Source organism: Methylobacter sp. (assembly GCF_004322395.1).
GTDB lineage: Bacteria > Pseudomonadota > Gammaproteobacteria > Methylococcales > Methylomonadaceae > Methylobacter_A.
The window spans coordinates 1-43,623 of record NZ_SCTW01000105.1; the positions used below are offsets into that span (position 1 = coordinate 1).

Annotated in this window: 39 protein-coding genes, 1 tRNA gene and 3 pseudogenes; 14 read left to right on the forward strand and 29 right to left on the reverse strand. The window is 47.1% G+C overall.

Annotated elements, in window-relative coordinates:
* The 6 genes and pseudogenes from EPO18_RS14575 to EPO18_RS14600 form a co-directional block, all read right to left on the reverse strand.
* A pseudogene (locus tag EPO18_RS14575) lies at positions 1 to 139 on the reverse strand (cytochrome c oxidase assembly protein); the annotation flags it as partial.
* Between the two features lie 161 nt (positions 140 to 300).
* On the reverse strand, positions 301 to 1,914 hold the full coding sequence (gene ctaD / locus EPO18_RS14580) for a cytochrome c oxidase subunit I (RefSeq protein ID WP_292434428.1): 1,614 nt from the start codon (positions 1,912 to 1,914) through the stop codon (positions 301 to 303).
* A gap of 54 nt (positions 1,915 to 1,968) precedes the next feature.
* Complete coding sequence (gene coxB, locus EPO18_RS14585) at positions 1,969 to 3,123, reverse strand: cytochrome c oxidase subunit II (RefSeq protein ID WP_292434429.1); 1,155 nt, start codon at positions 3,121 to 3,123, stop codon at positions 1,969 to 1,971.
* Positions 3,124 to 3,364: 241 nt separating this feature from the next.
* The gene (locus EPO18_RS14590; RefSeq protein WP_292434431.1) at positions 3,365 to 3,763 is read right to left on the reverse strand and encodes a bacteriohemerythrin; all 399 of its coding nucleotides are present in this window, start codon (positions 3,761 to 3,763) and stop codon (positions 3,365 to 3,367) included.
* Between the two features lie 173 nt (positions 3,764 to 3,936).
* Complete coding sequence (locus tag EPO18_RS14595) at positions 3,937 to 5,793, reverse strand: hypothetical protein (RefSeq protein ID WP_292434433.1); 1,857 nt, start codon at positions 5,791 to 5,793, stop codon at positions 3,937 to 3,939.
* 342 nt (positions 5,794 to 6,135) lie between these two features.
* A complete protein-coding gene (locus tag EPO18_RS14600; protein WP_292434434.1) occupies positions 6,136 to 7,299 on the reverse strand; it encodes a CapA family protein in 1,164 nt (387 codons plus the stop codon).
* Positions 7,300 to 7,711: 412 nt separating this feature from the next.
* On the opposite strand from EPO18_RS14600, the gene EPO18_RS14605 reads away from it, so the two are divergent.
* The 3 genes from EPO18_RS14605 to EPO18_RS14615 are packed head-to-tail and all read left to right on the forward strand — an operon-like array spanning position 7,712 to position 10,040.
* Positions 7,712 to 8,386, forward strand: coding sequence for a phosphoribosyltransferase (locus EPO18_RS14605; protein WP_292434436.1), 675 nt, complete (start codon positions 7,712 to 7,714; stop codon positions 8,384 to 8,386).
* On the forward strand, positions 8,383 to 9,054 hold the full coding sequence (locus EPO18_RS14610) for a dienelactone hydrolase family protein (RefSeq protein ID WP_292434438.1): 672 nt from the start codon (positions 8,383 to 8,385) through the stop codon (positions 9,052 to 9,054). The genes EPO18_RS14605 and EPO18_RS14610 overlap by 4 nt, the downstream gene beginning before the upstream one ends.
* Entirely contained in the window at positions 9,051 to 10,040 is a 990-nt protein-coding gene (locus tag EPO18_RS14615) for a ribose-phosphate diphosphokinase (protein ID WP_292434440.1), read from the forward strand. Before EPO18_RS14610 ends, EPO18_RS14615 begins: the two co-directional genes overlap by 4 nt.
* A gap of 67 nt (positions 10,041 to 10,107) precedes the next feature.
* On the opposite strand, the gene EPO18_RS14620 is transcribed toward EPO18_RS14615, so the two are convergent.
* From EPO18_RS14620 to bioB, 6 genes are all read right to left on the reverse strand, one after another.
* On the reverse strand, positions 10,108 to 11,106 hold the full coding sequence (locus EPO18_RS14620; RefSeq protein ID WP_292434442.1) for a hypothetical protein: 999 nt from the start codon (positions 11,104 to 11,106) through the stop codon (positions 10,108 to 10,110).
* A 157-nt stretch (positions 11,107 to 11,263) separates the two neighbouring features.
* A complete protein-coding gene (gene bioD, locus EPO18_RS14625) occupies positions 11,264 to 11,923 on the reverse strand; it encodes a dethiobiotin synthase (RefSeq protein WP_292434443.1) in 660 nt (219 codons plus the stop codon).
* Positions 11,923 to 12,744 carry a malonyl-ACP O-methyltransferase BioC gene (gene bioC, locus EPO18_RS14630; protein WP_292434445.1) on the reverse strand — a complete coding sequence of 274 codons (822 nt, stop codon included), beginning with the start codon at positions 12,742 to 12,744 and terminating at the stop codon, positions 11,923 to 11,925. Before bioC ends, bioD begins: the two co-directional genes overlap by 1 nt.
* Positions 12,735 to 13,649 carry an alpha/beta fold hydrolase gene (locus EPO18_RS14635; RefSeq protein WP_292434448.1) on the reverse strand — a complete coding sequence of 305 codons (915 nt, stop codon included), beginning with the start codon at positions 13,647 to 13,649 and terminating at the stop codon, positions 12,735 to 12,737. The genes bioC and EPO18_RS14635 overlap by 10 nt, the downstream gene beginning before the upstream one ends.
* Positions 13,646 to 14,815, reverse strand: a complete 1,170-nt coding sequence (gene bioF, locus EPO18_RS14640) for an 8-amino-7-oxononanoate synthase (RefSeq protein WP_292434449.1) — start codon at positions 14,813 to 14,815, stop codon at positions 13,646 to 13,648. Before bioF ends, EPO18_RS14635 begins: the two co-directional genes overlap by 4 nt.
* A gap of 106 nt (positions 14,816 to 14,921) precedes the next feature.
* Complete coding sequence (gene bioB, locus EPO18_RS14645; RefSeq protein WP_292434451.1) at positions 14,922 to 15,890, reverse strand: biotin synthase BioB; 969 nt, start codon at positions 15,888 to 15,890, stop codon at positions 14,922 to 14,924.
* 79 nt (positions 15,891 to 15,969) lie between these two features.
* Between bioB and EPO18_RS14650 the strand changes: the two genes are divergently transcribed.
* On the forward strand, positions 15,970 to 16,671 hold the full coding sequence (locus EPO18_RS14650; RefSeq protein ID WP_363331515.1) for a ComF family protein: 702 nt from the start codon (positions 15,970 to 15,972) through the stop codon (positions 16,669 to 16,671).
* Between the two features lie 127 nt (positions 16,672 to 16,798).
* Here EPO18_RS14650 and rnhA read toward each other — a convergent pair whose 3' ends face one another.
* On the reverse strand, positions 16,799 to 17,254 hold the full coding sequence (gene rnhA / locus EPO18_RS14655) for a ribonuclease HI (protein ID WP_292434453.1): 456 nt from the start codon (positions 17,252 to 17,254) through the stop codon (positions 16,799 to 16,801).
* A complete protein-coding gene (locus EPO18_RS14660) occupies positions 17,247 to 17,966 on the reverse strand; it encodes a class I SAM-dependent methyltransferase (RefSeq protein WP_292434455.1) in 720 nt (239 codons plus the stop codon). The genes rnhA and EPO18_RS14660 overlap by 8 nt, the downstream gene beginning before the upstream one ends.
* Before the next feature lie 99 nt (positions 17,967 to 18,065).
* On the opposite strand from EPO18_RS14660, the gene EPO18_RS14665 reads away from it, so the two are divergent.
* Complete coding sequence (locus EPO18_RS14665) at positions 18,066 to 19,694, forward strand: lytic transglycosylase (RefSeq protein WP_292434496.1); 1,629 nt, start codon at positions 18,066 to 18,068, stop codon at positions 19,692 to 19,694.
* 262 nt (positions 19,695 to 19,956) lie between these two features.
* On the opposite strand, the gene EPO18_RS14670 is transcribed toward EPO18_RS14665, so the two are convergent.
* On the reverse strand, positions 19,957 to 20,547 hold the full coding sequence (locus EPO18_RS14670; protein WP_292434457.1) for a DUF2780 domain-containing protein: 591 nt from the start codon (positions 20,545 to 20,547) through the stop codon (positions 19,957 to 19,959).
* 275 nt (positions 20,548 to 20,822) lie between these two features.
* On the opposite strand from EPO18_RS14670, the gene EPO18_RS14675 reads away from it, so the two are divergent.
* From EPO18_RS14675 to EPO18_RS14690, 4 genes are all read left to right on the forward strand, one after another.
* A complete protein-coding gene (locus tag EPO18_RS14675; RefSeq protein ID WP_292434459.1) occupies positions 20,823 to 21,767 on the forward strand; it encodes an NAD-dependent epimerase/dehydratase family protein in 945 nt (314 codons plus the stop codon).
* Between the two features lie 15 nt (positions 21,768 to 21,782).
* On the forward strand, positions 21,783 to 23,006 hold the full coding sequence (locus EPO18_RS14680) for an aminotransferase class I/II-fold pyridoxal phosphate-dependent enzyme (protein ID WP_292434461.1): 1,224 nt from the start codon (positions 21,783 to 21,785) through the stop codon (positions 23,004 to 23,006).
* A gap of 114 nt (positions 23,007 to 23,120) precedes the next feature.
* Entirely contained in the window at positions 23,121 to 23,795 is a 675-nt protein-coding gene (gene trhA / locus EPO18_RS14685) for a PAQR family membrane homeostasis protein TrhA (RefSeq protein ID WP_292434463.1), read from the forward strand.
* A gap of 402 nt (positions 23,796 to 24,197) precedes the next feature.
* Positions 24,198 to 24,584 (forward strand): hypothetical protein, encoded by a 387-nt coding sequence (locus tag EPO18_RS14690; protein WP_292434465.1) that lies wholly within the window; start codon positions 24,198 to 24,200, stop codon positions 24,582 to 24,584.
* 272 nt (positions 24,585 to 24,856) lie between these two features.
* On the opposite strand, the gene EPO18_RS14695 is transcribed toward EPO18_RS14690, so the two are convergent.
* Complete coding sequence (locus EPO18_RS14695; RefSeq protein WP_292434467.1) at positions 24,857 to 25,675, reverse strand: class I SAM-dependent methyltransferase; 819 nt, start codon at positions 25,673 to 25,675, stop codon at positions 24,857 to 24,859.
* 382 nt (positions 25,676 to 26,057) lie between these two features.
* On the opposite strand from EPO18_RS14695, the gene EPO18_RS14700 reads away from it, so the two are divergent.
* A complete protein-coding gene (locus EPO18_RS14700; protein WP_472850904.1) occupies positions 26,058 to 26,189 on the forward strand; it encodes a CsbD family protein in 132 nt (43 codons plus the stop codon).
* Between the two features lie 91 nt (positions 26,190 to 26,280).
* On the opposite strand, the gene EPO18_RS14705 is transcribed toward EPO18_RS14700, so the two are convergent.
* Entirely contained in the window at positions 26,281 to 26,853 is a 573-nt protein-coding gene (locus EPO18_RS14705; RefSeq protein ID WP_292434468.1) for a CAP domain-containing protein, read from the reverse strand.
* 981 nt (positions 26,854 to 27,834) lie between these two features.
* Positions 27,835 to 28,218, reverse strand: coding sequence for a DUF6632 domain-containing protein (locus tag EPO18_RS14710; protein WP_292434470.1), 384 nt, complete (start codon positions 28,216 to 28,218; stop codon positions 27,835 to 27,837).
* Positions 28,219 to 28,521: 303 nt separating this feature from the next.
* On the opposite strand from EPO18_RS14710, the gene EPO18_RS14715 reads away from it, so the two are divergent.
* Complete coding sequence (locus EPO18_RS14715; protein ID WP_292434472.1) at positions 28,522 to 28,812, forward strand: cupin domain-containing protein; 291 nt, start codon at positions 28,522 to 28,524, stop codon at positions 28,810 to 28,812.
* Between the two features lie 384 nt (positions 28,813 to 29,196).
* Here the strand turns inward: EPO18_RS14715 and EPO18_RS14720 are convergent.
* From EPO18_RS14720 to EPO18_RS14730, 3 genes and pseudogenes are all read right to left on the reverse strand, one after another.
* Positions 29,197 to 29,728, reverse strand: a pseudogene (locus tag EPO18_RS14720) (REP-associated tyrosine transposase).
* A gap of 148 nt (positions 29,729 to 29,876) precedes the next feature.
* A complete protein-coding gene (locus EPO18_RS14725; protein WP_292434474.1) occupies positions 29,877 to 30,167 on the reverse strand; it encodes a type II toxin-antitoxin system RelE/ParE family toxin in 291 nt (96 codons plus the stop codon).
* Positions 30,161 to 30,340: a hypothetical protein gene (locus tag EPO18_RS14730; protein ID WP_292434476.1), complete on the reverse strand. Its 180-nt coding sequence runs from the start codon at positions 30,338 to 30,340 to the stop codon at positions 30,161 to 30,163. The genes EPO18_RS14725 and EPO18_RS14730 overlap by 7 nt, the downstream gene beginning before the upstream one ends.
* A gap of 346 nt (positions 30,341 to 30,686) precedes the next feature.
* On the opposite strand from EPO18_RS14730, the gene EPO18_RS14735 reads away from it, so the two are divergent.
* Together EPO18_RS14735 and EPO18_RS14740 are read left to right on the forward strand one after the other, a co-directional pair.
* On the forward strand, positions 30,687 to 31,316 hold the full coding sequence (locus EPO18_RS14735; protein WP_292434478.1) for a hypothetical protein: 630 nt from the start codon (positions 30,687 to 30,689) through the stop codon (positions 31,314 to 31,316).
* A gap of 79 nt (positions 31,317 to 31,395) precedes the next feature.
* Positions 31,396 to 31,938 carry a hypothetical protein gene (locus EPO18_RS14740; RefSeq protein ID WP_292434480.1) on the forward strand — a complete coding sequence of 181 codons (543 nt, stop codon included), beginning with the start codon at positions 31,396 to 31,398 and terminating at the stop codon, positions 31,936 to 31,938.
* 85 nt (positions 31,939 to 32,023) lie between these two features.
* Here EPO18_RS14740 and hrpA read toward each other — a convergent pair whose 3' ends face one another.
* The gene (hrpA, locus tag EPO18_RS14745) at positions 32,024 to 35,920 is read right to left on the reverse strand and encodes an ATP-dependent RNA helicase HrpA (protein WP_292434482.1); all 3,897 of its coding nucleotides are present in this window, start codon (positions 35,918 to 35,920) and stop codon (positions 32,024 to 32,026) included.
* 109 nt (positions 35,921 to 36,029) lie between these two features.
* Here hrpA and EPO18_RS14750 point away from each other — a divergent pair, with 109 nt between their 5' ends.
* Positions 36,030 to 36,593 (forward strand): putative metalloprotease CJM1_0395 family protein, encoded by a 564-nt coding sequence (locus EPO18_RS14750; protein WP_292434484.1) that lies wholly within the window; start codon positions 36,030 to 36,032, stop codon positions 36,591 to 36,593.
* Between the two features lie 180 nt (positions 36,594 to 36,773).
* Here EPO18_RS14750 and EPO18_RS14755 read toward each other — a convergent pair.
* The 7 genes and pseudogenes from EPO18_RS14755 to EPO18_RS14785 form a co-directional block, all read right to left on the reverse strand.
* A tRNA-Ser gene (locus EPO18_RS14755) sits at positions 36,774 to 36,864 on the reverse strand.
* A 215-nt stretch (positions 36,865 to 37,079) separates the two neighbouring features.
* Entirely contained in the window at positions 37,080 to 37,280 is a 201-nt protein-coding gene (gene csrA, locus EPO18_RS14760; RefSeq protein ID WP_292434486.1) for a carbon storage regulator CsrA, read from the reverse strand.
* 92 nt (positions 37,281 to 37,372) lie between these two features.
* Positions 37,373 to 38,599, reverse strand: coding sequence for an aspartate kinase (locus tag EPO18_RS14765; RefSeq protein WP_292434488.1), 1,227 nt, complete (start codon positions 38,597 to 38,599; stop codon positions 37,373 to 37,375).
* Between the two features lie 14 nt (positions 38,600 to 38,613).
* The gene (gene alaS, locus EPO18_RS14770) at positions 38,614 to 41,226 is read right to left on the reverse strand and encodes an alanine--tRNA ligase (protein ID WP_292434490.1); all 2,613 of its coding nucleotides are present in this window, start codon (positions 41,224 to 41,226) and stop codon (positions 38,614 to 38,616) included.
* Between the two features lie 48 nt (positions 41,227 to 41,274).
* A complete protein-coding gene (locus tag EPO18_RS14775) occupies positions 41,275 to 41,763 on the reverse strand; it encodes a regulatory protein RecX (RefSeq protein ID WP_292434491.1) in 489 nt (162 codons plus the stop codon).
* Positions 41,764 to 41,769: 6 nt separating this feature from the next.
* Positions 41,770 to 42,807 carry a recombinase RecA gene (gene recA / locus EPO18_RS14780; protein ID WP_292434493.1) on the reverse strand — a complete coding sequence of 346 codons (1,038 nt, stop codon included), beginning with the start codon at positions 42,805 to 42,807 and terminating at the stop codon, positions 41,770 to 41,772.
* Between the two features lie 410 nt (positions 42,808 to 43,217).
* Positions 43,218 to 43,623: pseudogene (locus EPO18_RS14785) on the reverse strand (HDOD domain-containing protein); the annotation flags it as partial.

The window sequence follows — 43,623 nt, forward strand, 5'->3', positions numbered from 1 at the left end:
CTTTTCCATTGAGCCCCGTTACTTCACACAAAACATCATAAAGCGGAACCAGAGCATAGCCAAAACCAAACATTCCCAGTACAACAAACACCAATATACGAACTAACTTAGCGTTTTTTTGCGTAACGCTTTCATTCATTGAGAAACAGCTCTCATCACTGCAAAAACATAAATAATGACAGCAACCGCAACCAAAACCACTGCTGTCAAAATATTTTTCTGTTTGGTATTCATTATTTCACCTGATACGTTATCCATGCAGGTTGCTTTGTTAAAAACAACCTGCATGCAACACCTTACTTAAAGATGCTCAGTAGGTATAACTGTTGGTGGTGTAGTAAAAGAATGATACGGCGGTGGCGATGGTAAAGTCCATTCCAAACTATGCTTGGCAGCGTCTTCCCACACTTCAGCCGTTACTTTTTCGCCTGTTCCGCCTTTGATTGTATGGATAACAATATACAGGAACAACAACTGACTTGCACCGAAGATAAAACCACCAATACTGGAGATCATATTCCAATCCGCAAATTGAACAGCATAGTCAGGAATTCTTCTTGGCATACCGGCAAGCCCCAAAAAATGCTGAGGGAAAAACAAGACATTTACCGATATTACCGACAACCAGAAATGCAGCCGACCAATCCTTTCATCATACATATGGCCGGTCCATTTAGGCAGCCAAAAATAGCCCGCAGCCATCAATATGAAGATAGAAGCAGGAACCAGTGTGTAATGAAAATGCGCGACAATAAAGTAAGTATCGTGGTATTGGAAATCAACAGGAGCAACCGCCATCATTAAACCGGTGAATCCACCCATCGTAAACAAAACCACAAAAGAAATACTAAACAGCATAGGTGTCTCAAAAGTCATCGAACCTTTCCACATGGTCGCAGTCCAGTTAAAAACCTTAACCCCGGTAGGAATTGCAATTAACATGGTTGCATACATGAAATACAACTCGCCTGCTATCGGCATACCCACTGTAAACATATGGTGAGCCCAAACGATAAATGACAAAAATGCAATTGCAGCAGTCGCATGAACCATTGAGCTATAGCCGAATAAAGGCTTACGCGCAAATACCGGAATGATCGTAGAAGCGACACCGAAGGTAGGCAAAATCATTACATAAACTTCGGGATGGCCGAAAAACCAGAAAATATGCTGATAAAGAACCGGATCGCCGCCGCCCGCTGCATCAAAAAAGCTGGTATCGAAGAATCTATCTGTTAACAACATGGTCACTGCACCGGCAAAAACCGGCATGATGGCGATTAACAGGAAAGCGGTAATCAACCAAGTCCAAACAAACATCGGCATTTTCATCAAGGTCATGCCGGGAGCACGCATATTGAAAATGGTTGCGATGATATTGATAGCACCCATGATTGACGAGATACCCAGCAAATGCACCGAGAAAATCGCGAAAGGCAATGCCTTACCGGTTTGCAATACTAGTGGCGGATACAAAGTCCAACCGCTGGCAGGCGCGCCACCTTCCATAAACAAAGTACTGGCCAGTAATAAAACACCGGCAACCAGCAACCAGAAACTCATGTTATTCATACGCGGCAATGCCATATCCGGAGCGCCAATCATCATTGGAATCATCCAGTTGGCCAAACCGACGAATGCCGGCATAACAGCGCCGAACACCATTACCAAGGCGTGCATAGTGGTCATTGAGTTAAAGAACTGGGGATTAACAAATTGCATACCCGGTTCAAACAATTCGGCACGAATAATCATTGCCATGGTGCCGCCAACAAAAAACATCGCCAGCGCAAACACCAAATATAATGTACCTATATCTTTATGATTAGTGGTAATAATCCACCTTAAGAACCCCTTAGCAGGACCATGATCATGATCATGATGATCATCATGTTCAGCGACTACAGCAGACATATTTTATACCTCTTGAATATATAAAAAAGATTAGATCGATAAGAACGCAATGACTTATTCATTTTTATCTGCCGCCGGTGTTCCCGATTGCAGAGCTTGGATAGCTGAAGGTTGAATAGAATCACCCACTGAATTACCCAAACTATTACGGGTATATGTTACGACTGCAGCAAAATCAACAGTGCTTAACACTTTTCCGAAAGCCGGCATCATGCCTTTTCCGTTTAAGACTAGCTTAACTTGAGCGTTAATATCGCCGGTTACCATCGGACTTGCCTTTAGAGCTGGGAAAGTACCTGGCAACCCAGCACCGTCCGGCATATGGCAAGATGAACAGCTGGTTTCATAAACAGCTTTACCTTTAGCAACCAACTCTTCTTTAGTCCATTGCTTGCTAGCCGATCCTGCTTCAGCAGCCGCGGCCGCTTTTTGTTGTTCTACCCAAGCATTGTACTCAGGTTCGTTCATTGCAATCACGACGATCGGCATAAAACCATGATCTTTACCACAAAGCTCGGTACATTGACCACGATAAGTACCTGGCTCATCAACAGAAGTCCACGATTCATTGATAAAGCCTGGATTAGTATCTTTTTTCCAACCTAGATCCGGCACCCACCATGAATGGATTACATCTGCCGAGGTAAAAACAAAACGAATTTTCTTTTTGGTTGGAATAACTAACGGCTTATCGACATTCAACAAGTAATTAGGAACCGACCGAGGATCTAAACCAGAACCTACTTGTCGTACTTTGTTACTGGCTTCATCCAGGCTGCTGAAAAAATGAATTCCATTATCAAGGTAGTCATATTCCCACTTCCATTGATGTCCGGTCACCTTAATAGACATTTCGGATTCCTGCACATTATCCAATTCGATCATGGCTTTCGTGGCTGGAATAGCCATGCCGATCAGGATCAAAGTCGGAATAATTGTCCAAGCGATTTCAACCGTCGTATTTTCATGAAACTGCTCCGCTTTATGTCCTCTTGATTTACGATGATGATAAATCGAATAGAACATAGTCCCGAACACACCAATACCTATGAATACACAGATCCATAAAATCAGCATGTGCAGGTTATAAAGGTCGTTACTGACCTTTGTAACCCCTTTCATTAAATTGAGCGTATATTCCGCCTGCGCTGTTCCTAGGCCCAAAGCCGTTAAGATCAGACCTGCGAACAGTTGCTTTGCTTTTTTCACGGAGCAGCCTCCTCGTTTAGTAGTTATAAACTCTTGTATGCGTTACATCGTTTCGTAATTTCGGGACATGCCAAGGTCGGCTTCATTCCATTTACGCAATAATTATCACAAATAATCTATTCAATTTTAAACCATGAGGGCAATCTATACCAGCTGTCCTTTCCTTGATTTTATTTGGCTCAATAAAAAGGCTTGTGAATCAATGAAACTCACAAGCCTTTTATTTTTCATTAGGAACCGATCAGCCGTTTAAGGCATCTGAATAAGCCATATCGAAGTTAGGGATGTGGTTATCCAACCAGCCCTTAACCAATTGACCAACTCCCTCGTCAACTTCCGCCTGCCCTGCATGAAATTTTGCTTGCAGACCGCCGCAAATACCTACCAATGCATCGTGCTCTTCTTTGTGGCGATCATATCCAGCAAAACCTTTTGCTAGCATTTCTTTTTCTTCATGCGCAAAATGATCAACGACATACGCAATCAGGTCATCCAATTGCGCACCTATTGCAGAACGCTCCGCTCCGCCAGTTGCCAAATCATATAATTTATTAAGTTTATCAAACAAAGTCTTATGCTCATCATCGGCAAAGCCAACATTTGTACCGTATTGACTAGCTGTCCAAGTAATTAAAGCCATAACGTTTCTCCTGATATATATTATTTATTATTTACCGCACAAACATTATGGATTATATCCATACTCAAATCTATCTTTAATTTCCTTTATAAACCAATCTACGTTATTACCTATCAAAAATCTTTTTTTGTTGATTTTCATGTAGGTAAAGCCAAATCGGATCATTATTGATGCTAGTGTAATTTTGCCAAAAAAGAGGTATCAATTCGACAACCGCCGACTTCCGGTTTATCCAACAGATCCTGTTCGAAATCCCGGTAAGTGGATAGCTGAAATGCAATGCGCGTAATTTTACCGCCGGAAAATTCAAATTCCATCGCTCCGCCTTTAACCCGAGGACTGCCTTCTTTAGTAGTGAACAATAAAATCCCCGCGTTATTCGCAGATTTCCCGAAACTGTCAGGAACCGGACGCGCACAACTGAGCTCGTTTATTAAAAGTCCTGAAAAGACCTGCGCCAATTGACGGGCGCTGATAATAATTCCCTCGCCGGGAATAGTCGTCGACGCTGGAGCCGTTGCCACAACTGGGGCAGCCGCCGGAATGCTCGAAGCGTCTACAGGGATTGGTGCTGCAGGAGGATTTAACAACAACTCCAATCCAAAATCCCCTAAATGATTTTGCAGTAACACACTGCCGTCGCCATTTTTTGCTGTATTCAGCAAAGGGAAGAGTTGGCGTTCCATTTCTGTCTTATTTGGGTTTCTCAACACAGCAACCAACTGCCGCTCTATCGACTTAAGCGGCGTAAACAATTGCTCTTTTTTATGGCTCGCCTCCCCCACCTGATCCCAGTCGGACTGCGTATTAACCGGCAAACCCATTGATTTCATAACCGCATAGTCATCAGCCGCCAGACAATTAGCAAAGTTTTTATTGCGATAGCTCTCTATGAGCTTTGGCCGCATTTCTTCACTCAGTGTCTTTTGCCGACTGATATTGTAGTTGCTCCAATCGCCATTCTTAGCCAGAAAATAGTAAATCACCGCATTCCGGTCAAACTTATTGAAGCCCAAATCTTTCATCACCAACTTCAATTTTCTGCAATTGCCCTCCACTTCCTGGTAATTATTCCAATCCGGTTTCAAATTCGGTTTTGCCGGATGTGTTGATTGCTCAATCAATTGTTGAAGATTGATTTCCCCAGTTGCCGATTTTATTGGCGAATACCCTATTTCTTCGAATGATAAATCACGCGCATCCGGAATACCGTCAGCCGTTGTCTTTAACAACAAAGACGGCAGAATTTCCGGGTAAATTTTTAGCTCGCCAAGCTGTTTGGTATCTGATCCAAACAAATTTAATCCGCCTTCTGCGACATCATAAACTTTGAACTTTGTCTGATTGAGCGTTCCCGTCTTGCCTGAAAAAGCCGTAGTCGCCGGTAACGAATGTGACTCCGAGCTGTGTTTGACTGATTGATGAGGCGCTGACTTTACTTCCGCTTGTTGGCTGCTTTTTATCCATTGTCCGGCAGCCTGCCCCATAATAGCAACGCCCATACCGACGCCTGTTAACGCAAGCAAGTTGCTGGCCGAATTCACATCACCGACCAAACTCGATACATCCACATCACTATTTGCATTGGTGTAAAAATTATAATCGACCATGGTTTCCTTACCCGAATCCAGGCGTATCCATGGCGTCAGATAAAGTTTTTTAGCGTCGAAAGTAAAGTTGCACTTACCTGTTGTCGCCTGATACAAAAAGCCGGTGGCTTCACGATTAAACTTAAGCGTGTCGTTACGCACACTATAGATAAGAGCCGCGGATAAATCGCCTTTTTCATAAGAAGGCGCCATATTGGTACAGCCGCTTTTTAATACATTGTCGCCTTTAAAATCGAATTCAGAAATCAAACGCACATAGTAATCGTCGCCATCAATGGATTGAAAGCCTTGTAGCGGTTGAAGCTGGGTGGCTTCGGTTGATGGATGGTCAACAACAATTTGTCGCGTCGTTGTACATCCCGACAATAACGTACCAATAACCAAAATGAATTTTGCTGATGAGATAGAACGAATAGACATGCATTAACCTTGTGCCGCATGTTAGGCGGCGATTCGAGCTGGGAAAGGGGAAAATAATAGGACTTTCAAAGAGACTTTGTCATGTTTTATTTTTACAAGCTGGCGCAAAGGCATTAAAGATATACAACAGCGATCCTCGGTTGCGCTTGTTTAGAAAGCCCTGACCTCAAGCCTATTCTTTGAAGCAAGTAATCTATGCAATTCGAGACCTCGGCATTCATTAATGCACAAAATGTGCCCTACATGTACGACTATCATACCAAAAATACTAAAAGCATGGGGTCATACAAAACTTTGCCATTTTGTATTTCAGCTCAGCTGCTGTTAAAACCAGCAATATTCTCAACTTCTGACCGATAAAGCAAAACTGCGATCATTGACCGGTTCGATCCTTCCGCCCAACAACCGGCTCTCCCTATCCATAACTTGCTGCAACCAGCGAACGTCATCAGAGTGCGCACAATTCAAACGAAAGCGCCTGACTTGCATCGGTATCATGACCAAACTGACCAAGTTTCCTGTTATGAAGTCCATAGTCACAAAATACATCAAAGCCAAATCGCCCCGAAATTCCTCGTATCCTGAAATTCCCTCATAGTCATTTAAAAAGTCGCCGCAGCCGAACAGAATCGGTTTGCCTTTGTACAGTTCGACGCCTTTGGGGTGATGCGATGAGTGACCATGCACCACGTCCACATGGGCCTGATCTATCAGCCGATGCGCAAACTCCCTTTGAGCGCTTAAGACCTTGTAGCCCCAGTTTCCGCCCCAATGAATCGAAGCTACCACACAATCGCCCTTCTGCTTAAAACCCGATATCCGCTCGGCGATACGACGCACCGTATTCTCGGATAAATCCGGCAGTAAATTCACGCCCGGCCTATCGCTACGGGCACCCCATAGAGAGGGAATACCGCTGCTTTCGTCGCCGAAACCGAACACCATCACACGCCCTTTCCCGGCCACCTCGATAACTGCCGGAGCTTCGGCTTCTGAAAGGTTTCGGCCCGCTCCCGCAGTCTTGATATTTGCACCGGTCAAAGTAGTCAAAGTCTCCGTCAACCCGGCATACCCCCAATCCAGGACGTGATTGTTGGACAAAACACAGCAATCGATCTTTGCCGCAGAAATGCAGGGAATGTTCCGCGGCTGCATCCGGTAATGAATACCTTTTCCGGCCCAAAATTCCGAGCTGGCCGTTACCGCCGTCTCAAGGTTAATAATGCGGACGTCGGGATTAGCGCGCCGAAGCTCTTCAAGTGCATCACCCCAGATATAGGCAAAGTTGACCGGTTTCGGAATAGGGCCGTTAGTTTCTTCCGCGAGCTTCACATAGTCCTTGGCGGAAGTCATATAAGGTTCATGAATTTGCGGATTTCCGGGATACGGCAACACCTGATCGATACCCCGGCCGGTCATCACATCGCCGCACAGAAACAGTGTAATCTGGGTATCGCGAGAAGCTGTTTGAGATGAAAGACTTTGACTTGAAATCACTTCGTTCATGTCTCCCGCTAAGCAGGTTTTTGTCATCTTTAGGGCAAGTGCAGTGCTCCCAGCTAATTTCAGGAAATCTCTTCGTGTCCTCCGGTTTAGCCGATAATCATTCATCGCCGACGACCCCTGAAAATCGTAAAAATTAATACTGCCTCATCCGAACGAACTTCGCAACCTCATATTACTTATTTTAACGTTTGCAATTCATCAAAAACTAAACGATGAGTTTAGCTTTATTGACAGTGATACCCATCGAAAAGCTCCAAATTCATTAAGCTTACGTTAATAAGATGAGCGTATAAACAAATTTGTAAAACGACGCCCCCGTAAGTATTTGTAAGTATTCATTGTATGGATAGATCGGTATATGATTTATTTAAGTTCCTAAAATCGGTGCGATGCAATGATCAAGAAAACCGCCTTGAGACTGCCATTTGAGAATCGAATCCAGGCCGGACGCCTACTGGGACAGGCGCTGGCTGAATATTCAAAGCGTCCGGACGTGATCATCCTCGCTTTGCCTCGTGGCGGAGTACCGGTAGGGTTCGAGATCGCCCGGATGATCGACGCGCCGCTGGACATCATGCTGGTGCGCAAGCTGGGAACGCCCGGACAGGAAGAATTAGCTATGGGCGCAATCGCCAGCGGAGGATCGTGTGTTCTGAACCCCGATATAGTTGCAGCCATTGATATCAGCCAAGAAACCATTGACGCTGCCATAGTAAGAGAGCGGCAAGAATTGGAAAGACGCGAGCGGGCTTATCGAGGAGAGCAGCCTCCTCCCGCAGTAGAAAATCATTGCGTGATTCTGGTAGACGACGGCTTGGCTACTGGTGCAAGTATGCTGGCCGCTGTCGCCGCCTTGAAACAACGAAACCCCGCCTCTATCGTAGTCGCCGTCCCCGTGGCTCCAGCTGAGACCGTGCTGCGGCTGCAACAGGAAGCCAATGATGTGGTGTGCTTAGCAACGCCCGAACCATTTTTGGCCGTCGGACGCTGGTACCGTGAGTTCTCGCAGACCAGCGACGATGAAGTCAAGTTCCTGTTGAAGCGTGCCTGGGCCACGCTCCACATTCCTCTAGACGAAACGCCATGACTAATCCCTCACTCCCTACTTCTTCGATTGACATCAACATAGAGTTTGAAGGTTTTTCTCTTGCCGGCTCCCTCGCTATTCCCGAGCATCCGAAAGGCATTGTAATCTTCGCTCACGGAAGCGGCAGCAGCCGGTTCAGCCGGCGCAATCGCTTCGTGGCCGAAACCTTGAACGATGCAGGCATTGCCACATTACTTTTCGATCTCTTAACACCGGAAGAGGAAGACATCGATCAGCGCACACGTGAACTTCGCTTTGATATCGGCTTATTGACCGACAGGCTGATCGGCGTGATCTACTGGGTGAGCCGGAACAAAGCGACGGCCGCGCTTCCGATCGGGCTGTTCGGAGCCAGCACCGGTGCGGCGGCGGCCCTGGCCGCCGCCGCTTGGCGTCCCGACAAGGTAGCCGCCGTGGTTTCGCGCGGCGGCCGGCCGGATTTGGCCATGGGGCATCTTGCGAAAGTTAAGGCGCCTACACTGTTGATTGTGGGCGGCGAGGACGATATCGTGATCGAACTTAATCAACAGGCCGCCAAGCAACTGCTGGTTGAATATAGCCTGAAAATCATTCCCGGCGCTACGCATCTATTCGAAGAAACAGGCAAACTAGAACAGGTGGCGAATCTCGCCTGCGATTGGTTTCTGCACTATTTTTCCGGCTCATGAGTCTCGACGCGATTCGACTGTTTGCGCTAAGCGAAAGCCGGGCACTCGGAGAAAGCATCTCTGCTGCGCTCGGTTTATCGTTGAGTGCGCACGAGGAAAGAGACTTCGAAGACGGCGAACACAAGATTCGTCCTCTGGAAAATGTACGAGGCAACGATGTCTTCGTGATCCAATCGCTATACAGCGAACTTGGCTTAAGCGTCAACGACAAGCTTTGCCGGCTGCTGTTTTTCATCGGCGCGTTAAAGGATGCTTCGGCGCGATCGGTAATAGCCGTCCTGCCCTACCTTGGTTATGCGCGAAAAGATAGGAAAACCAAATCGCGAGATCCGGTCACCACTCGTTATGTAGCGCAACTGCTGGAGGCCGTGGGCACCGATCGAGTACTGACTCTCGACGTGCATAACCTCGCCGCTTTTCAAAACGCTTTTCGCTGCCCGACGGATCATCTGGAAGCCAAAAATCTGTTTGTCGAGCATTTTGCAACACGGCTCCTAGACCTTGAGGTGGTCGTGGTCTCGCCCGACATTGGCGGAGTCAAACGGGCGGAGCAGTTCCGGGAGACGCTGACCCTGCGCCTGAACAGGCCGGCAGGCAGCGCCTTTATGGAAAAGCAGCGTAGCGCCGGAGTGGTCAGCGGCGAGGCCTTGGTGGGCGACGTAAAAGGCAAAACAGCCATTATCATCGACGATATGATCAGTACCGGCGGCACGATCTTGCGAACTGCGCACGCCTGTCGAAGGCAGGGCGCGCACGGCGTCCATGCCGCCGCCTCCCACGGCATTTTCGTGGGCAAGGCCGACCAAGTCGTGGCCGATCCTTCTCTGGATAGCTTAGTGGTCACCAATACGCTGCCGCCATTCCGGCTCGATCCGGAGCTCGTGCGTAACCGGCTGAATGTGTTGGATGTCGCGCCGCTGTTCGCCGAAGCCATCCAACGCATACATAACGGCGGTTCCATTGTAGAGCTCCTTGAGGAGTTGTAGGGGCGACCGGCCGGTCGCCCCTACGGAAGCTACTGGTTTTTTTAGATTTATCGGTTATGAGCTACCGTTAACAGCGGGGCAGATAACGCTCAGCCAAATCCAGATAAGTTTGAGCGAGGCGAAGCCAATGCTGATGATCCTGCACTTGGTGATCCGCGATGTGCCAAACTGCAATCTTGGCGCGCAAACAGGCGCGAAAAGCCTTGTAAAATCCTATTAGCTCAACGGAACAGGCATCGCCAACTGTTTCGCTATAGTGCTCTAAAATCTGCTCGCCGATGTGCGGCGCACCAAGACGTTCGCATTCCATAGCCAGATAAGCCAGTTCGTCCACGGGATCGAGAATGCGAAACTCCCGGTTGAATTCCAGACAATCAATGATCACCGGCGGGGCTGTTAAACAGATATGCTGAGGCCTGAGGTCGCCATGCGCATCGATGATGCGTCCATCCCGCGCCCGCTGCTCAAGAAGATAACCCTGTTCCGCCAGAAATTGCCTTTGTGCCGCCGTAAGGCGCTCCACCTGCGCCTTGGGCAAAGCATACCGGTTGTCGCTTAACTCGCTCAGATTGCTTTGAATTCTTTCTTCGAAAAGGCGACGGTACTCGGCCGGGCTGATGAGTAAAGGAAGAGAATGTCGATAGAAATCGGTCAGCACCTGACTGACCTTCAGTACATCCTCAGCACTGACCGTTCCTTCCCGGATAGCAGCATCGAGCATACGGTCTGCGGGCAGGCGGCGCATCTGCACCAGCCAATCCACCAGCCGGCCTTCGCCGTCCAATTGCAATTTGCCATTTTCTTGGATGGTAAGCGGCACCGTGCCGAGATAGATGCGGCCTGCCAACCGCCGATTCAGGCTTACTTCCCATTCGCAGTCTTTTTGCCGGTCCTCTAAGGTGCTGAAGTCCAAAAACTCATACCGGACGGGCTTCTTTAATTTGTAGACAAGATTTTTGGTCAGAAAGACCCAGGACATGTGCGTTTCTATAACCTCAATGCACTTCGGTTTGTCCGGATATATTGCCGGCTGGCGGAGAAAGGCTATCTTTTCGTCGATATGCATAGTATACATTCTCCGGTAAGACGCAGAGTTCAATCGCAAAGCTTTAGACTGAATCACTGCTCCACAGACGGGAAGCTATCACTGTTATTGCATTCTACCGATTATGGCGGCAGCTATCCATTATTTCGGTTAATTCTAAAATAGCCTTTCGACGCAGCTATATATTTATCTGTTCCGAGAAAAAGTCGAAATCGGCAACTGCCCTATAAGGCAATACACCCAGCAAAGGCGCATCCACAGCGGCTTTCATGGTCAGTATAGTCTCGTCCCTGCCTAGATAGTCAGGATCTGTACAAACGCCAATCCAACCCGAACAGCTTAATCCGGATCGCTCTATCGCCTGATAGGTTAATCTTGCATGGTTGATGCAACCCAGCTTGATCGCAACAATCATAATCACCGGCAAAGCCAGCGTTTTTGCCAGATCGCTGATAGCTTCCCACTCATTTAAAGGCGCGTACCAGCCTCCGGCGCCTTCAACGATAATGACGTCAGCTAAGGTTTTCAATAGCTCGAATTTGGCTGCCACCAAATCCAGTTCGACCGGATTTTCCACGCCTGCAATATGAGGCGGAACAGGCGGTTCGTAGGCATAAGGATTGATTAAGTCGTAATCGACCGGCAATGAAGCATTTTTTTGTATCAACAGCGCATCTTCGTTTTTCAGTTGTCCGTCCTGCATTGAACAACCGGAGGCAACCGGCTTCATACCGACAACCGATTTGCCCCGGCTTTTAAAATAACGCATCAGCGCAATCGTAGCCCAGGTTTTGCCGACGTTGGTGTCGGTACCGGTTATAAAGTAACCCTGTTTCATTAGCTTGCCGTAACCATAATGGCCTCGAAAGTCGCAGTAACCTGCTCGCCGGTTCGATATTGCTCATAAGCCGCAATCATCCGCTGCATCTGCGCCTTGGTAGTGATGCTTTTATTGCGCCCGGCAATCATGTTATGCGCGCCGATGTGCTTTAATTCCTTCATCAACGCCAAAACCGAGCCGTAGCTCGATGTATAAACCCTGGTTTCAACCGCTATTTCGGTATAACCCGCTAGCCGAAGAAAGCCGGTCAGCTGCTGTTCGCTGTAAAAATCATTGACGTGATTGTAATCGTCGACTTCAGCCCACGCGGCTTTTAATTCCTGTAATGTTTGCGGGCCGAAGGTCGAAAAAACCAGTCTGCCATCCGGTTTCAATACCCGCTTAATATCGGTAAAAACGGCTTCAAGATTGACGCACCATTGCAACGCAAGATTGGAAAACACGCCATCGGCGATTTGACCGGCCAGCGGCAGTTGTTCGGCATCGGCGCATAAATAACCGGCATTAGGCGAATCGGCGAGCTTTGTTCGCGTTACCTGCACCATCGGTAACGCAATGTCCAGCGCTATAACAGTCATGTAGGGTACGCATAGCGTACCGTTTTCCAAATATTCTGCCGGATTCACTACGCTAGCCAGCAACTTTGCAGTTAAAAACCCGGTGCCGCAGCCCAAATCCAACAAGGTTCCGGTCAGGCTTTCGGTATTTACGGTATTCAGCAGCGCCTTACCGACACTGCGCTGCAATGCGGCTACGCCGTCATAGGTAAGCGAAGCCGCCGCAAATGACTGCCTGATTTTGGCTTTATCTAATTGCATTGCCGATCCATAAATCCGGAAATAATCTCCAATGTTTCGCGGCTATGCGATAAAAACGGCACGTGCCCTGCCCTGTCGATTATGTTTAATTCCAGGCCCGGCAGTAACTGCTGCATTTTTTGACCTACAGCCACTGGAACCAAAGTATCCAGGCCGCCTAAGATGACCGACACGGGAATATTCAATCCTGATAAAGCCGGCCTTAAGTCTGCCTGTTTCAGTATATTTAAACCGCCCCGCAAGGTGTTTTGATCCGGCGCATCGCATTCAAACACGGCTGTTTTAAGCGCCTTCAAAAGGTTTTTATGGTCGGGCAAGCCGTTTACCTGCAAGGATAAAAAGCGCAGCAACGTGGCTTGGCAGTTTTTATTCAAATGTTCGGCAAAATCATTCAGCAGCTTAACATCCATGCCGAGCCATGTTTGCGTTCCCAAGCCGGAGCTTGGGAACGAGGGGTTTCCTCCGAGTAATATCAGTGAAGAGATCCACTCAGGATAGCGGGCGGCTAGATCAAGCACCACCGTAGCGCCCAACGACCAACCCAGCCAACAAATCCCCCCCGGCCCCCCTTTTACAAAGGGGGGAGATAGCTTATTTTTTTCTTTTTCAAAAGAGGAAGACTGTTCAACTCTCTCTTTGCCAAAGACGGGGAGTTGCTCAATCCCCCCCTTTGTAAAAGGGGGGCTAGGGGGGATTATCTTAACCAACTCATCGCTAATCCGTTCCAGCGTAAACGGATCGATTGCCTCGCTACGCCCATGTCCCGGCAAATCGATGCAGGTTACTTGATAGTTAAGCGCCAATTGCTTCGCAAACTCCCGCCAGATACCGGTATGCATCGCCCAGCCATGCACCAGCACTATGGGCTTGCCTTGCCCGAACGTTTCTAAATGAATTTTTGTCACATGCGGCCTGCAATAATTTTAGTCAGCGCATCCAGCAAGCGGTCGACATGATGTTGTTCGTGCAATGCAGAAAAAGTCACCCGCAACCGAGCGCTGCCTTGAGGCACGGTCGGAGGGCGAATTGCACTGACCAGAAAACCGGCATCCAACAAGGCGGTGCTGATGTCCACGGCTGTTTGGCTGTCGCCGATTAAAATAGGCTGGATAGCCGACGGCGATGCCATCAACGTTAAACCAAGCTGATCTGCACCCAGCCGAAATCGTTCCGACAGCTGTTTAAGCTTGTCTCTGCGCCAGTTTTCTTCAATGGCTATTTTCAAACTGGCCCGTGTCGCTTCGGCAACCGCCGCCGGTAACGCGGTGGTGTAAATATAAGTGCGAGCTTTTTGGATTAAGGTTTCAATCAATACTTCAGAACCGGCCACAAACGCGCCAAAAGTACCCAAGCCTTTACCTAAGGTTCCCATCAGCACCGGCACATCGTCCTGATTTAATCCGTAATGTTCAACAATCCCGCCGCCGCGCTCGCCGACCACACCCAAGCCATGGGCATCGTCAACCATCAGCCAAGCGTTATGATTTTTTGCGACAACCGCCAATTCGCGTAGCGGTGCAAAATCGCCATCCATGCTGAATACGCCGTCGGTAACGATTAGTTTATTGCCTGCGGCATTTTCCAGCTTTGTTCCGAGATCGGCCACGTTGGCATGAACATAGCGCTTGAATCGTGCGCCGGACATCAAGCCTCCGTCCAACAAGGACGCATGGTTTAACCGGTCTTCAAACACCGCATCGTTGCGCCCCAATAAAGCCGAGATCACGCCCATATTGGCCATGTATCCGGTGGAAAACAACAAGGCCCTATCCCGCCCGGTGAATGCCGCCAACTCTTCTTCCAAAGCATGATGAGCCGCGCTGTGCCCGCAAATCAAATGCGCCGAACCGCTGCCGACGCCGTATTGATCGGCTCCGGATTTAAACGCGTTGACCACATCAGCATGATTAGCCAGCCCCAAATAATCATTGCTGCAAAAATTGACGATGTTCCTGCCGTTGACTTTCAGGTTAATGCCTTGCGGGGATTCTATAATTCGACGGGAGCGATACAAGCCCTGTTGGGCAATATCTTCGAGGCCAGCTGCTAATTCTGGAAATAGATGTACCATTAGATTTAAAGTTTTTGTCCACGAAAAGCACGAAAGACACGAAATAAATTGTTTCGAGTATTTTCGTGCTTTTCGTGTTTTTCGTGGATCAATAGATTTTTCAAGATCAAGCGTAACTTGAACCGCCGGAATGCACGCCCAGCCGATCAAACAAAGCCAAATCATGGTTAGTCATCGGGTTATCGGTCGTCAACAATTTATCGCCATAAAAAATCGAGTTGGCTCCGGCCAGGAAACACAGCGCCTGCATTTCATCGCTCATATTATTGCGCCCGGCGGACAAGCGCACCCGCGACTTGGGCATCATGATTCTGGCAACGGCTATGGTCCTGATAAAGATGATTGGGTCCAGCGATTCGGTGCCCATCAGCGGCGTGCCTTCAACCTGCACCAGCATATTGACCGGCACGCTTTCAGGATGCTTGGGCAGGTTTGCCAGTTCGATTAACAGCTTGGCGCGGTCGACATCGCTCTCGCCCATACCGACAATGCCGCCGCAACAGACGTTAATCCCGGCATCCCTGACCCTTGCCAGCGTATCCAACCGATCCTGGTAGGTCCGCGTGGTGATGACTTCCGAATAATAATCTTCCGAGGTATCCAGGTTGTGGTTGTAATAATCCAGGCCGCCTTCTTTTAGCCTGATGGTTTGAGCATCGGTCAGCATCCCCAAGGTTACGCAAGTTTCCATGCCTAACGCCTTGACACCCTGAACCATTTCCACGACCCGTTCCACATCCCTATCTTTAGGCTGGCGCCAAGCCGCGCCCATGCAAAAACGCGATGCGCCTTGATCTTTAGCCTGTTGCGCTGCCTGTAAAACCTTATCAATCGGCATTAACGCCTCGGGCGTTAAATCGGAATCGTAACGGGCGCTTTGCGGGCAATAGCCGCAATCTTCCGAACACGAGCCGGTTTTAATGCTCAACAGGCTGCTAATCTGAACTTCATTGGGATCGAAATTTTCTCGATGCACGGTTTGCGCCTTAAAAATCAGGTCATTAAAAGGCAACGCATAAAGCGCTTGCACTTCGTCCAATTGCCAGTCATGGCGAATTGCAGGGTTTGCAGACATTCTGTTAAGCTCCAGTTTATGAGGTACGAAGTCCATCAGTCGCAAACGACGATAAACTTGTCAACCCGTTTAAATAAAAATGGTATACAACTGGATCAATATTATACAGGATTGCCTGCTTCCGCCTACCTGCATCTTATGCGGAAACCCCGGATACGATTCTCGCGACATTTGCCATTCGTGCTACACGCACTTGCCTCGAAATAATCTGTGCTGTTATCGATGCGCCGAAATATTGGAAACGCCCACCACAGCCCCGGTACTATGCGGCCGCTGTCTTAGCAGACATCCGGCTTTTGACGAAACTTATGCGCCGTTCATTCATCAAGGAGCTATCAAGCATTTGATCGGCAACTTAAAATTCGGCGCTAATTACAAGAATGCACGCTTACTCGGCATGCTATTGGTCGGCCACCTGAGGCAAACCGCTGAACTGCCCGATTTGATTTTACCGGTTCCGCTGCACCTTTCCCGTTACCGCCAGCGCGGCTTCAACCAGGCCATAGAAATCGGCAGAACCGTAGCCAAAGAATTAAAGATTCCGTTGGATCTGACCAGTTGCAAACGGCACCGGGACACGCCACACCAAACCCAATTATCGGCCAAAAAACGCCGTAAGAACCTGAAAAATGCGTTTTCCGTGATCAAACCCATCCATGCCCGGCACATTGCGATACTTGATGATGTGATGACTACAGGTTCGACAGCCCATGAACTGGCTTATGTTTTGAAAGAAGCAAGCGCTAGCCGGGTTGATGTTTGGGTCTGCGCCAGGGCTTGATTTACAATCAGTTCTGCGCGTCAGCTTGCTGTTTCGATAATAAGAAATATTCACCATGAAGGACATGAAGTTTTTTCTTCATGTCCTTCATGGTGTTGTTTATAATTCACATAAACCAGCTATTTTATTATTTACAAGCATCTGCAACCCGTAATGAATCAATACCCAGATTAGCCAGCTCATCCGCCCTATCGTTATCTTTATGGCCTGAATGGCCTTTTACCCAGACCCACTCGATATTGTGCCGCTGTATCGCAACATCCAGCCTACGCCACAGGTCTTCATTTTTAACCGGCGTTTTGGAGGCGGTTTTCCAGCCGCGTTTTTTCCAGTTACTCATCCATTCGGTAATGCCTTGCAATACATATTTCGAATCGGTATTGATCTGCACGGAGCAAGGCTTTTTCAGTGCTTCCAATGCCTGGATCGCCGCCATCAGCTCCATGCGGTTATTAGTGGTTTCGGGGTCGCCGCCATAGAGTTCTTTAACGACTCCTTTGTAGCTGAATATAACTCCCCAGCCGCCGGGCCCCGGATTGCCTCTGCAAGCGCCATCGGTATATATAGTGACAAGATCACTCATGTCTGTTTATCTGTGTTGTTGGCGCGTGAAGTGGATTCGGCATAATTAAACGGGGGTTTAGTATTTTTACTGGGGTTAATGGGATCAGGTTGTAACGGCGCTTGATTGCTTTAATCGCATAGGCGGTCGATGTGAGCGAGTGCCCTCGGGTTATAAATTTTCCATAAGTCGATTTTACCGTATCCAACTTAAACTCCGATGATACTGTTACTTCAAAATTTAATAGTTTTAGCCAGTCCAAAATCCTTGAACGGGAAATAAAATGCCCTCCCCATGAATCGGCCATTTTTTTATCCCACAAATACTGGTATCTAATCCACAGACTCCAAGGATTGAAATTCAGTATGACTAATATGCCTTCCGGCTTCAAAACACGTTCGACTTCCCGCATGGTTTGAAACCGAAAGGCGTCAAATTCCAATAAATGCGGAATTATAATCATATCGACACTGTTGCTCTGCAAGGGCAGGCTATAAGCTTTAGCCTGGATTTTTCTCGCCTGATTGCAGCCTAAGCTTTTGGCATCGAGTATCGTAAAACTCTTGTATAAAGAACAGTCGATGAACTCACTTTCCCAGTCCAGCCCGCCAATCTGCAAAATGGTCTGTTTACAACTGACGGTAATAGATCGTTGTAAATAGTTAGCTTCAAGCTGTTGTAGCAGTTTGCCTCTAGGGGTTTGGTACCAGGCAAATAAGAAATTACGTTTCATATGCGTATCTTATAGTATCTAACTTTGATGATTTTCAATAGAAACAAGCTATAATGGTGACATCCTAATAATAAACTTTATTCTTAAAAGGCTTAGATGATGTGCTTTAACTTTAACAGATCAGTTAAACTTTTATTAATATTGATCTTTTTAGTCGTAACAGGCTGCTCTACAACATCATCTTTTAACGATAGACCACCCGACTCCACCGAACTGGACAACAGCTATGTGAGACATTCCCTGCATCCATTCGGCAAACAAAAATATAATGTATCCTCAAAGTACAAAAATACCGTTTGGGAACGGTTAATATCGTTATATTCTCTGCCCGACATTCAAAATGAACGAGTCGATCGCGAGTTAAACTGGTATTTAAGGCACCCGGGCTATCTTGCCAGAGTTCAGCAACGGGCGGAACCCTATCTGCATCTTATACTAGACGAAGTCGAAGCCAAAAACATCCCCGGAGAACTGGCTTTGTTGCCAATAGTCGAAAGCGCCTTTCTGCCGGAAGCGTATTCAAAAAGCGATGCGTCGGGACTTTGGCAATTTATACCAGCCACCGGCCGTTTATACGGACTGCAACAAAATACCTGGTACGACGGCCGCCGCGATGTTTACGCATCAACCAAAGCAGCAACCTCTTTTCTCAAACATTTAGGCGAAACTTTCGATGGCGACTGGCATCTTGCGCTGGCCTCTTACAATTACGGCAAAGGTAATATAAGAAAAGCTATCGAAAAAAATGAAAACCTCAATCTGCCAACCGATTATTGGTCGTTAGATCTCCCCAAGGAAACGGAAGACTATGTGCCGCGATTGCTGGCTATCGCCAAAATATTTGCTAATGCCGATAAATACAACATCAATTTACACCCCATCCCCAACAGGCCTTACTGTGAACTGGTCGATGCTAAATCCCAACTGGATTTAAACAAAGCGGCGGAACTGGCCGACGTGCCGCTTAATGAGTTTTTAAAATTGAATCCCGGCTTTAACCACTCAAGCACCGCGCCGCAAGGACCGCATCACTTGTTGATTCCGGTTGCCAAAGCGCAATTATTCAAACAGAATCTGGCTCAACTGCCTTATGATGAGCGGGTCGATATGAAGCGTTATCACGCCGAAACAATGGCTGAGACGATGGCGCAAATTCGACATGATGAAATCCGGACTATACCGAACCAACACAAAGTTAAAGCCGGTGAAAACCTTGTATCTATAGCCGATAAAAACAATACAACACCTCAATCGATTCGTCAGGCCAACCACTTGACGAGCAATTCCATCCACTCCGGCATGATATTAAAAATGCCGACGCCGCAAAACTCGTCAGGCACGCTATCCACAACTAAAACTAAACCCGGAAGCTCCCAAATCTATGTCGTAAAACATGGCGACACACTCTGGAATATCGGGCAAAAGTTTTCAGTTAGCGGTAAAGACATTGCCGATTGGAATAAACTCAACTCGAAAACGGCATTGGTTTCAGGCCAAAAACTGTCGATTAAAGCCTCCAATCAACAGGCTGTAACTTCAAAGGCTGTAGCCTCACTTGCTTCGGCTGGGATTCGTTCGATTAGTTATACCGTGAAACAAGGCGATTCACTGGCGCAAATTTCCCGTAAATTTAATGTCTCAATCGCAGATCTGCGCAAATGGAATCCACCGGCAATAAGCAATTCTCTTACTCCAGGAAAAAAACTGAAAGTTATTCTTAATACTTGATTTGCGGTTGATACGTTTGGATGACATGAGGTTTTTACAAACGTAAAATAACAGCGCCCCAGAAAGCAGCATCAAGATAATGATATTGATGCTGCTCATTCACTACTGCCCGGCTTGACATTGTCATCCTTGACTCTCGATTCCGGCGCAATGTTTCCGAAACGGTGAGTTATTTAGACCCTTATTCTTCCAAAGCTTTCTAAAAGCGCAATCTTGCCGCCTATAGTAATTTTAGATACAGCCATAGGCATACCGAATTAAATCAACGCCCGATTAATGCGGCGCTTAAGGTATTAACCAAAGCCTCATTGCCATGGGCTTTAACATAATCGATCACCACCGGGATGAATTGCTGCACCATCGCGGGCGACATGCCCTGCTGCTGAAAAGCGGAAACTACAGAAATCAAATTCCCCGCAGTCCCGCCCACACCCGAAGCACCTGCTATTGAAGACAAGCGTCCCGCTAAACCGCGCGGTTGCGATAGAACTGGCGCAGCTCCCAGCATTTCCTGCATACCCGGAACCGATTGCTCCAACTGGTTAAATGCATCCGGCTGCATCTTGTTTTTAGCGATCTGAAACAAAGCACCTGCACCGCCTTGAGCCTGAGCCCCAGTCACGCCGGTCCGCTGCACCAACAACTCGGTCAAACTGTTCGTTTGCATAGTCTGGGCTGCATTAACAGCTTGTTGACCCTGTTGCACTACTTGACCTGCGTTATTCGCCTGGCCATTGACGTTACTATTGACCTCCTTAAGCACATCCTTCCAATTTGCGGCATCGGCATTTTTGACCGCCGCTACAGAAAGTGCCAGCGATGCACATAACGTTAAAATAGTCTTGGGCTGCATATTTTTCCTCTCATTAAATTTGATCATGATTCAAGATTAAATAATATCAAATGAAGCTTATATTACAATTAAACGCCTCGGGCCGCACCGCTCGCTTAAAGCGATGCAACGGCACAATATCTAATGGGCAAGGCAATATAAAGATAAAGGCAGAGTATTGATTCATCAAACTGAAAAATCAGTTAGATTCTAAGAACATTTTACGATTTAATGCTTCGAAACAGGCATAGGCCGACGCAAAGCAATCCCCCCTTAACAAAGCAGCGAAGGTGCAGATGAAAAAGATACTGGTAACGGGTGCAACCGGGCAACTTGGTTCGGAATTAACGATAACCTTGCGCAATAGATACGGCGCCGAAAATGTGTTCGCTGCTGCCGATAAAAAGCCGGCCTTGAACGAACTAACGCAATCCGGACCTTATTATTGCCTTGATGTGCGCGATATGCCGGTACTCAACCAAATCGTAGAAACTAACAACATCGACACGATTTTCCACCTCGCTGCATTGCTTTCCGCGGTTGCGGAACAACAGCCGCAACAAGCTTGGGATGTCAACATGAACGGCTTAATCAATGTACTGGAGATTTCCAGAATGCACCAATGTGCGCTGTTCTTCCCCAGCTCCATAGCTGCTTTCGGCACAGAAACCCCGTCTATGGATACCCCACAGGATACCATCCAAAGGCCGACAACTATTTATGGCATTACCAAAGTTTCAGGGGAACTGCTTTGCGACTATTATCATCATCGCTTTGACGTCGATGCCCGCGGCTTACGATATCCGGGATTAATTTCCAGCAAAACCAAGCCGGGCGGCGGCACGACCGATTATGCGGTGGATATTTTTTATGCGGCGATTAAATCGCAACATTATGAGTGCTTCCTTCGAGCCGATACGCAACTGGATATGATGTATATGCCCGACGCTATCGATGCCGCTATTACCTTAATGACAGCGGACAGCACGCAGCTAAAACACAGAAACGCGTTCAATGTGACGGCCATGAATTTCACCCCCCAACAGTTGGCCGCAGAAATACAAAAACACATTCCTGAATTCACCATCGCTTACAATGTTGATCCATTGCGGCAAGCGATTGCCGATTCCTGGCCCAGACACATGAATGACAGCGCCGCCAAAGCCGAATGGGACTGGCAGGCTCAATTCGATTTGCAGGCAATGGTCAAAGACATGCTGGAAAAAATTGCGCTCAACTAATAAACGGAGGCGTTTATGTCACTGAAAAAATTAGAACCGCTGTTGACCGACAAATTAACCGAATTACAAAAACAAGGTGTATGCAAAGGTAATGAAAAAATCATTACCGGCATGAAAACGGCTAGTGATGGTTTCGGCCCTCGGTATTTTCTTGAAGGCTACGGCGACAGGGCTTTCTTGCGCATGAATTCTAACTCCTATCTGGGGCTTGCCACGCATCCGCAGGTCGTCAAAGCGGAAGCTGAAGCCGCTGAAAAATTCGGCACCGGCCCCGGAGCGGTCCGCTTTATCAGCGGCACTTACCAAGCGCATATTAAGCTGGAGCAAAAGCTGGCCGAATTTCATGGCCGTGAATCGGCAATGCTGTTTAGTTCCGCTTATACGACGATGACCGGCGTATTACCTCAATTTATTTCTAACGACACTTTAGTTGTCAGCGATGCGCTGAATCATAACTGCATTATCAATGCGATACGATTATCCCAACCCGCAAGCAAAGAAATTTATGCTCATGCCGATTTTGATGCCTTGGACAAAATCCTTGAAACATACAAAGGCAGGATCAAACGCGTTTGCTTGGTTACTGACGGAATTTTCAGCATGCGCGGCGATTATGCCGATCTCAGTAAAATAAACGCCCGCTGTCAACGGCATGAAGATACGTATGAACAAGGGATTATTACTATTGTCGACGATTCTCACGGCGTTGGCGCTTTTGGGCAAACCGGCCGGGGCACGGAAGAATATAGCCAAGGCAGGGCGGATATTTTAATCGCTACGCTCGGCAAAGCCTTTGGCGTTAATGGCGGCTACGTCGTTGCCGATTCGGTGGTCATTGATTATTTACGGGAAACCTCGCCGTCTTATATTTATTCGAATCCGATTACACCGGCTGAAGCGGCCGCGGCAAGTGCCGCTTTAGACATTGTTACCAGTGATGAAGGCTTACGTTTACTGGATAAACTGCGGGTATTTAGCGTTCGCCTCAGGTCGGGACTTGAACAACTGGGCTTTGAAACTTTACAAGGAGAGCATCCTATCGTACCGATCCTGATCAGGAATACAGAAAAAACATCGGCGTTGGTCGAATATTTATTAGCGAATAATATCCTGGTTACAGGCTTGAATTACCCGGTTGTCCCTCAAGGCGAACAGGAAATCAGGTTACAGGTTTCAGCAGAGCACACGGAAAAAGATTTAGACTATTTATTGGCAAAGCTGACTGATTTTAAGCAATAGCGAACTGTCCCGATAGCTGTTGATTGGTAGGTAAGTCACGGTCTTGTAAGATTATCTTTTTTGAGAATATTATTTCTTGAACGCTGCAAGATAAAGTTGGAGGTATTTTTCACTATGTCAGCTATTTATCCCGTGTTTGGTTTTACTCACCCTTTGAGTTCAATAACTCACTTTTTAGGTGCGATATTTTTTACTTATCAGGCCATCCTCATGCTTCGGCAGGGCAAAGGGTCGAGCATCCGCATCATCTCACTGGCTGTATTTTCCGGTTCCTGTATTTTTTTATTACTGGTTAGCGGTATTTATCATTTGTTGGCGATGGCCGGAACCGCGCATACGGTTTTTCAACGGCTCGACCATGCGGCGATTTTTCTAGTTATCGCCGGCACCTTTACGCCAATACACTGCATTCTCTTTACCGGATTTTTAAGATGGGGATTTCTTGCTATCGCTTGGGTTCTGGCCATCAGTGGTCTTATCGTAAAAACAATTTTTTTTACATCAATACCGGAATGGTTAGGCTTGTCTTTCTATCTGGGTCTTGGCTGGATGGGACTGTTAATGGGGTTTCATCTGTGGCGAAGATATGGCTTTGCTTTTATTCAGCCGCTGGTGCTTGGCGGCATTTTCTATACGGTAGGGGCAGTTATTGAGTACCGCCAAAAACTAACAATACTTCCCGGCATAATCGGCCCCCATGAGATTCTACATATCACCGTGCTTTTGGGCATAGGTTTTCAGTGGTGGTTTATTGCCAAGGCATTGGATCAGGTCCCGGTTCCTAAGTAACGAGATAACGTCATACCGGCATGGATTGGCTGAAGAACGACCATTAAAAACAGCCTTTTCCTGCAATACATAACAAACCGCTGTTGGTTCAGCCATTTCCGGCGCATACTTGACTGCGATACGGAAGTATCGAACAGCGCTTCAAGTTGGGCGCGTCCCAGAAGCGATTGGATCATTTGATGCGCGATATAGTTCTCCACAGCGCGTAAGCCAGTCCCTTATCCTCAAAAATCATTTGGCATTAAAAAAATAGCTGATGTATGGCATTCAGCTCAATAGCGATTCACATGATATAGGCAATAGCGCTTATTGATCTAAGCAATTGAATTTCCTATCTTATAGATACTCGTACAGCACCAGTCGGTTTTTTAGGATTATTTAAATTAAAATAGGAAAGTAAACATGAAAAGAATAAATCTAGCGGCAATTTTATTGATTTTATCCGCATTTGCCGGCGCTGTTTATGCCGATATTACCCTGCAATCCAAAGAAGAAGTAGAGGGCACTTGGAAGCTGCAATCCACCAAAAACTCTTTAACCGATAAAGAACCGATTCCGAGGGAAGATACCTGGGTATTTAAAGGTGGCAAAGTAACGATCTTACATATTCCGCGCGACGGAAAATTCTATGATCAACCGCCGGTAAATTACGAAATAGAAGACGGTAAATTAAAAGTTGCTCTGCTGGGTAATGACAGGTTTGACGTATTTACTTTAGTGGAAAAAGACGACAAGAGCATGACCCTGAAAGGAAAATTTGGCGGCTATTATTACTTTGTAAAAAAATAATATCTTAACTTAGGTTCAAGCGAGGCATGTGCCTCGCTTGAACCTAAAAAACGCAGTTAGTCCACGAAAGACACAAAAGAAATTACTATGTTCCATTGATTTAGTCATTCACCCTTTGGGTGACTACCTGCAACGGGTATCTATTTGAATTTTTTCGTGCTTTTTGTGTCACCTAAAGCGCCTACTTTTGATTTTCGTGGATCAAATGATTTTTCTAGATTGAACGGTTTTGCGTTGGTTAAGAGTTCAGGCATCGTAAAACGTAAGGAGTATTAAACCTTGTCGGCAACCGCATAAAGTACATTTGCCTGAACCTCTTGAATCCGAGCATTCGAGATAAATGAAAAATTCGCTTGACGAACATACTCGACCATTTCCGGTTCCATTTGCTCGATGGTACCTCGATAACCCGATCCGAGCAGCGTCGTCCACCAGTCTTCTGCCGATGCTATTGGGTGATTTGCTTGCTCGGCCACGATCAATGGCTCGGGCACCCCAGCTTCGTTTAACATGGCGCAGAGAGTGGACGGTTCGGAGATACGATCCCATGGGTTGAAGCCCTTGTATAGACTGGGTCTAACATCGCGAACCGCGTTCCAAAATACCGTGTTACCCGGTTCAAAGAAATCCGGCCCCCATGTGGTAATTGCAAGTTTTCCGCCCGGGCGCAACACGCGCCATAGCTCACGAATAGCTGCCGGAATATCGGGTACAAAAAATATTCCGAACACACAAACCACCGCGTCGAAGCTGTCGCCTGCAAAGCCGGTATCAAGCATATCGCCAAGCCGGAATTCAACGTTATTTAAGCCTTGGTTTTTCGCTTTGACGCTGGCAAGGTTAAGCAGTTTTTCCGCAACATCGATTCCAATAACATGGCCGTTGTGTCCGACTTGCTCGGCCGCAGGTAAAGCAGATGCTCCGCTGCCGCAGCATACATCAAGCACCGATGCGCCAGGTTTTAAATCGAGACGATTGACGGTGTTGCGACCGAACCGGTCCCAAAAGGTATTGGCCGGATGGTCGAACAAATCGGATGCGGCATTATAAGCAGCGGCTGCTTTAGTCTTTGCTTCATTCAAGTCAGTCATAAATTTTCTCTGTTGGTTAACGTAATATATTGAGCTTCTTGTTTAACCGTTTGCACGATAATGCCCTTGTTGTGTATGGGAATGAAGCCGCCAATGAGCAATCGATTTCAAGTATCTATATTTTAAATTATCTAAATCAAATCCTTACCTGCCGTGCTAAAGCCATAAATACTTGTGTGCGGCAAAGTACAGACCGTTTCCGATATTGAGCTTATGTTTTTTTTTAAGTTTACGACGAAGCATATAGTTCGTCTCTAACTAATCTTCCTGTAATGGGAATTTTTTCTTTGATATGACTTAAGGAGAATAGCCATGGCTTGGGATCAAATAGGAAGGCAATTGGAAACAATTTAAAGGTAAAATAAAAGAAACCTGGGGTGATTTGACTGATGACGAACTTGATCAAATCGCAGGCAAGCGAGATGTGCTGCTAGGTAAAATCCAGGAGCGTTATGGAATGGGAAAAGATGAAGCGGAACGACGGCTCAGAGATTTTGAAGATCGAATTCATTGACCGAAACGTGCTTAATAGGACAAAAAATTTCGTAGGATGCGTTTTGAACTCATCGCATCCTACGACCCTTCGGGTTTTCTAAAACGCTCAGTTAAAACATATCCTCCGTGACATAAATTTCGTGTCCTGAAATAGTAACTCCAATGCCTTGCTGATCGTAGTCCGGCGACAGGATATTTTTTCGATGCGGCGGGCTGTCCATCCAACCCTGCACGGTCGATTGCGCAATTTCTTCCTGAGTCTTCCAGGCGTATTCTTTTTTTACCGCGACACCGTTTTCTTTAATCGTAACGACCTTATCGTAAAGATTATTCATAAATATATTTTCACCTGGACCGACTGCCCAGGTATTGGCGTCGCGTTGCTTTTTCTTGTTCCAACCCAGCTTTTGGGCTCGCTCGACGGGACCTTCCCCCTGCAAATTCGTGTGGCTAAAAAAATGATAGCTCGCCATGTCGCTGCTATGCTGGCGGGCAATGGCTGCAAGTAGCTCATCCCTATCCAATTGGGACAATCCGTGATTTTGCCGCACCCGGTTTATCTGTTGGTGAATTTGGCGTTCAAGTTCAGCAGCAGTTATCTTCGGCGGCGCGCCAGCATCGGCTGCTACCGGATAATGAGCAAGGCCGAGGCAAAAAATGAGCGTGGATAAAATTCGTTTCATAATCTTGATATAGGAAAAGCTGTGTAAATAAGGAAAATGTTGTGGGGCATTTGGTGTTCGGAAAAAGCGTCAAGTCTTGATTGATACATAATCGAGTTTATTTTGAAGAAAGCATAAGGAAAAATCTGGAGCTTTTTTGTGTTAACCAAGTAATTTATCGTACTCTGCATGGCTGCCAATCCAAAGCCATTGTACACCTTTTGATCAACTGGGAGGCGTGGTTGCAAGCCCAAACCATTACAAATCAACAACCGGACGGGGCATGTTGTCCCGTCCGAAACGTAAGGCGGCAATTAAATATAGCCGCTCAGCTCAGACATCCCAAAAACGTTAGGGACGAGATTGCAAACCCCATCCCGCTTGGAGGAACTTTTTCCGTTAAGGAACAACATTCCGCCAGACAGGTGAACATTCCCTAAGTAATGAACGGGGACCGGCAGGATGGGTGCAGTAATACCGGTAGCCGGGCTGCTGTTCTATGAGCGGAGGCTCAATTCTTCGCCATCCTGACGGACATTCTCTCACATAGGGATAGTAACCTGCAGGATCTGAACAATAGTCCAAATTGCTCGGTGCAAGTGGTTGGGAGTATGGCGCAGTCCCTTGATCTATATAAGCTGGGGGAGTCGATGGCGTTATAGTACTCGGCGAGGAATAATAGGGAGAAAAGGAATAGTAAGGCCAATAATAGAAGTCTGGTAAGGAAAAGGATGAAGATGAATCAGCAACAAATCTAATCTCACCATGGTCATGGCGACGGAATCCTTCAAGGCGTTCGACTCGAATAAGACTCCCTCCACGTTCCCCGCCTCCATCACGAGCCGTGGAACTTTCGCCAGTTAACAACATGATAAAGATCACGAGTACAGCTGATAGTCTTCTGAATATCATATCGTCGTTTCCTCATCCCCAAAAGCGCTGGGCTGGATTGTTTAACAGCGACCTGTTAAAGCATAAAATGAACACGCCTTACAGCATTCATTACGCCTCAGCGCTTTTGGGCATGAGATACCACAGGACAAATGCCACCAGAAATAAAGCCGGCACATCGCCCAGTAGATTTGCCCGTTCTGTTTCATCAGCAATAGCCTGAACAAGCATTATTCCAGCGTGGACAATGCTCGACCAGACCGTGAACCATATAAGACTTGCATTGGCTAAAGGATCTTTCGCCGCCCGTATTAAAAAAACTCCCAACGTGGCGTAAACACCCATAATCATCTGCTCGTATTCCGGTTGCCGCGGCATCCAAGCCCAACCCGCAGGCCACGCCCACATCATCAGCACAGGAACTCCTGCGATGAAAATGATGCCAACCGCAATAAGAACACCTTTCAAATACCTGAGTCTTTCTTCTTGTTGCATGAGATTTGGTTTTCCTGTGCAAAAAACAGCGTGGCGACAAACATCACCCCCGCAAGACATAACCATTAAGTCATGGTTTCTTGATTCTAAAGAATGCCAAGCAATGTAGCCTCTGCTACATCGAATAACTATTAGTACAAATACAGAGTTGTGGATGCAGATTGGTAAGATGCGGCGTACAAATTGCCGCCTGTAATTCTGTAATATCAGAGCCCACCTTAAGCAATTATTGGTAGCAAATAGCACAAAGTCAGGCCTAATGCTAAAATCGTTCCTCAATAATTTTAATTTTTAAGGCAGAACATGAGCAAAATTACCATCGAACACAATCCTAGTGAAGAGCGATTAAAAGAGCTTGGAGTTTCCGGCTGGGAAATCTGGGAAAAAGAAATCTCAAAATTCCCGATAGATTTTGATGAAACTGAATGCGCCTATGTGTTGGATGGCGAAATTCTGGTAACGCCGGCAGGCGGAGAGCCGGTACGTATTCTGCCTGGTGATCTGGTATCGTTCCACGCAGGACTGGATAGCCAATGGGAAGTGGTCAAGCCATTGCGTAAGCATTACAGCTACGACTATCCCAACGGGATTTAAGGCATTTAATTGTGCAGCTATTGCTGTACTAATTGACCGAGTAGTCGTAGGGCGGTTTCGCGTCAGCAAACCGCCAATCACCCAAAGTAGACGCATTAGGCGACGCACAATATTAAAGACAATTCGACGTAAAAAAGTCCCCCGCTTGGAAAAGTCAGAGCAAGGATCAGGTTCAGGACTCCGTTTATGGCAGATTGCCTAACGGCGAATCCGCCTTACAGCGTTGATAACAGTCTCGACGTAATATTATCAGATTGCTCGAAGGTTGAAGTTGGCGATAACATGGCTGTGACCTTAGTAAGTGTCATAGCTTACTAAAGCTACGCTGGTTCCCAAGCTCCAGCTTGGGAACCCAGTCTTGGAAGCTCCAGCTTCCCGAGTAACTCACCACGCCCTTATCACCTCAATCAACCCGGCCTGTCCGGCATAATTACGTGCGCTGGAATAGCGCCAATGCTCAGGTTGATCTACATAGCCGCGTTTCACAGGATTTTGATGAATGTAATCCAACTTCTGATGCATAACCGCCTCAGATTCGATGATTTGCGGATGATTGCCTTCTTCCCATACCTGATACGTAGTTTCTTGTTTATGAGCACGCTTGAAGAACGCAAGCAGTTCCAACAACTTAACCGAGCGACATTGTTCCAGATGCGCGATGATTTGCTTCGCCGTATAAGATTTAAATCGTTGCATATCATGACTTAAATCTTCCGAAGCGGCGATAAGATGGGTGATTTTCAAGTATGACATAGCCGTATAGCTGGAAGCCCGAGTCCTGCTGTAAAAATCGCCAAGAGTCCAGCACAATATTTACGGTTTCCGGGCGGGTAAACAACGGCAGCCAGTGGTTTACCGTTGCGGTTAGGAAGTGTGGACAAGGGTTGCATTGGACGCGATAGCGGCTTCTAGGCATGGTTGCCCCTTTGGTGCGGTGATGGGGGACGGGAAGCTAGAGCTTCCACAACTGGGTTCCCAAGCTGGAGCTTGGGAACCAGCGAATACAACATGCGGTGCAATACGGCTAAAGCCTATTACACGCTAAGGATTGCCCCTTACCGCATTCAAGGTAAATCCTCCGGTGCAAAATCCCGCCGTTTATGAATCACCGCAAGAATCTCAACATGGTCGGTTTTTATTTCATAAATAATCCGGTATGAATACAAACCTAATTCACGGATATACTCTTCATTCAGTTCTTGCACCTTGCGACCCTGATAAGGAAGTTCGTCAAGTCCAACTGTTTTACGCACTATCGCTTCGCTGACTCGTTTGGCGTAAAGCGGTGAATCATGGGCGATATAATCGTGAATATGGCGAAGCTGCTCCAAGGCATGACCCGTCCATTTCACCATGTTTGAATATCTCTGAGTACCTCTTCAGCGGATTGGGTTTTGCCTTGGGTTACGTCTTGCTGTCCGCGCCGGATATTTTCCAGCACATAGAGCCGGTACATGATCTCTTCCATGTCGGCGTCTTCCGGGAGCCGGGCGATAGTGTTCAGAGCTTCTTGTTTAACCGCTTGCATAATGATGCCCTCATTGTGTTTGGGAAATGGAGTCGCCTGCTGGAGACTAGGGAAATGGTACTCTATTATGGTATCCTGCTTGGCTAGTTGACCGAGCCGGACGGGACGGGGGGCATGTTGCCCCATCCGAAACGTAAGGCGGCAATTAAATGTAGTCGCTTAGCTCAGGCATCGAAGAAACGTTAGGGACGTGGTTGCAAACCCCGTCCCGCTTGGGTCTATATCATCACCTTACAGCGTTCATCGTTCTGTCACATGCAGATACTATTATATGAAGTACAGTAATTCAGATTTGCAGTGTGTCTAAATCCTGGGTTGTGAGGAATTACATTACATAGGTTTTATTATGATACAAAAAAGAATATTTTCGATATTAATATTGTCCTGTTGTTCATCCCTGGTTTCGGCGCAACTAATTAATGTTGATTTTACCGCCCAACTTGATGGTGGTAATGTTCCGATGCTCACTGAGATTGCGGGTAGTCCATATAATTGGGGGAATCCTATTAATGGGTCATATGCATATGATGACGCAGTTTCGGTTTATTCAAGAGGTCTATTTAATTATGTTACCCCAATCAATACTTTTAAAATAAATTTTCCTATTGCTACTTATTCTTTCGATTTAAACGATGTGAATGTAAATGATCCAAGTCTATATAGCTATGGAACGTACATGGGGGCATATTTTTATCGCAATCCTGGCCTTAATTTATTCGCACCACTATCGTTGAATTCTTATAACTCCTTATCCGGGTACACACCACCATTGAACTGGATGGTGGCGTTTCAGCCTGATGGAAGCGGTTTTACCGCTGGAAATAGTTTTGTTTGGTATAGTAATTACCAACAAACTGTGCAAGCTGTTTCCATGCCGCCATCAATTATATTTTTCATAAGTGCCTTATTATTCATGCTGTTACTGATGCGTAACGGTAGGATTTCAGATTCAACATTTTCTCAAATTACCGTTTGATTGAGACAATTGTAATAGTAGACCCTGTGTGCGAAGAGCCTTTTACCATAACGTGATGCAATAGATTAAGGAAAATTAAATGGCTCTTTATAAAATAAGACATGCAGTACGAGAAGATGCTAGACGCCAGCATCGCAGCCTGGCTATGTACTGTGCATTGTTTTGTTGGCATCATGACAAACAAGCTGTGTTTGTTAGCAAGGACTTATTCCTGCAATTTATTGGTTTGGAAAGATTAAAAGATGTACGTTTTGAAATGATAAAAGAAGATGTAAACCCATATTTTTCATTTGTGTTTCAACGTACATCGAAGAATAGTAACGCTAATTTAATTGTTTTATCACGAATACCAGAAGACGAACTGATGACGTCTAAAGAAAAGGCAATTCATTTCAAGCCATCCGTGTTTGAACTAGCAAACAAATATAGACCAAATTCTGAGCTTTTTTCTCTGGGAGAGGAAACATCAGAAAATTCATCAGAAATTATAGAAAAAGTATTTCCTTACATAAGCTCAATAGAAAATCCGTATGAATTCGCTATCTCAAACACCCTATCTTTATTGGTCGGCGGCCTTATCGATCCAAAATTAGCATTGGCAACTGAAAAGCCTATCCAATAGCTCCACCTGACCATCAAAAAAGCCCTGAAGATTTGCTTTGCAATTTTTCGTTTGTTTACCTTCTTTTAGGGTACGAAACGCAGCATCACCCTCTCTCATCCCAAGCCTTATCCATCCGCTTTGCCGAAACCGGATAAGCGGTTTTAAGCTGCTGGGCGAACAACGAAACCCTGAATTCCTCTAACATCCATCGATACGGGTCCTGCTCAGGGATAACCTTGTCTTTCTTGGCCTTCTTCTCCACGTCCGTCCAAAACCGTGTCGCATAACGGCTGGCTTCCTGGACTTTTTGCAGCGTGTTGTCGCGTTTATCCAGCCGGTATTGTACAGCCTTCAAATAGCGCGGAATGGCTTTGAGCTCTTGATAAGGCGTGTTGCGGATGAACCCTGCATAAATCAGCAAGTCCAACTGTTCGTTAATGTCTTTAGCCAGCGGATCATTCCCATTGAAGCGGTTAAGCTGAGTTTTGATTGCGCCGTAAAGTTCCATAATTTCCAGCGCGATTTTCCCGGCTTCATTGGCGGCGCTGATCAGCCCGGATTTATTCTGCTGTAAGCTTTGCTCAAACGCCTGCTGGGTACGGATGGTTCGGCCTTCGACAAATACGCTATGCAGGGCGACATAAAGTATGTCGTCTTTATACGAAACCTCGGCGTCATTACCGACAACCGGATGTTTCGGCAAGCGGTTATAAGTCAGTTCTGCCGCTGCCGACTTCGGCATGTTTTTCAATATATACGTGCATTCCTTGCGCAATTGTAGCTGAAACAAACGCATTAATCCGGCCTGATGCTGTAACGCGGCTTTTTGCTCGGTGTCGAAAATGCGCACGCCGACCGCATCGCCTTCATCGATGATCGCGGGATAGCCGACAAAAGCTTGTCCTTTCTGGATAAACTGGTAAGTCTCCGGCAGATCGTCGAATGCCCAGCCGATGCAGCCGGTGTAGTTCAGCTCGTCGGCGGCGATCTGGTCGAAACTGTCCCCGGCTTTGGCGGTATGCTTGAGCTGCAATTTTTTCAGGTCGCGGCCGTAATCCAGCAGCTGGCCTTGATCGTCTACAACTCTGAAATTCATCCTCAAGTGATCGGTCAAGGTCTCGGTATTCCAAGCATTGAGCGGAATCGCCTCGCCGGTCAGTTTTTTTAAGCGGTTGCCCAACCATTCCTGCAACGAACCTTTAAAGTCCGGTTCGATTTCAAGACATTGTTTGACGGTCTCAGGCACCGGCACAAAGTGTTTCCTGATGTTTTTGGGCAGGGCTTTAATCAACGCGATGCATTTTTCTTCCAGCAAGCCCGGCACCAGCCAGTCGAAAGCCATTTGCGAGACCTGGTTCAATTGATGCACCGGAATAATTGCCGTCACGCCGTCTTCATCATGGCCCGGCTCGAAGCGGTATTGCAGCGGGATGCTCAGGTTGCCGATCTTCTTGCTGTCCGGGAAATCCCATTCGTTGACATAATCTTCTTCGTGTTCCCGCGTTAAATCCTCCTTGGTTAAAAACAGGATTTTCGGGTTGGTGCGCTCGGCTGTCTTGCGCCAAGTATCCAACGTAACGCCGCTGACTACCTCGGACGGCAGTTTGCTGTCGTAGAACTCATAAAGCCATTGCTCGTCCTCGACCAAATCGACCCGGCGGCCTTTGTGCTGGATCATGCCCACTTCTTCGAGCAGTTTCTGGTTGGCGACATAGAACGGCGCGTTGCTGTGATAATCATGATCGACCAGCGCCGAGCGGATAAAAATCTCCCGTGCAGCCTTGGCATCGACATGGTCGTAAGGAATCTTACGCCCGGCTTGCAGCGTCAAGCCGTACAGCAAAGTCCGTGAAGACACCATGCAACGCGCACCTTTCTTTTCCCAGTGCGGGTCGTAATAGTTATGCTTGACCAGATGCGCGGCGCATTGTTCTATCCATTCCGGCTCGATCCGGGCGACATTGCGTGCATAAACCTTGCTGGTTTCGACCTGTTCTGCGGCCATGATCCATTTGGGTTTGAGCTTATGCAAGCCGGAACCGGGGAAGATAAAAAACTTCAGGCCACGTGCGCCGAGATATTCGTATTGTTCATGGCGAAAACCGATATTGGACAACAGGCCCGGCAATAACGCGCGATGAATTTTTTCATAACCCGGATCGTCGGTGTTTGGGGTCATTTTTAAATCGCCCTTAACCACCTGCATGATTTGCGCGTGGATGTCGAACCACTCGCGCATCCTCATATAAGACAGAAAATTGTCGGTACAATATTTGCGCAGCTTACTGTTGGACAGGTGCTTTTTCTTTTCCTCGTAGGTATTCCAGATATTTAAGATGGTTAAAAAATCGGACTCGGGATGACGAAACGCCGCATGTTTTTGGTCGGCTTGCGCCATTTTGTCGGCCGGTTTTTCGCGCGGGTCTTGCACGCTTAACGCAGAAACGATAATCGCGACTTCGGTTAAACAATGCTCATGCGCGGCGGCGATCAGCATTCTGGCGAGCTTCGGGTCGGTCGGGAATTTGGCCAGCTGTTTGCCGACGTCGGTCAGCTTGCCGGATTTATCCAGTGCGTTGACTTCATGCAGCACGGTCTTGCCGTCGCGGATCATCTTATCTTCGGGCGGCTCAATGAACGGGAATTCTTCAATGTCGCCGAGATTCAACGAGATCATCTGCAAAATAACCGCGGACAAATTGGTGCGCATGATTTCCGGTTCGGTGAACTCCGGCCGGGCTAAATAATCGTCATGCGAATACAGCCTGATGCAAATACCTTCGGCAACACGGCCACAGCGCCCTGCCCTTTGGTTGGCGGAAGATTGCGAGATGCGTTCAATCGGCAGACGCTGGATTTTGCTGCGATGGCTGTAACGGCTGATACGTGCATGGCCGGTGTCGATCACACAGCGGATGCCCGGCACCGTCAACGAGGTTTCCGCAACATTGGTCGCCAGAACGATGCGCAGTTTGCCGCCTTTGGGTTTGAATACCCGCTCCTGCTCGCTGACGCTGAGCTTTGAATATAACGGCAGGATTTCATATTGGGTCGGGTGGTGCTTTTTCAGTGAATCGGTCGTTTCCCTGATTTCCCGTTCGCCGCTCAGAAAAATCAATATATCGCCGCGCAAATCCCGGTACAGTTCATCAACCGCATCAAGTATTGCGTTTTGCAATTCGTCGCCGGTTTCATCCGTTGCCTTTTCGTCGTCCGCTTCCTCCTTCGGGACGATGGGCCGATAACGAATATCCACAGGATATGTGCGCCCGGAAACCTCGATAATCGGCGCTTTATTGAAGTGATCTGAAAAACGTTCCGTATCAATGGTTGCCGAGGTGATGATCAGCTTTAAATCGGGCCGTTTCGGCAGCAACCATTTCATGTAACCGATCAAAAAATCGATGTTTAAACTGCGCTCATGCGCCTCATCGATGATAATCGTGTCGTATTGATTTAAGTAAGGATCGTTTTGCGACTCGGCCAGCAGAATACCGTCGGTCATCAGCTTAACCAATGAATCCGCGTGGGTTTTATCGTTAAAGCGGATTTTGTAACCGACCGATTTGCCGATCGGTTCGCCAAGTTCTTCGGCAATACGGTCGGCAACCGTGCGCGCCGCAATTCGCCTGGGCTGGGTGTGGCCGATAAATCCCGTCGCGCCTCTGCCTATCGACAGGCAAATCTTGGGTAACTGCGTGGTTTTGCCGGAACCGGTTTCGCCGCAGACGACCACGACCTGATTTTCCTGGATCAGCTTGGCGATATCGTCCTTTTTACCGGTCACCGGCAAATCGGGAAATGTCAGTACCGGAATACTGGCAAGGCGCTTGTCTCTGACTGCAACCGATCTTTCGATACGGCTCGCCAACTTGTTCAATTCTTCCTCCGACTTTTTGCTGCGGCAGCGATCTAATTGACGCTTTAATGCGTGCCTGTCTTGGTTAAGACAATTCGGTAACTGGTGGGCAAGTTGCTTAATTAAATCAGTTTTGGACATCAAAAATAGACGAATAAATTAAGCCATTATACGTTAATTTATTTATCTATAGACTATTAACTAATTGTTTATTAAACTTCAAATAGTTTATTAGATGTGAAGGTGCATCATGATTTCTTCCATATCCAATAATAGATTCACCAGCCCAAAAGCCGATTATTCCCAGCCGCAATCGGTCGCCTCAACAAACGACCCAGATCAAAAAGCTCAGCAAAAATCGGCATTAAAAACCGATGGTTCCGAATCAACAAACAATAAAAAAACCGGTGAACTTAGCGATTCCGACCTAAAAGTCGTCAGCGAGCTTAAACAAAGAGACGCTGAAGTCAGGGCACATGAGGCGGCGCATCTGGCTGCGGCCGGAGGTATTGCTACGAGCGGGGCCAGTTTTGAATATCAGCAAGGTCCCGATGGGATTCGGTATGCAATTGGCGGCGAAGTCAATATAGATACCTCTCCGGTTCCCGGCGATCCAGCCGCAACGCTACGAAAAGCCGACACCATCAGGCGAGCCGCCCTGGCTCCGGCCGAGCCTTCCGGCCCCGACATGCAAGTTGCCGCAAGTGCGACAGCAATGACTGCCCAAGCACAGGCCGAATTATTGAGAAAAAACCAGAACACTCAAAACGGCAACAAAGACCAATTGGGAACCCAAATCGACCTGTCTGCATAAGTCATCATCAACACTCAGATTCTTATCCAAGCGGAATCGAGAATGCCCGAGCTAGTAAGCCGCAAACTAAGAATGGGTATTTTTGAATTAATCCGATTAATACTGACGATTTTCAACCGCTAACTACCGCCGGATATTTCCTATGAACATTGATTTTTATTTTAAAATCAATTATCTAAATGGCGGAGAGTGAGGGATTCGAACCCTCGATGCGCTTTTGGCACATACTCCCTTAGCAGGGGAGCGCCTTCGGCCTCTCGGCCAACTCTCCATATAGATGATTTATCTTTAAGCTACAACCTTGTGCCTAAAGATATTTTGAGGACTTCCCTCAAAAGCTAACATAACTTCTTTACTTAATGATGTTTAAGCGCAAACACTAACCGACTTCACAAGAAACTTGTGAAATGCTTTGCACCTTACTTAAAACAAGCCCACATCCATCAGCTAGCGAGTGCGTAGCACACTCATAAATCTCTACTACGATTACTCTTCAGATCCAGCCGAGCCTGCCGACCCATTCTGTTCCTTTTTGATCCTTTCGTAGATCTCTTCCCTGTGTACAGAGACTTCTTTTGGTGCGTTAACACCTATGCGAACCTGATTTCCTTTAACTCCGAGAACAGTGACGGTAACTTCATCACCAATCATCAAAGTCTCTCCTACCCGACGAGTCAAGATAAGCATGGCTACTCCCTATATATGTTAAAAACGAACTGTTCTTAAACAGCATCCAACCAAGACGGGCAATTATAGCAGCTTTTTCTTATAAATAAAGTCTAAGATTCTATTTCCTGATCTAATTTAAACGCGCCATGCAGCGCCCTGACCGCGAGCTCTAGATACTTTTCATCGACTACAACCGATATTTTAATCTCGGATGTCGAGATCATTCTGATGTTGATGCTTTCATCAGCCAGCGCCTTAAACATGGTGCTGGCAATGCCCGCATGGGAACGCATACCTACACCCACAATCGATACTTTGACAATGCTATCGTCGCCGGTAACATTCCTGGCTCCTAGTTCAACACAGGTTTTATCCAGCAAGGTTTTCGCCCGCTGGTAGTCATTGCGATGCACTGTAAAGGTAAAATCAGTGGTCGAGTCATCGGCGATGTTCTGGATAATCATATCAACTTCGATATTGGCATCGGCAATCGGCCCCAGAATTTTAAACGCCACACCAGGTAAATCAGGCACTCCGGTGATGGTTAACTTAGCCTCATCCCGATTAAATGCGATTCCTGAAATTAAAGCACTTTCCACTTGTGAATCCTCGTAGGTAATGAGCGTGCCCTTACCTTCTGTAAATGATGATAATACGCGTAACGCAACGTTATATTTGCCGGCAAATTCCACCGACCTGATCTGCAATACTTTCGAGCCCAAACTGGCCATTTCCAGCATTTCCTCAAAAGTGATTTTATCCAGCCTGCGGGCTTTAGGCTCGACCCTGGGATCGGTAGTGTAAACGCCGTCGACATCGGTATAAATATGACATTCATCGGCTTTTAAGGCTGCCGCCAAGGCCACCGCAGTAGTATCCGAACCGCCGCGCCCCAGCGTGGTGATATTGTCGTTCTCATCCACACCCTGAAAACCGGCAACCACAACCACCTTACCTTCGTTAAGATGATTGCGAATGCGTGCGTCGTCTATTTTGCGTATCCGCGCCTTGGTATGACTGCTGTCGGTCAGGATTTTTACCTGGCTGCCGGTGTAAGAACAGGAATCGCAACCCAGCTCATGCAAAGCCATGCTTAACAGAGAAACGGTGACCTGCTCGCCGGTTGACAGCAACACATCCATTTCCCGCTCGTTAGGGTGTTGCTGCATGTCTTTTGCCAACGCAACCAAACGATTGGTTTCGCCGCTCATCGCGGAAACCACGACGACGATTTGATCGCCCAAATCGTGGGCTTTTTTGACTTTTTCGGCGACCGCTTTAATGCGCTCGACATTACCTACCGAGGTGCCGCCGAATTTGTATACATATAATGCCATTTAATAAAACCTTCTTACGCGCCAAGTTGCGTTTTCACCCAGGCAGGAACCTGAGCCAATGCGCCAGCCAAACCGGACGGATCATTGCCCCCGGCCTGTGCCATATCGGGTCTGCCGCCGCCTTTTCCGCCGATTTGAGTAGCGACAAAATTAACCAGATCACCGGCTTTTATCCGTCCCATTTGATCTTTAGTTACACCGGCAATCAAACTGACCTTATCGCCCTCGACGACCGCTAAAACAATTGCGGCGCTAGCTAATTTATTTTTCAACTGATCGATCATATCTTTCAGGGACTTCGGATCGACACCATCCAGCTTAACCGCCAGTACCTTGATGCCATCGATATCGACAGCTTGAGCGCTAAGCTCGCTGCCCGCCGAACTGGCAAGCTTTGCATTCAAACGTTCCAATTGTTTTTCCAACAATCTGTTCTTCTCTATCAGCTGCTCGACTTTTTCAGGCGCTTTTTCAGGTGCGCTTTTGACCAATCCGGCAATGCTGGCAAGCGCTTGATCACGACTGGCTATATAATCAAAACAACCGCTACCGGTTACCGCTTCAATTCTTCTTACGCCTGCCGCTACGCCGGTTTCATTGATGATTTTAAAGCAACCTATATCCCCTGCCCGCTCGACATGGGTGCCGCCGCAAAGCTCGGTCGAGAATTCGCCGATTTTTAAAACCCTGACTTCATCGCCGTATTTTTCGCCGAACAAGGCCATTGCACCGGCTTTAACCGCGTCATCTTTTGCCATGGTCTGTGCACTTACGGGATTATTCGCTCGAATTTGTTCATTTACGATCCGCTCAACGGTGCTGATTTCAAAAGCCGTTACCGGTTCAAAATGGGAAAAGTCGAACCGCAACCGTTCAGGATTAACCAGTGAGCCTTTCTGCGCGACATGATCGCCCAGAACATGCCTTAACGCGGCATGCAATAAATGCGTCGCCGAATGGTTAAGCTCGGTTGCTTTTCTATCTTCTGCGCTGACACGGGCATCGCACAACTGGCCATTAGTCAAAGTTCCTGCAACCAATTTACCTTTATGCAAGAACAGGTTTCCGCCCTGCTTTTGGGTATCGGTAACTTCAAATACCGCACCATCCGCTTCGATTCTTCCGCAATCGCCGATCTGGCCGCCGGACTCGGCATAGAACGGCGTTTTATCTAAAATAACAACGCCCTCATCGCCATCTTCCAAGCTGTCTACCGGCTGGCCTTTTTTGTAAAGACCGATGATATGCACTTGATCGTCAAGCTGGCTGTAGCCGGTGAATTCGGTCTGTGCATCGAGTTTGATATCCTGATCGTAGTCGGCGCCAAAGCTGCTTGCAGACCTCGCTCTTTCCCGCTGGGCCGACATCGCGGTTTCAAATCCGGCATGATCGACAGTCAGATTATTTTCACGGGCAAAATCAGCGGTTAAATCAACCGGGAAACCATAGGTATCGTAAAGCTGGAATACGGTATCGCCGGGAATTACTGAACCTTCCATTTTGGCGACGCAAGCTTCCAAAATCTTCATGCCTTGCTCTAATGTTTCAGCAAAACGCTCCTCTTCTTTTTTCAGTACCCGTTCAACTTGCTCTTGTGCAGCTTTAAGTTCAGGGAAAGCTTCACCCATTTCTTCAGCCAGCGGCGCGACCAATTTATAAAAGAACACATCGCGGATACCCAAACGATAACCGTGGCGGATAGCGCGGCGAATAATCCGGCGTACCACATAACCGCGCCCTTCATTGGACGGCATCACGCCATCCGCCACCAGGAATGCGCAAGAACGGATATGGTCGGCAATCACGCGCAATGAGCTTAAGGTCAAATCGTCAGTACCGGCCAATGCCGCCGCCGCTTTTAACAGTTTTTGGAACAAATCGATTTCGTAATTGCTATGCACACCCTGCAATACAGCTGCAATGCGCTCCAGGCCCATGCCCGTATCCACGGAGGGTTTCGGCAACGGCGTTAACGAGCCGTCAGCGGCACGATCGTATTGCATGAATACCAGATTCCAGATTTCGATATATCTATCGCCATCTTCATCCGGCGATCCCGGAGGACCACCGGCAATGTCTGCGCCGTGATCGTAGAATATTTCAGTGCATGGCCCGCAAGGCCCGACATCACCCATCGACCAGAAATTATCCTTGGCGCCGATTCTTGAAAACCGCTCAGCAGAAACTCCGACATCCTCCAGCCAGATTTTTTCGGCTTCCGAATCTTCATCAAAAACGGTAATCCATAATTTTTCCGCCGGGATTTCCAGTTCCTTGGTTAAAAAATCCCAAGCGAAATGTATCGCTTCTTTTTTAAAATAATCGCCAAAGCTGAAGTTACCCAGCATTTCAAAAAAAGTATGATGCCTTGCGGTATAACCGACGTTTTCCAGGTCGTTATGCTTGCCGCCCGCCCGTACGCAACGCTGGCTGGTCACGGCCTTGTTATAGTCGCGGTGGTCTCTGCCTAAAAACACGTCCTTGAACTGCACCATGCCGGCATTGGTAAACAGCAGGGTCGGATCGTTTCCCGGAACCAGTGAGCTTGAAGGCTGCACGGAATGTCCCCGCTCGCGGAAGAATTCCAGAAAGGCAGTGCGCAATTGGGCGCTAGTCATCTTTTTCATAATAAATAAATGCTTTTAAAAAATCGGGTTACGCTAACCATTTACAACCTAGAGAAATCTAATATCCAACTCATCAAACAACGCACTGATCATTGCGCCGGAAAACCCGCGATGCAATAAAAAACGACTGCGTTTTGCCCATTCATTGCGATCCAACACAGTATCATGGGGGTACTTTTTACTGTAAACCTGCTCCAGCAACGCCATCCAACTACCGGCTTCTTCTTGCACGATGCCTTCAAGATCAAATGCCGCTATGCCGTTTTGTTTGAGCTCATAGCTCACACGAATCGGCCCGTAGCCCTTCCCGATACGAAACCGGGCATAGTTTTCCGCGTACCTTAAATCGTCTTGCCAGCCTTGTTCAGCCAGTTCGTCAATGACAGGCTGCACGTCATCCCTGTCGAAACCTCTTAAAGCCAACTTATCCAGCAGCTCCTTTTGGCTGTGTTCTCTTTGCGTCAACAGACGCAGGCAAATTTCCTTTATTTGTTGTTCGGCAATGTGAGGCACTCCGGCTTCACTTTTTTCAATCAAAACGAACTACTCGTCCTCATCAACCACAGACTCCTCAATCAGAGGAGCAGCTTTTTTGGCAAAAGCCTCGGCTCTTATTTTTGCTTCAATCTCTTTTGCTTTTTCAGGATGCTCTTTTAAAAAGGCTTTTACGTTATCTTTGCCTTGGCCGATTTTTTCATTGCTGTAACTGTACCAGGAGCCCGACTTTTGAATAAAGCCGTAATTCACGCCCAGATCGACCAACTCGCCCAAAAAGGAAATGCCTTCTCCGTATAAAATCTCAAACTCAGCCTGTTTAAACGGTGGCGCAACTTTATTTTTGACGACTTTTACCCGCGTTTCATTGCCGATAACTTCCTCGCCTTTTTTAATCGAGCCGATACGCCGGATATCCAAACGCACCGAAGCGTAAAACTTAAGCGCGTTGCCGCCGGTGGTAGTTTCAGGATTGCCGAACATGACGCCGATCTTCATCCTGATCTGGTTGATGAAAATAACCAATGTGTTAGAACGCTTAATGTTACCGGTCAACTTCCGTAAAGCTTGGGACATCAAACGCGCCTGCAAACCCATATGCGAATCGCCCATATCGCCTTCAATCTCGGCTTTCGGCGTTAGCGCAGCAACCGAGTCAACCACGACCACATCGACCGCACCGGAGCGCACCAGCATATCGGTGATTTCCAATGCCTGCTCGCCGGTATCCGGCTGGGACACCAGCAAATCATCGACATTAACCCCGATTTTTTCGGCATAACCTGGATCTAACGCATGCTCGGCATCAACAAACGCTGCGGTACCGCCGAGTTTTTGCATTTCGGCGATGACTTGCAACGTTAATGTCGTTTTACCGGATGATTCAGGGCCATAGATTTCAACCACGCGGCCACGAGGCAAACCGCCGCAACCTAGCGCAATATCCAAGCCCAAAGAACCAGTAGAAACAACATCGATATCGCGCGAAGCGGCCACGTCACCCATGCGCATGACCGAGCCTTTACCGAACTGCTTTTCAATCTGCATCAGCGCCGCGCCTAGCGCTTTCTTTTTGTTCTCATCCATTATTAATACCCTTTACGCCCTGCGGCCATGTTGGTTAGAAAGAAATATCGCTGAAAATAAATCGTTCATTATCCCATACAGACAAAGCTTCGGATAGTGTTGATTTGTTGGAAAGAGTTAAGATGGTAAGTGAAAAGCCCAGTAGAAAAGTTACAGCTATCAATAAATCGCCAGACATAATAACCTGACGTTTTTTAGCATAACCCTATAATGAGGGGAAACGTAAAACCAATCGAATTGACAGAAAGTGAACGAAATCTGCTACAGCTAATTGTTAAAAAAGGCAATGACTGACAAGAACATAATTATGCCAAGACTGTCTTGATGTTATTATGAAGAGCAATCCATTTTTTCCATAGCGAAAAAACAAGAGATACTTTTATTTTAACCTACACAATTCAGCTCTATTGTTAGTCCGAAAACGCTTTCATAGCATCGTTTATTTGCTGCTTGGCTTCACTCAATATATTTAATGAAAACTCGGGGGAAAGTGAAAAATTCTTCAATTTACTGGCAGCAGGAATAGAGGAGATAACCGGAAATTCGGACGTATTTTTCTGCCTTATTTTATTATGTAAGCGGGAAAGTACAACTATATCGGTTAAATTAAGTTTCTCACTGTTGTTTTGAAACCAGTCATCAGCATAAAGCGGAATCTTACGATATTCTTCAACAAATCCCCAATCATTCAAAACCTTATATCCTACCGGGCCTTTGACGTAAGGTAAAGCCAGCTCGATATCTGATTCGGTGCAATACTCTTTGGGGAAATTAGCAGCAAAACTTAAGAAAGGTATAGCACCGATATTGCAAATT

Bases quoted from the DNA above. Each gene is read 5' to 3' on its own strand.
- ctaD (WP_292434428.1), bottom strand. From the start codon at position 1,914: ATGTCTGCTGTAGTCGCTGAACATGATGATCATCATGATCATGATCAT.
- EPO18_RS14590 (WP_292434431.1), bottom strand. From the start codon at position 3,763: ATGGCTTTAATTACTTGGACAGCTAGTCAATACGGTACAAATGTTGGC.
- EPO18_RS14595 (WP_292434433.1), bottom strand. From the start codon at position 5,793: ATGTCTATTCGTTCTATCTCATCAGCAAAATTCATTTTGGTTATTGGT.
- EPO18_RS14600 (WP_292434434.1), bottom strand. From the start codon at position 7,299: ATGAACGAAGTGATTTCAAGTCAAAGTCTTTCATCTCAAACAGCTTCT.
- EPO18_RS14610 (WP_292434438.1), top strand. From the start codon at position 8,383: ATGACTAATCCCTCACTCCCTACTTCTTCGATTGACATCAACATAGAG.
- EPO18_RS14615 (WP_292434440.1), top strand. From the start codon at position 9,051: ATGAGTCTCGACGCGATTCGACTGTTTGCGCTAAGCGAAAGCCGGGCA.
- EPO18_RS14620 (WP_292434442.1), bottom strand. From the start codon at position 11,106: ATGCATATCGACGAAAAGATAGCCTTTCTCCGCCAGCCGGCAATATAT.
- bioD (WP_292434443.1), bottom strand. From the start codon at position 11,923: ATGAAACAGGGTTACTTTATAACCGGTACCGACACCAACGTCGGCAAA.
- bioC (WP_292434445.1), bottom strand. From the start codon at position 12,744: ATGCAATTAGATAAAGCCAAAATCAGGCAGTCATTTGCGGCGGCTTCG.
- bioF (WP_292434449.1), bottom strand. From the start codon at position 14,815: ATGGTACATCTATTTCCAGAATTAGCAGCTGGCCTCGAAGATATTGCC.
- bioB (WP_292434451.1), bottom strand. From the start codon at position 15,890: ATGTCTGCAAACCCTGCAATTCGCCATGACTGGCAATTGGACGAAGTG.
- EPO18_RS14650 (WP_363331515.1), top strand. From the start codon at position 15,970: ATGGTATACAACTGGATCAATATTATACAGGATTGCCTGCTTCCGCCT.
- rnhA (WP_292434453.1), bottom strand. From the start codon at position 17,254: ATGAGTGATCTTGTCACTATATATACCGATGGCGCTTGCAGAGGCAAT.
- EPO18_RS14660 (WP_292434455.1), bottom strand. From the start codon at position 17,966: ATGAAACGTAATTTCTTATTTGCCTGGTACCAAACCCCTAGAGGCAAA.
- EPO18_RS14665 (WP_292434496.1), top strand. From the start codon at position 18,066: ATGTGCTTTAACTTTAACAGATCAGTTAAACTTTTATTAATATTGATC.
- EPO18_RS14670 (WP_292434457.1), bottom strand. From the start codon at position 20,547: ATGCAGCCCAAGACTATTTTAACGTTATGTGCATCGCTGGCACTTTCT.
- EPO18_RS14675 (WP_292434459.1), top strand. From the start codon at position 20,823: ATGAAAAAGATACTGGTAACGGGTGCAACCGGGCAACTTGGTTCGGAA.
- EPO18_RS14680 (WP_292434461.1), top strand. From the start codon at position 21,783: ATGTCACTGAAAAAATTAGAACCGCTGTTGACCGACAAATTAACCGAA.
- trhA (WP_292434463.1), top strand. From the start codon at position 23,121: ATGTCAGCTATTTATCCCGTGTTTGGTTTTACTCACCCTTTGAGTTCA.
- EPO18_RS14690 (WP_292434465.1), top strand. From the start codon at position 24,198: ATGAAAAGAATAAATCTAGCGGCAATTTTATTGATTTTATCCGCATTT.
- EPO18_RS14695 (WP_292434467.1), bottom strand. From the start codon at position 25,675: ATGACTGACTTGAATGAAGCAAAGACTAAAGCAGCCGCTGCTTATAAT.
- EPO18_RS14705 (WP_292434468.1), bottom strand. From the start codon at position 26,853: ATGAAACGAATTTTATCCACGCTCATTTTTTGCCTCGGCCTTGCTCAT.
- EPO18_RS14710 (WP_292434470.1), bottom strand. From the start codon at position 28,218: ATGCAACAAGAAGAAAGACTCAGGTATTTGAAAGGTGTTCTTATTGCG.
- EPO18_RS14715 (WP_292434472.1), top strand. From the start codon at position 28,522: ATGAGCAAAATTACCATCGAACACAATCCTAGTGAAGAGCGATTAAAA.
- EPO18_RS14725 (WP_292434474.1), bottom strand. From the start codon at position 30,167: ATGGTGAAATGGACGGGTCATGCCTTGGAGCAGCTTCGCCATATTCAC.
- EPO18_RS14730 (WP_292434476.1), bottom strand. From the start codon at position 30,340: ATGCAAGCGGTTAAACAAGAAGCTCTGAACACTATCGCCCGGCTCCCG.
- EPO18_RS14735 (WP_292434478.1), top strand. From the start codon at position 30,687: ATGATACAAAAAAGAATATTTTCGATATTAATATTGTCCTGTTGTTCA.
- EPO18_RS14740 (WP_292434480.1), top strand. From the start codon at position 31,396: ATGGCTCTTTATAAAATAAGACATGCAGTACGAGAAGATGCTAGACGC.
- hrpA (WP_292434482.1), bottom strand. From the start codon at position 35,920: ATGTCCAAAACTGATTTAATTAAGCAACTTGCCCACCAGTTACCGAAT.
- EPO18_RS14750 (WP_292434484.1), top strand. From the start codon at position 36,030: ATGATTTCTTCCATATCCAATAATAGATTCACCAGCCCAAAAGCCGAT.
- csrA (WP_292434486.1), bottom strand. From the start codon at position 37,280: ATGCTTATCTTGACTCGTCGGGTAGGAGAGACTTTGATGATTGGTGAT.
- EPO18_RS14765 (WP_292434488.1), bottom strand. From the start codon at position 38,599: ATGGCATTATATGTATACAAATTCGGCGGCACCTCGGTAGGTAATGTC.
- alaS (WP_292434490.1), bottom strand. From the start codon at position 41,226: ATGAAAAAGATGACTAGCGCCCAATTGCGCACTGCCTTTCTGGAATTC.
- recA (WP_292434493.1), bottom strand. From the start codon at position 42,807: ATGGATGAGAACAAAAAGAAAGCGCTAGGCGCGGCGCTGATGCAGATT.